The 57,671-nt window shown below is 35.6% G+C and carries 62 protein-coding genes (2 of these 62 cut by a window edge); 24 read left to right on the top strand and 38 right to left on the bottom strand.

Annotation, left to right across the window (positions count from 1 at the left end):
- The 6 genes from M902_RS07030 to M902_RS06995 all read right to left on the bottom strand — a co-directional run.
- Window positions 1-103 carry the 5' portion of an RHS repeat-associated core domain-containing protein gene (locus tag M902_RS07030; RefSeq protein WP_198011874.1) on the bottom strand. 575 nt of this gene lie to the left of the window's left edge, so 103 of the gene's 678 nt are visible here — the first part of the coding sequence; it begins with the start codon at window positions 101-103; its stop codon lies off the left edge, out of view.
- On the bottom strand, window positions 84-773 hold the full coding sequence (locus M902_RS07025) for a hypothetical protein (protein WP_040314265.1): 690 nt from the start codon (window positions 771-773) through the stop codon (window positions 84-86). The genes M902_RS07030 and M902_RS07025 overlap by 20 nt, the downstream gene beginning before the upstream one ends.
- A gap of 16 nt (window positions 774-789) precedes the next feature.
- Window positions 790-1,302 (bottom strand): RHS repeat domain-containing protein, encoded by a 513-nt coding sequence (locus M902_RS07020; RefSeq protein WP_021266638.1) that lies wholly within the window; start codon window positions 1,300-1,302, stop codon window positions 790-792.
- A 176-nt stretch (window positions 1,303-1,478) separates the two neighbouring features.
- A complete protein-coding gene (locus M902_RS07015) occupies window positions 1,479-1,997 on the bottom strand; it encodes an RHS repeat-associated core domain-containing protein (RefSeq protein ID WP_084710477.1) in 519 nt (172 codons plus the stop codon).
- A gap of 233 nt (window positions 1,998-2,230) precedes the next feature.
- Entirely contained in the window at window positions 2,231-2,788 is a 558-nt protein-coding gene (locus M902_RS07005; RefSeq protein WP_255345295.1) for an RHS repeat-associated core domain-containing protein, read from the bottom strand.
- Between the two features lie 351 nt (window positions 2,789-3,139).
- A complete protein-coding gene (locus tag M902_RS06995) occupies window positions 3,140-3,670 on the bottom strand; it encodes an RHS repeat domain-containing protein (RefSeq protein WP_084710475.1) in 531 nt (176 codons plus the stop codon).
- Between the two features lie 112 nt (window positions 3,671-3,782).
- Between M902_RS06995 and M902_RS06990 the strand changes: the two genes are divergently transcribed.
- Both M902_RS06990 and M902_RS06985 read left to right on the top strand, forming a co-directional pair.
- Window positions 3,783-4,070 carry a type II toxin-antitoxin system Phd/YefM family antitoxin gene (locus M902_RS06990; RefSeq protein ID WP_021266570.1) on the top strand — a complete coding sequence of 96 codons (288 nt, stop codon included), beginning with the start codon at window positions 3,783-3,785 and terminating at the stop codon, window positions 4,068-4,070.
- Window positions 4,054-4,359: a type II toxin-antitoxin system RelE/ParE family toxin gene (locus M902_RS06985; RefSeq protein WP_021266643.1), complete on the top strand. Its 306-nt coding sequence runs from the start codon at window positions 4,054-4,056 to the stop codon at window positions 4,357-4,359. The genes M902_RS06990 and M902_RS06985 overlap by 17 nt, the downstream gene beginning before the upstream one ends.
- 269 nt (window positions 4,360-4,628) lie before the next feature.
- Here the strand turns inward: M902_RS06985 and M902_RS06975 are convergent, their stop codons facing one another.
- From M902_RS06975 to M902_RS06895, 14 genes are all read right to left on the bottom strand, one after another.
- On the bottom strand, window positions 4,629-5,168 hold the full coding sequence (locus M902_RS06975; protein ID WP_021267050.1) for an RHS repeat domain-containing protein: 540 nt from the start codon (window positions 5,166-5,168) through the stop codon (window positions 4,629-4,631).
- A 448-nt stretch (window positions 5,169-5,616) separates the two neighbouring features.
- A complete protein-coding gene (locus tag M902_RS06965) occupies window positions 5,617-6,054 on the bottom strand; it encodes an RHS repeat-associated core domain-containing protein (protein ID WP_021267114.1) in 438 nt (145 codons plus the stop codon).
- Between the two features lie 347 nt (window positions 6,055-6,401).
- On the bottom strand, window positions 6,402-6,968 hold the full coding sequence (locus M902_RS06955) for an RHS repeat-associated core domain-containing protein (protein ID WP_255345297.1): 567 nt from the start codon (window positions 6,966-6,968) through the stop codon (window positions 6,402-6,404).
- A 411-nt stretch (window positions 6,969-7,379) separates the two neighbouring features.
- Window positions 7,380-7,892, bottom strand: coding sequence for an RHS repeat domain-containing protein (locus M902_RS06945; protein WP_255345296.1), 513 nt, complete (start codon window positions 7,890-7,892; stop codon window positions 7,380-7,382).
- A complete protein-coding gene (locus tag M902_RS16490) occupies window positions 7,892-8,248 on the bottom strand; it encodes a hypothetical protein (protein ID WP_156979742.1) in 357 nt (118 codons plus the stop codon). Before M902_RS16490 ends, M902_RS06945 begins: the two co-directional genes overlap by 1 nt.
- A gap of 43 nt (window positions 8,249-8,291) precedes the next feature.
- Window positions 8,292-9,209 carry a hypothetical protein gene (locus tag M902_RS06935; protein WP_021266995.1) on the bottom strand — a complete coding sequence of 306 codons (918 nt, stop codon included), beginning with the start codon at window positions 9,207-9,209 and terminating at the stop codon, window positions 8,292-8,294.
- Between the two features lie 70 nt (window positions 9,210-9,279).
- Window positions 9,280-9,855, bottom strand: a complete 576-nt coding sequence (locus M902_RS06930) for a hypothetical protein (protein ID WP_156979741.1) — start codon at window positions 9,853-9,855, stop codon at window positions 9,280-9,282.
- Window positions 9,856-10,011: 156 nt separating this feature from the next.
- A complete protein-coding gene (locus M902_RS06925) occupies window positions 10,012-11,592 on the bottom strand; it encodes a VCBS repeat-containing protein (protein WP_021266588.1) in 1,581 nt (526 codons plus the stop codon).
- A 25-nt stretch (window positions 11,593-11,617) separates the two neighbouring features.
- Window positions 11,618-12,958 carry a cytochrome P450 gene (locus tag M902_RS06920; protein WP_021266792.1) on the bottom strand — a complete coding sequence of 447 codons (1,341 nt, stop codon included), beginning with the start codon at window positions 12,956-12,958 and terminating at the stop codon, window positions 11,618-11,620.
- Between the two features lie 11 nt (window positions 12,959-12,969).
- On the bottom strand, window positions 12,970-13,902 hold the full coding sequence (locus M902_RS06915) for a hypothetical protein (protein WP_021266749.1): 933 nt from the start codon (window positions 13,900-13,902) through the stop codon (window positions 12,970-12,972).
- A 131-nt stretch (window positions 13,903-14,033) separates the two neighbouring features.
- The gene (locus M902_RS06910) at window positions 14,034-14,636 is read right to left on the bottom strand and encodes a hypothetical protein (protein WP_040314236.1); all 603 of its coding nucleotides are present in this window, start codon (window positions 14,634-14,636) and stop codon (window positions 14,034-14,036) included.
- A gap of 41 nt (window positions 14,637-14,677) precedes the next feature.
- Complete coding sequence (locus M902_RS06905; protein ID WP_021267088.1) at window positions 14,678-15,661, bottom strand: PHB depolymerase family esterase; 984 nt, start codon at window positions 15,659-15,661, stop codon at window positions 14,678-14,680.
- A 118-nt stretch (window positions 15,662-15,779) separates the two neighbouring features.
- Window positions 15,780-16,226 (bottom strand): hypothetical protein, encoded by a 447-nt coding sequence (locus M902_RS06900; RefSeq protein WP_021266778.1) that lies wholly within the window; start codon window positions 16,224-16,226, stop codon window positions 15,780-15,782.
- A 169-nt stretch (window positions 16,227-16,395) separates the two neighbouring features.
- Window positions 16,396-17,751: a hypothetical protein gene (locus M902_RS06895; protein WP_021266709.1), complete on the bottom strand. Its 1,356-nt coding sequence runs from the start codon at window positions 17,749-17,751 to the stop codon at window positions 16,396-16,398.
- A 95-nt stretch (window positions 17,752-17,846) separates the two neighbouring features.
- Here M902_RS06895 and M902_RS06890 point away from each other — a divergent pair, with 95 nt between their 5' ends.
- On the top strand, window positions 17,847-18,320 hold the full coding sequence (locus tag M902_RS06890; RefSeq protein WP_156979740.1) for a hypothetical protein: 474 nt from the start codon (window positions 17,847-17,849) through the stop codon (window positions 18,318-18,320).
- A complete protein-coding gene (locus M902_RS06885; RefSeq protein WP_021266602.1) occupies window positions 18,320-20,620 on the top strand; it encodes a hypothetical protein in 2,301 nt (766 codons plus the stop codon). The genes M902_RS06890 and M902_RS06885 overlap by 1 nt, the downstream gene beginning before the upstream one ends.
- On the opposite strand, the gene M902_RS06880 is transcribed toward M902_RS06885, so the two are convergent.
- Window positions 20,613-22,283 (bottom strand): S8 family serine peptidase, encoded by a 1,671-nt coding sequence (locus tag M902_RS06880; RefSeq protein WP_021266994.1) that lies wholly within the window; start codon window positions 22,281-22,283, stop codon window positions 20,613-20,615. The two genes, M902_RS06885 and M902_RS06880, sit on opposite strands and share 8 nt — an antisense overlap.
- Before the next feature lie 177 nt (window positions 22,284-22,460).
- Between M902_RS06880 and M902_RS06875 the strand changes: the two genes are divergently transcribed.
- Window positions 22,461-22,763: a metal-sensitive transcriptional regulator gene (locus M902_RS06875; RefSeq protein WP_021267066.1), complete on the top strand. Its 303-nt coding sequence runs from the start codon at window positions 22,461-22,463 to the stop codon at window positions 22,761-22,763.
- Here M902_RS06875 and M902_RS06870 read toward each other — a convergent pair.
- Window positions 22,760-23,035, bottom strand: a complete 276-nt coding sequence (locus tag M902_RS06870; protein ID WP_021266576.1) for an acylphosphatase — start codon at window positions 23,033-23,035, stop codon at window positions 22,760-22,762. The two genes, M902_RS06875 and M902_RS06870, sit on opposite strands and share 4 nt — an antisense overlap.
- A gap of 70 nt (window positions 23,036-23,105) precedes the next feature.
- On the opposite strand from M902_RS06870, the gene M902_RS15840 reads away from it, so the two are divergent.
- Window positions 23,106-23,849: an SOS response-associated peptidase family protein gene (locus M902_RS15840; protein WP_021266711.1), complete on the top strand. Its 744-nt coding sequence runs from the start codon at window positions 23,106-23,108 to the stop codon at window positions 23,847-23,849.
- On the opposite strand, the gene M902_RS06860 is transcribed toward M902_RS15840, so the two are convergent.
- Complete coding sequence (locus tag M902_RS06860; protein WP_021266985.1) at window positions 23,846-24,322, bottom strand: GreA/GreB family elongation factor; 477 nt, start codon at window positions 24,320-24,322, stop codon at window positions 23,846-23,848. The two genes, M902_RS15840 and M902_RS06860, sit on opposite strands and share 4 nt — an antisense overlap.
- A 92-nt stretch (window positions 24,323-24,414) precedes the next feature.
- Between M902_RS06860 and M902_RS06855 the strand changes: the two genes are divergently transcribed.
- The 3 genes from M902_RS06855 to M902_RS06845 all read left to right on the top strand — a co-directional run bounded on the left by M902_RS06855 (window position 24,415) and on the right by M902_RS06845 (window position 26,486).
- Window positions 24,415-25,239 carry a hypothetical protein gene (locus M902_RS06855; RefSeq protein ID WP_156979739.1) on the top strand — a complete coding sequence of 275 codons (825 nt, stop codon included), beginning with the start codon at window positions 24,415-24,417 and terminating at the stop codon, window positions 25,237-25,239.
- Window positions 25,240-25,315: 76 nt separating this feature from the next.
- The gene (locus M902_RS06850) at window positions 25,316-25,948 is read left to right on the top strand and encodes a hemolysin III family protein (RefSeq protein ID WP_021267128.1); all 633 of its coding nucleotides are present in this window, start codon (window positions 25,316-25,318) and stop codon (window positions 25,946-25,948) included.
- Between the two features lie 103 nt (window positions 25,949-26,051).
- Window positions 26,052-26,486, top strand: coding sequence for a DNA starvation/stationary phase protection protein (locus M902_RS06845; protein WP_021266915.1), 435 nt, complete (start codon window positions 26,052-26,054; stop codon window positions 26,484-26,486).
- A gap of 7 nt (window positions 26,487-26,493) precedes the next feature.
- Here M902_RS06845 and M902_RS06840 read toward each other — a convergent pair whose 3' ends face one another.
- On the bottom strand, window positions 26,494-27,099 hold the full coding sequence (locus M902_RS06840; protein ID WP_021267023.1) for a tRNA-uridine aminocarboxypropyltransferase: 606 nt from the start codon (window positions 27,097-27,099) through the stop codon (window positions 26,494-26,496).
- Window positions 27,100-27,159: 60 nt separating this feature from the next.
- Between M902_RS06840 and M902_RS06835 the strand changes: the two genes are divergently transcribed.
- Window positions 27,160-28,920, top strand: a complete 1,761-nt coding sequence (locus M902_RS06835) for an acyl-CoA dehydrogenase family protein (RefSeq protein WP_021266910.1) — start codon at window positions 27,160-27,162, stop codon at window positions 28,918-28,920.
- Window positions 28,921-28,945: 25 nt separating this feature from the next.
- Here M902_RS06835 and M902_RS06830 read toward each other — a convergent pair whose 3' ends face one another.
- Complete coding sequence (locus M902_RS06830) at window positions 28,946-29,659, bottom strand: hypothetical protein (protein ID WP_021266803.1); 714 nt, start codon at window positions 29,657-29,659, stop codon at window positions 28,946-28,948.
- 77 nt (window positions 29,660-29,736) lie between these two features.
- Here M902_RS06830 and M902_RS06825 point away from each other — a divergent pair, with 77 nt between their 5' ends.
- The gene (locus M902_RS06825; protein ID WP_021266623.1) at window positions 29,737-30,489 is read left to right on the top strand and encodes a tRNA (5-methylaminomethyl-2-thiouridine)(34)-methyltransferase MnmD; all 753 of its coding nucleotides are present in this window, start codon (window positions 29,737-29,739) and stop codon (window positions 30,487-30,489) included.
- The gene (locus tag M902_RS06820; protein WP_021266635.1) at window positions 30,479-31,423 is read left to right on the top strand and encodes a nitronate monooxygenase family protein; all 945 of its coding nucleotides are present in this window, start codon (window positions 30,479-30,481) and stop codon (window positions 31,421-31,423) included. Before M902_RS06825 ends, M902_RS06820 begins: the two co-directional genes overlap by 11 nt.
- Window position 31,424: 1 nt before the next feature.
- Here the strand turns inward: M902_RS06820 and M902_RS06815 are convergent, their stop codons facing one another.
- Both M902_RS06815 and M902_RS06810 read right to left on the bottom strand, forming a co-directional pair.
- Window positions 31,425-32,195, bottom strand: a complete 771-nt coding sequence (locus tag M902_RS06815) for a hypothetical protein (protein WP_021266980.1) — start codon at window positions 32,193-32,195, stop codon at window positions 31,425-31,427.
- Between the two features lie 9 nt (window positions 32,196-32,204).
- Window positions 32,205-34,322: a hypothetical protein gene (locus M902_RS06810; RefSeq protein WP_021267042.1), complete on the bottom strand. Its 2,118-nt coding sequence runs from the start codon at window positions 34,320-34,322 to the stop codon at window positions 32,205-32,207.
- A gap of 350 nt (window positions 34,323-34,672) precedes the next feature.
- Here M902_RS06810 and M902_RS15835 point away from each other — a divergent pair, with 350 nt between their 5' ends.
- The gene (locus M902_RS15835; RefSeq protein WP_021266865.1) at window positions 34,673-35,236 is read left to right on the top strand and encodes an HNH endonuclease; all 564 of its coding nucleotides are present in this window, start codon (window positions 34,673-34,675) and stop codon (window positions 35,234-35,236) included.
- 36 nt (window positions 35,237-35,272) lie between these two features.
- Here M902_RS15835 and M902_RS06800 read toward each other — a convergent pair whose 3' ends face one another.
- The 5 genes from M902_RS06800 to M902_RS06780 all read right to left on the bottom strand — a co-directional run bounded on the left by M902_RS06800 (window position 35,273) and on the right by M902_RS06780 (window position 40,559).
- Window positions 35,273-35,749, bottom strand: coding sequence for a hypothetical protein (locus M902_RS06800; RefSeq protein WP_021266920.1), 477 nt, complete (start codon window positions 35,747-35,749; stop codon window positions 35,273-35,275).
- A 136-nt stretch (window positions 35,750-35,885) separates the two neighbouring features.
- On the bottom strand, window positions 35,886-36,866 hold the full coding sequence (locus tag M902_RS06795; RefSeq protein ID WP_021266713.1) for a DUF4423 domain-containing protein: 981 nt from the start codon (window positions 36,864-36,866) through the stop codon (window positions 35,886-35,888).
- 86 nt (window positions 36,867-36,952) lie between these two features.
- Entirely contained in the window at window positions 36,953-37,471 is a 519-nt protein-coding gene (locus M902_RS06790; RefSeq protein WP_021267063.1) for a hypothetical protein, read from the bottom strand.
- Between the two features lie 228 nt (window positions 37,472-37,699).
- Window positions 37,700-38,938 (bottom strand): PepSY domain-containing protein, encoded by a 1,239-nt coding sequence (locus M902_RS06785; RefSeq protein WP_021267096.1) that lies wholly within the window; start codon window positions 38,936-38,938, stop codon window positions 37,700-37,702.
- Between the two features lie 79 nt (window positions 38,939-39,017).
- On the bottom strand, window positions 39,018-40,559 hold the full coding sequence (locus tag M902_RS06780; protein ID WP_021267108.1) for an FMN-binding glutamate synthase family protein: 1,542 nt from the start codon (window positions 40,557-40,559) through the stop codon (window positions 39,018-39,020).
- A 150-nt stretch (window positions 40,560-40,709) separates the two neighbouring features.
- Here M902_RS06780 and M902_RS06775 point away from each other — a divergent pair, with 150 nt between their 5' ends.
- The 5 genes from M902_RS06775 to M902_RS06755 all read left to right on the top strand — a co-directional run bounded on the left by M902_RS06775 (window position 40,710) and on the right by M902_RS06755 (window position 47,157).
- Window positions 40,710-41,573, top strand: coding sequence for a fatty acid desaturase (locus M902_RS06775; RefSeq protein ID WP_021267022.1), 864 nt, complete (start codon window positions 40,710-40,712; stop codon window positions 41,571-41,573).
- Window positions 41,574-41,664: 91 nt separating this feature from the next.
- Window positions 41,665-42,621, top strand: coding sequence for a tyrosine-type recombinase/integrase (locus tag M902_RS06770; RefSeq protein ID WP_021266730.1), 957 nt, complete (start codon window positions 41,665-41,667; stop codon window positions 42,619-42,621).
- 440 nt (window positions 42,622-43,061) lie between these two features.
- Window positions 43,062-44,033, top strand: a complete 972-nt coding sequence (locus M902_RS06765) for a ribonucleotide-diphosphate reductase subunit beta (protein WP_021266816.1) — start codon at window positions 43,062-43,064, stop codon at window positions 44,031-44,033.
- Between the two features lie 3 nt (window positions 44,034-44,036).
- Window positions 44,037-46,406, top strand: a complete 2,370-nt coding sequence (locus M902_RS06760; RefSeq protein ID WP_021266822.1) for a ribonucleoside-diphosphate reductase subunit alpha — start codon at window positions 44,037-44,039, stop codon at window positions 46,404-46,406.
- A 100-nt stretch (window positions 46,407-46,506) separates the two neighbouring features.
- Window positions 46,507-47,157: a hypothetical protein gene (locus M902_RS06755; protein ID WP_021266559.1), complete on the top strand. Its 651-nt coding sequence runs from the start codon at window positions 46,507-46,509 to the stop codon at window positions 47,155-47,157.
- Between the two features lie 101 nt (window positions 47,158-47,258).
- Here the strand turns inward: M902_RS06755 and M902_RS06750 are convergent, their stop codons facing one another.
- Window positions 47,259-48,113, bottom strand: coding sequence for a class I SAM-dependent methyltransferase (locus M902_RS06750; RefSeq protein WP_021266683.1), 855 nt, complete (start codon window positions 48,111-48,113; stop codon window positions 47,259-47,261).
- A 93-nt stretch (window positions 48,114-48,206) separates the two neighbouring features.
- Between M902_RS06750 and M902_RS06745 the strand changes: the two genes are divergently transcribed.
- A complete protein-coding gene (locus M902_RS06745; RefSeq protein ID WP_021267040.1) occupies window positions 48,207-48,782 on the top strand; it encodes a nucleoside triphosphate pyrophosphatase in 576 nt (191 codons plus the stop codon).
- 95 nt (window positions 48,783-48,877) lie between these two features.
- The gene (locus M902_RS06740) at window positions 48,878-50,497 is read left to right on the top strand and encodes a YiiX/YebB-like N1pC/P60 family cysteine hydrolase (RefSeq protein ID WP_021266715.1); all 1,620 of its coding nucleotides are present in this window, start codon (window positions 48,878-48,880) and stop codon (window positions 50,495-50,497) included.
- A gap of 1 nt (window position 50,498) precedes the next feature.
- Here the strand turns inward: M902_RS06740 and M902_RS06735 are convergent, their stop codons facing one another.
- Both M902_RS06735 and M902_RS06730 read right to left on the bottom strand, forming a co-directional pair.
- The gene (locus M902_RS06735; protein WP_198011873.1) at window positions 50,499-50,975 is read right to left on the bottom strand and encodes a dihydrofolate reductase; all 477 of its coding nucleotides are present in this window, start codon (window positions 50,973-50,975) and stop codon (window positions 50,499-50,501) included.
- 8 nt (window positions 50,976-50,983) lie between these two features.
- Window positions 50,984-51,781, bottom strand: a complete 798-nt coding sequence (locus tag M902_RS06730; RefSeq protein WP_021266712.1) for a thymidylate synthase — start codon at window positions 51,779-51,781, stop codon at window positions 50,984-50,986.
- Window positions 51,782-51,915: 134 nt separating this feature from the next.
- Here M902_RS06730 and M902_RS06725 point away from each other — a divergent pair, with 134 nt between their 5' ends.
- On the top strand, window positions 51,916-53,100 hold the full coding sequence (locus M902_RS06725; protein WP_021266653.1) for an exo-beta-N-acetylmuramidase NamZ domain-containing protein: 1,185 nt from the start codon (window positions 51,916-51,918) through the stop codon (window positions 53,098-53,100).
- A gap of 43 nt (window positions 53,101-53,143) precedes the next feature.
- Here M902_RS06725 and M902_RS06720 read toward each other — a convergent pair whose 3' ends face one another.
- Window positions 53,144-54,667 carry a sodium:alanine symporter family protein gene (locus tag M902_RS06720; protein ID WP_021266586.1) on the bottom strand — a complete coding sequence of 508 codons (1,524 nt, stop codon included), beginning with the start codon at window positions 54,665-54,667 and terminating at the stop codon, window positions 53,144-53,146.
- A 166-nt stretch (window positions 54,668-54,833) separates the two neighbouring features.
- On the opposite strand from M902_RS06720, the gene M902_RS06715 reads away from it, so the two are divergent.
- Together M902_RS06715 and M902_RS06710 are read left to right on the top strand one after the other, a co-directional pair.
- A complete protein-coding gene (locus tag M902_RS06715; RefSeq protein ID WP_021267132.1) occupies window positions 54,834-55,043 on the top strand; it encodes a hypothetical protein in 210 nt (69 codons plus the stop codon).
- 147 nt (window positions 55,044-55,190) lie between these two features.
- Window positions 55,191-55,523, top strand: coding sequence for a hypothetical protein (locus M902_RS06710; RefSeq protein ID WP_021267118.1), 333 nt, complete (start codon window positions 55,191-55,193; stop codon window positions 55,521-55,523).
- A 57-nt stretch (window positions 55,524-55,580) separates the two neighbouring features.
- Here the strand turns inward: M902_RS06710 and M902_RS06705 are convergent, their stop codons facing one another.
- Both M902_RS06705 and M902_RS06700 read right to left on the bottom strand, forming a co-directional pair.
- Window positions 55,581-56,291 (bottom strand): hypothetical protein, encoded by a 711-nt coding sequence (locus M902_RS06705; RefSeq protein WP_021266924.1) that lies wholly within the window; start codon window positions 56,289-56,291, stop codon window positions 55,581-55,583.
- An 80-nt stretch (window positions 56,292-56,371) separates the two neighbouring features.
- On the bottom strand, window positions 56,372-56,587 hold the full coding sequence (locus M902_RS06700; RefSeq protein ID WP_021266863.1) for a hypothetical protein: 216 nt from the start codon (window positions 56,585-56,587) through the stop codon (window positions 56,372-56,374).
- Window positions 56,588-56,702: 115 nt separating this feature from the next.
- Between M902_RS06700 and lysS the strand changes: the two genes are divergently transcribed.
- Window positions 56,703-57,671 carry the 5' portion of a lysine--tRNA ligase gene (gene lysS, locus M902_RS06695; RefSeq protein WP_021266918.1) on the top strand. 609 nt of this gene lie beyond the right edge of the window, so the window shows 969 of its 1,578 coding nt (coding positions 1-969); the start codon lies at window positions 56,703-56,705; its stop codon lies beyond the right edge, outside the window.

Below are 57,671 nucleotides of genomic sequence, written 5' to 3'. Positions count from 1 at the left end.
AATTCCTGTTGTGAAAGCTTAAATATCTGTTTAATAATTCATAAATGATCTCTCTGATATAGGGGTTATTAGCCCCGTTACTCTTACGCTCTATCTTTATCAAATAATTTTTCAAATAGATAAAAACTAAAAAACGTCATACAAAATGTAAAAATATGTCCTAATACACTAGTTGTACCATCTGTTATATTAGCTATATTAATGTCAAAATAATCAACCAACGCACCTACAGGATATAAAACAGCAAAATATAATAATACATATAAAACTTTACTATAATATAATTGTAATCTCGATTCATTATTAATTGATCTCAAATGATTTGCAAGTAAGTACCTATAAACAAGAGTTGCCACAGCTAAAAGAACTGAAAGAAATGCAAAGAGCACTTCGGATCGACTTAAGACAAAGTTTTCATTAAACACTAACTCAAATAAAATATTTCCCTTGCGATTAAAGCTATCCTGCCCAAAGAGTGCCAAGGCTAAAAAAACATATGAGACATTCACAAAAAGATATACAAAAGAGAGTTTAATATATGCAATAACTGTTTTGGTTTTTCGAATACTATCAAAATAATCTTTATGACCTATCAACTTTTTAAAGAACAAATATATGACAATATCTTCAAATACATATACTAAGGGAGTTACTAAGAATGTAATTAGCACTCCCCATCCTTCTCCGTAATGACTATTCATAACAAAATCAATAAAGGTGTTTAAAAAACCAAAAATCATAAATAAACAGAACAAAATTAAATAACTAATCATACGCAAAACTAACCTCCTAAGCCAAAGGAGGTCTCCCCCTGTCCTTCTGAGGACATTTATTAACAGGATTAGCTGGAGGCGGAAGAAGAATATCCTTCAACAAGTCTTGCTCATCGTCTGATCTGACTGGTTGGTCTTCATCCTCTTTTCTCTTTCTAATTATGTAGTCAGTAGTCTCATCAACATCATACAAGTATTCTGGATAATATCTTCTGACTTGAGCCGAAGACATTATAACATTTCCTTCTTCATCCTTCATAGGAGGTTTATCTTTGAAAAATTCAAGGCCCAGCTTTTTAACAAGTGTGTTAACAGCTTTGGCAATAGATTTCTGAAAACCGCTCTGTCTTTGTACAGTTTGATTTAATCCTAACGGATCAATATAGAATTGCGGATTATTCCCTGCGTATAAATATACATTGTATCCACCAAAAACACCTATCAGATCTTCACTCATAAACCGGCCTGCGCTAGGATTGTAATTCCTGTTGCGAAAACTCAATTGTAGTTGGTCATCTCTATCTAACATACTAATACCTATGTCTACTTAACTCTTCTTAATCTTGTTGGTGATAAAGCATAGTAATCCACCAAAAGCACTAGACAAAAAAACCTGTATTATATAAACCGGAAAATCAACCCTTGCTCTCTTTGCAAACAATACACCTGAAGCGATTGCGAATAACGGAACAATGACAGAGTACCTCACTTCGAACCTCTTGGTGTAGTGTAAATTTCATTATTCCATGGATCATAAATGATATCGGGATCTTTAGGGTTACTTGACCTTGCCCTACCGTATTGATGTACAGTAGGAAATGTTTTATTTTCGTTTAAAAACACCCATAAGTCTTCATACTCCTGAGATTGTAAATCATTTGAAACATAGCTCTCCTGGCCGCCACACGCTAAGTAATTATCTCCATAATTATTTCCTGAATAATCATACAAGAACTTCATTATGTTATTATAATAAGGGTTTTCGTGCCTTAAGCCTTCCTTATTCATCTTATCTACGAGCTCTTTAAATCTTTTAAAGATCTTCTTTACATCGTTATCACTCAAACCATAGGTATCTACAAAGTTTAATGGATTATTTCCAGTGTATCTATAGAATGAAGTGTCTCCACTGCTGAACCCAATCGGATCTTCACTCATAAACCGACCGATACTAGGATTGTAATTCTTGTTGCAACTATTTAAATGTAATTGATCGTGATACATTCTCACCTAATTAACACCCTTACTTCTGTATGATTTAAACAAGATAACAACTCCAGTAATTATTAAAATAACAGGTCCCCAGAACATAAGATATATCCATCCCATTTTCATACATACATCATCAAAGCATCTAGAAAATCCTAAACGATAAATTTTATATGAACCTACAAAACTTAAGTAAACTCCGATAATAAAAGTTATTATACCTAAAGACAACTTCATATACACATCCACTATCTTCTTCTAGGGCATTGTTTTGGTTTTCTATCATATAAAAAGTCATTTATAGCATCAGCCGTATCTAAGATAGCTTGATCATAAATTTGCCTATGAAAAAAATCATCTTTGCCATCGCCAGGAGTAAAATAGTCACCTATAATCTTCCAAGTATTTTGAGAATGTAAGACTTCATGGAATGCAGTATCAAGTAAGTCCACGGCTTCTTTTGAATTAAGAGTTCTTAAGTAATCACGGCTTAGTATTACTTCATTATTATCAATATCAAAATACCCCGCTGTATTGCTGTCAATCTCACCAATATTTGCAACTCTGTATTTAACATTTTTTGCATTAGGGTACTTCTTAAATACATGTTTAAATGCAAGATCAATATCTCTTTGAGTTAGGCCATATGGATCAACAAATCCAAAGACGTTATTTCGCACATATCTATAAAGGTTAGAATCACCGCTTACAATCCCAACCGGATCCTCACTCACAAACCTTCCCGCACCAGGATTGTAATTCCTGTTGCGAATACTTGAATATATTTGTTCAATCAAGTAGATCACCTTTATATTTGCCCATGATAAAGTCTTATAAAAACAAAAGCCAATGATATCAAGACTGATGGAATTATCTCAAAAATTATTGATATTTTTGTATATGCAATATACACGTACAAAAGAACCATCAAGGCCATACAGATTAATAAATAATATATTTCAGACAAGTTATTTAAGTCTGGTGAATTTATATTTGTAACAAACATAAACAACTGAACGATAAAAGGAATCATCAAAAAAGTAACTCCCGAAGTACGCCACTTTACTTTAAAAATTTTCGATAATCCAACATAGCTACCAGCATAAAACAAGAAGTATAATATGATCAATGTGAATGCCTTAAAGACACCGTTCATATTAGTAACCACAAGATGCTCCAGGATTACTCATTAACTTTTCATACTCCTTTCGTAACGCATCAGCAAAATCCTGACAGTTATTAGAGAAAGCACCATAATTCTCTTTAATAAATTCACCTGTCATCTTCACATTTTTAACAGCTCTTCTCATCATATTGTCATAATAAAACTTACTATTCATTTTATATTGACTACGATCTTCGTCTCCTTCATGTATACCAGTATTATAGTATCCAACACTGCCACCTTTAGAGTCGTCAAAAAATAATTCTTCATGTGCTATTTCAAGATTTAAATAATCCTGAACAGGTCCAGTCATCATATCATCTCTATTAGATAATTTGCATTTTCCAAACCTTGCAAAACCTAAAGGATCTTTAAACACCAAAGGGTTGTTTGAAACATATCGGTATAAATTAATATCCTTGCCAGAAAAACCGATCGGATCCTCACTCATAAACCGTCCTCCGCCAGGGTTGTAATTCCTTGTACGAGTGCATAGATATATTGACTTGTTCTCTATTGACATAAATAAATTATACACTAAAACCTTGTTTTACAATATTGTAAATTCAATAAATTACACACCGAACTCGACAAAGCGTACGGTATATGGTACGATCCCTAAAAGGAGCTTTACCATGGCAATTCCAAAAATAAAATCAGCATCAGAATTAAGGAATGATTTGTACAACTCTCTTAAAGAAGCGAGTGATGGTGATATGCAAGTCGTAACTCATAAACAAGGTGAACCAGTTGTTCTTATTTCGCAAAGTGAATTAAATAGAGTAATCGAAGAAAATGAAACTTTAAAAAAACTTAGCATTGGATTATCTGACGTTAGAAATAATAGATCTTACAGCACGGATCAAGTTAGAGAAACCTTAGCGAATAGAAGAAAAGAGAGAGATAATGATAGTATGGTCTGACAGGGCCCTCGCCGACTTAATCAACCTTTCAGAGTCTATTGAAAATAATTTCACTAATGAGCTTGCTGATAAAATCACTGACGAGTTGATTTCATATATAGAGAGCCAGTTAAAAATAAGCAAAGAGATTGGTCGTCCTTACGAGCCTAATCCCTATTTTAGATATTTAGTCTTCAAGGGTAATAAAGTGTTCTACACACCATATGAAGACAATAAAAACATCTACGTTATTCACATAAATATCAGAGGATCAAAGCCTCAAACTTTTCCAGATAAAAACGAAGAGTAGATTTGTAATTCCTCGTGCATATTCCTGAATGTAACTGTGTACTTAGATTTATCAAGCTTAACTCACTAACTATTTCTTCAACTTGAAGTATCTATATATTATTCTAGCTAAATCAAACAAACATAATAACATTAAAAACCGTCCACCAAACAATATGATTTGATTCAACTCATATTGTTCTTTTGGACCAAGTAGATTTGGTAGAATAGTTGCTATAAATAAAAGTAAAAAAATATCTATAAATACATCAATAAGAAGTTTAGTGCGACTCATCTTTTTTTCCTGTTAGGGTCGCAAGTCTTAGGTTTATACCTCTCATCAAATTCATTTTTCCATGGGTCAGCAATTATTTCTGGATCATCAGGATTAGAAGACTTTATTTCAAGTCTCTGATGAAATGGTGTCACATTTACAACCTCAAATGTCCAGTTGTCATCAAATGCATTCTCTAGAGCATCAGTAACCATTATGTCTGCGACATATTCTGCCTGTGCTCCACATCCTATATAACCACATTGTAAAGTAGAACCAATATTATTTAAAATACCATTTAAATAACCAGTACCTTTTCTTCTTAAACCCTTGTTATCCAATTCTTTAACTGCTTTTTTAAAAAGTTTAGCCATACGTTTTACATCATTTGCACTTAGGCCAAAGCTATCAATAAACAAAAGAGGTCTGTTATAAGTATATCTGTATAAATTTGAATCCCCACCCCAAAAATGGATCGGATCTTCACTCATAAACCTACCTGCGCCAGGATTGTAATTCCTGTTGTGAAACTTATTTAATAAGCCAATTGAAATCATTCATTTTTCCTTTGGATAGATTTACTAAACAAGTACACTGTAAAAGTAGCGATTAGAAATTCAGTCAAAACTGGAGTTATAAAATCGATATTAAAAGACAATATATAGAACTCTTTAAAAAACCAACCTATACCGTAAATTATAATTAAAACCGGTAGCAGTGTAATATACGAACACATTGACAATAAAACGTAAGAATTCAGAAACCCATCTTGATATCTTCTCTTATATATAAAGAAGCACAATAGTAATTTAAAAAAAGTAATACAGAATGAAATATAGGTCTGAATCACTGAAACAGAGTCACGACCTATTACTTCGTCATAAAATCCTGGTAGATAAGACAAAACAGACAGAAGCATATATGAAAAGAAAACAATAAAGACTTGTTTCTCATTAATCCTATTTTCTTTAACATCATCCAAACATTGTTTTGGTAATACTGAGATCATTTTCTAACCTCACATTTTCGGATTTCATCTTCGGTATCTGTTCTTTTTGGTTCACATGACCTAATAACACCACATCCTTTTCGTGCTTCACGCTCCTTTCTTTTTGCATCCTCTAACTTTTTCTTAAGTTGTTCTAATTCTTGTTCATGTGTTACAACCTCACCTTCGTTGAAAATTAAGTCCTTTGCTTCATCAAGAGGCTTTTTAACTATTTTTTTCTTTAAGGAGTCTAGAAGTTTTTCCAGAAGATATTTAGCTGCCTTTCCTAGAAATTCACCGTCAGGGTCATTAAAGTCAATAGGACGGTTTTTAGTATAACGATATAGATTTGTGTCGAGACTACTTAACCCGATCGGATCTTCACTCATGAACCGGCCAAGGCCAGGATTGTAATTCCTCGTGCGAGAACTTGAATAATTTAGATTATTGATCAAATTATTTCCTATGTTTACAGTATTGATCTAAAAAATATTTTACACATTACGTAAGTAAAAGTACATCAAGCTAACACTTGTCAAAACTAGAAATGGTATTGCAACCCATAAAACAGTGTACAGACGTATACTAATGCGCAACTCTTCGGCCTCTTTACGAGCATAGCTTCCTTTATTTATTATAGCGTCTATTGCACTAACAAGCTGAGGAGAGCCATACCCTCTAGGGATCCTTCTATTTGATTTCTTTAACTTAATCCCTAACCCAAAAACAGTGAACAAAAAAACAAATGCTATGTATACAAACACAAATATTATAAACCAGATTTCATATCTCATAAATCAACCTAGTCTAAAATAATACTTGTACAAGCAGAAGCGAACATATCAACAGGAGATATTCCAACGGTTGCTCCTTCGAACGAAAAGCCTGTTGTTGTTTGTCTGCCACATTTATCCTTGCCAAAACTAACACCGCCCCCCACTTCAGGGCTCACGGGGAGACCAGGAACACTCGCTCCAACTCCAAACGCACCTGATGTGCCTTCTAAGTCATACACAGTATCAGCATCACCAGAAGATTGAATTGCACCAGCAAAAACACCAAGAGCTTCTGTTACTCCTCCAGCACACAGAGTTAATACAGTTTTAGTATTTCCTTCATCATCATGTATTTTTTGTATATCGAGTGATCCTCCAAGGCCAAACAGGCCAGCAGACATCATAAATCCAACTCCTGTAGTATCTAAACCTAAAGGGTCAATGTATTGTAAAGAATTATTGAACACATATCTATATAAGTTACTATCTCTACTATTGAGACCAATCGGATCCTCACTCATAAACCGGCCTGCGCCAGGGTTGTAATTCCTCGTGCGATTGCTTGAATGTGTCAGTATATTAAGTACGTTCATTTTTTTTATTGAAACCAATAGTGATATTTTCAAGATACTTAAAAAAATCCTGATCCTTTGAATATAGCCATATAGGAAAGTGTATCACACTTCCATCACCTAGCTTTATGACTAAAACTCTTAAAAACAATATCTTAATGATATTTACATTTGTTATAAAAGATATATCTATTCGCTTTGCTTTGTTTAGATATAAATTATTATCATCAGCAATTAAAACATAAAACCATTTAAAATATACACAAATGAGTATGTTCACAATTACTAAAGATCCAAACTCAAGAAAACTAACCCCATTGAAATAATGAGTACAAGAATTCTCCCAGCAACCTCCAAGTACAAACACAAAAATAAGGAATAAGAAAATAAGAACTAATTGAAGCCTTAATAAACTAACATTAGTTTTCATATCTATAACAGTCCTGATAATGTACAGATTCCAAGAAAGTGACTTGAGCTTTTAAAATGCTTATCCTCAATTTGTTGTAGTTTTTTATTCGAATCTATTTTCATTTTTTTTAAACGCTTTATCACCAACTCTAACTTTTCAATCTTCTCTTTACGATCCTCTGGTGGACACTGATATTTTTCAGATTGTGTAGCATTATATCTATATTTCTCAATCTCTTTAGTATAAGCATGGATAGTTTTATCTATCCTATTGTTTATTGTCTCTCTAGCCTTCTCAATATCTCTAGTAACAGTAAAAGTAGATGCAACACTAGCAGCCGAACAGACAAGAGCTGACAGTGGTCCTTCTCCACTAGGGTCACTGTAGACGACTGGATTGTTATACGTGTATCGATAAGTGTTATACTCAGCCTTGTTGAACAAGATCGGATCTTCACTCATAAACCGGCCTGCGCCAGGGTTGTAATTCCTCGTGCGATTGCTAGAATGTATTTGTTCATTTTTTAAAGTCATCATTTTTTATTATAAATTACATATATTTTATTTGCAAAGATTAAAATCATTTCAATAACATGCACACGCTGTTCGCTATTTGCAAACAGCAAACAGCGTGGAGCAATACTAATTATGAGCAATCTAAAGCCACAAGATGTTGTAATAGCAATTAAAATCAAGTTAAACGAGGCTAGAAACTTCAGCATGAGAGATTTAGCAAGTGACAAAAAAAGAATAAACAACTCCGCCTTATATGAACTCCTTGTCCATGGAATTAAATATGTTTTTCCGACTACTCTTGGACCTATCAAAAGATGGATCCCTACATCATTCTCAGAAAGCTCACTAAGAGGATTTATTTCAACTAATGTCACAATAGTTATAGAATGAATCTATGAGTAGATTATCAAGATAAGACTAACGACAGTCGCTATATAGAAGATATTTTGAAAGACGTGAGTACTTGACTCCAAGGGCCTCGCACTGGCCTACGACAACAGGACACGACATAGGAATCTTATCCATTGCCTTCTGGATATTTTTTCGCATGAAATCTGATGTGTAGCTATTACAATTTATGCCTTCATCCATTCCATCATCAATAAATTCGGCCATGTCAATTTCACCGACAACTTGAAACTTGCCATCAATACACTTGATAACACCATCATCATCTAAATCTTCATTTGTTAACGGATCGATTCCTTTACCAAAAAGATGCTGATAAAAACGCAAACCTTGAAAATTGGCAATTAGGTCACCATTTGAAACAATGCCATTAAAGAAACCTCCCCACATGACCCTTTCAGAATTCTTTCCATAACGAAGGATCTCTTTTGTACTAAGTCCATGTTCCATTTTTCGAAAGTATAGATAACCTAAGTTAAACATGTGGCTAAACTTATCGCTCCCAATAAGGACGTCGTTTACCTTAAATAATGGAGAGTAAGGCGTTAGGTTTAGAATGGGTTTATAGATAAGTGGAATATAGCGATATATTGACTCTTTCTTTTTAGTTTTCACTAAATATTCGTTGCCTAATTTTCCTTTATCGATATAGCGCTGAATTGGAGCAGTTACAAAGATCCCCTTTAAACTAGCAACAAACTTCTTTTTAACCTTTCGACGAATGGTATAGTAACTACACCTCTGGCCAAATATCTTATCGGCATGATTAGCTTCAGCTACCGCAGAGCTTATCTTATTATTTACGTACTTGTTAACTTGCGCCAAAGCATCTTCTTTTTGTATGGCCTCATCACGATACGTGAAACTATCGACCTCGAGTGCGAAAGAATTAAAACTAATAAGAAATATTAAGAGTTGAGATTTCATTCAAAGAGGCTAGCCCATCTCAGTCAAACTCTATATTAAAGAATTCTTAATTTAATAACTACGTATATTATCAAATATCCTTTCCATCACTCTTTATTGACAGTACTCCTGATTCAAAAGGGTCGTTTATATTAATAAAATAGTAACACTTAGAGTTATCGATCATAAATCCATTAGGAGTATTTGATGACATCTGCATTCTCCACCCTCTAGCAAGGATAGGCACATCAACTTTTATTAAAGAACCTTTTGTATCATAGTAAAAATTTACCATCGTCATTTTTAAAAAAGTTGGATCATCTCTAAGTTCACTCCCATGTAAAATATTAAATGTGTAGACCATACCAGTGGCCTGCTTTGCCTTTAACACATATGCATGTTCCGGAATGGTAAAGTAGTAGAATGCCCTTTCAAAGTCCTTGATACACATATCTTGTTGCTCAAATCGATTCTCAATCATCCCAAGGTTATCTCGGGCCTCAATTCCCCTATCAAGCCAATTTTGATCTAGTCTTTCAAAGTCAGTGAGTTCTTTGGAACTGGGCATTCTTTGTGTTTCTGTGACTTTCTCTTTGCTAGAGCATGAGAAGGCCGATGCCAAGATAAAGGAAATCATAAATATAAGGAGAGAGAGATACTTAATCATAAGAAGCTTATCGGGCATGAAAGAATATAGACAACTGTTAAAGAATTCTTTTAAGAATATTTAACCCATAAGGTTGTCTGTATTTAATTTAAATGGCCACAGAAACAATAATAATGAATAAAGCAGAGAAGGAAATTAATATTTTATTATATGACATTAATAATAATCGTCATCACTATTTAGAGAATCACGTATTTCTTGAAGCTCTATAGTATGTTTAGTCCCAAGGCCTAAGTGATCATTTAAGTATAAATCATCAATAATAATACTTAAGGAATCTTTTACACCCGAAGCGTAATAGTCATTGTACGTATCAGTATCAATCATTCTTTTATTAAGATTTATTTTAATTGATTCAATATTGTCCTTTAAAAGTTTTAGCGTTTGTTGAGAATCTTGTTTGATATACGCTTCATGAAATATCGATGCAACAACACGGCCTGAAGGGTAGGCCACGTAATCAGCAGAACTATCTGCTTCAATTTTATCTATTAGATCCTTTGCCATTTCATTATCATACGTACTTTTACCCCAATCAGAAATGATAAGAGTCGATAAGTGTAGACCGATTGGATTAAAATACTCACCTTGCGAACTTGCTAATAAAGCTTGGGCCTCTAAGCTCCCAGGGTTTTCTTTAATATAATTGATTGTTGCTCTTATTCCATTTCTTGTTAAATAGGCCTGTTTTGAATAATCTAAAAAGTCCCTTACATAGCGAATATCGTTTTCATTAATATAATTTCCCTGACAAACACGGCAAGCGGAATCCACTCTTGCATTCTCCTCATCTCCCTTATATGACAAGCAACAGTCTTCACAAGCATACGAAAACTCGAATCCTTGGCCATGGGAATAGCCAAGATTGTGGAGCTGTTCATGAAAGAGTGTTTTTCTAAGCTCTTTTCTTTCTGCATCCCCTTCTGGAGTAAACTCTAAGGAAGATGGCTGATTTGGATTAATCGCCATATAAGGATGTTTTACTTTGCCACCGAAAGTCGCTTGCGTTTCTTCTGAGACCGAAGCATAGGCTAGAGTGCCCTGCCAATAAACAGGGTCATCGGATTTGTCGGTGCACATAATAGTGACTTCATTATTCTTTAGTAGTTCTTCAAGTTCATAAGCTATACGAGTTGAACCGACAGGGTTCTTTAGGTCCTTACCTAATTTCTTTAAGCAAGCAATGCCATCATCAATTGAGCTTTTTAAGAAGCTTGGAAAGTCCTGTCCCCATTTTGAAAGACAAGCATTTTCAATTCGATAACCAAAGTCAGTAGGGAGGAAACCGTCATCAAAACTTGCGCTCACTTTATTAACAAGAGAAGACAGTTCTCCTATAACAGACTTTGCTTGAGGTAAGTGACATTCTTGTTTTTGAATTAAGCTTTGTGTATCTTTATATTTGATTTCAAAAATTCCATCAAAGTCCTTATCAACTTCGATTGTTGCTTGAAATTGTGTTTCATTTAGCTTTCGATAGCTAACCTTACGATCGATTTTTCCATCACCGTTGATATCTTGAAGAGTTTGCTTGAAGATACCTTTTAATTTGAACTTCGTGATAAATTCAAATTTACCATCACCATTTCGGTCTTCTTGGACTTCAACAACTTCCTTATTACGACGAATTTCAATTCGATCAACTTTGCCATCATTATTGATATCAATTTCTTTTCGACTCAGACTTTGGGCCGCAAATAAATTGATAAATAGTAAGGTAATTAAGAAGTATTTCACTTCTTAATCTTAACATAAAATAAATTTAACGACGGATAAATTCTAAAGAAATTTCGCGGTCACTACTAAAGACAAACTTCTGTTTTGGTTTCACTTTACTTAAGTCACAGGCCGCCTTTATGTGATAACTTCTTAAAATATGTGCTAGTATGAGCTTTACCTCGATGCTGGCCATCTCACGTCCGAGACAAGTGCGAGTTCCTGTCGAATACGGTATGTAAGCTTTCCTTTGTTCATTAGATAAACTATTAAATCTCTGTGGATTAAATTTGTTGTGATCGTCTCCCCAAACCTGTTGGTTATTAAGAATTTTTCCAAGAAGAGAAAAAACAACGGTTCCTTTCTTTACTTTGAAACTTATATCACCATCTGATAACTCTTTATCTTCTGCGGCTTCTCTAAATAAAATAGGGAAGGCCGGCCTTAGACGTAAAGTTTCTGCAACATAATTTTCTAGTAGCTGGTTCTTTATTATAGAATTAGAATTCGTAAGATCTAATAAACTTAATTCTTTATATAATTCATTTTGAAGTTCTTCATTTTGAGCAAGAAAATACAGCGCCCACGTAAGAGAAACAGCTGTTGATTCAAATGATGCTCCAACCAGTCCATAAATTTGTCCAATAATTGCTTCAGTATCTAGGCCTTGATTCTTTAAGTGAGTAATGAGGGTATAGCTAGTTGTCCCTCTTTCAACTTTTTGACGAACAAATTGCTTACCTTCTTTGATAAATTTAGAAAATCGAAGATTACTCAATGTAGGAAGGTACTTCCACATTGGACCATAATTCATACGTTTAGTAAGTTCGGCAATTAAAAATTTTTGAAAGTAATAAAAACTGTCACAGTCAGCTTTAGAGTTAGTGACTTCTTCCTTTTGAATCTTAAAATCGTGTTCGATAAAGAATTCACTTGTAATTGCTAATGCGATTTTTCCCATAAGAACTTCGACATTATCAACAAGAGAATTTTCACCAAATAGAGGAAGATCTTTTTCAAGCCTACGATTTGTAATTGAATAGAGGTTCTCAAGTACTTTGGGCGTGAAAAAGTGGACTAACTCCCCTCTTAAGTCTTGCCATTGTTTACCGTCAGCATCAAGTATTGAGGCCCTGCCTTTATTAATATGTTTTATCTCGTTAAGTGTGCTTCCTTTTAAGAATGTATTTCTTTTCTTAACAATTACATCTTTATAGAGGTCATAATTTCCAATAACCACAATATCTTTGTTAAAAATTTTAAAACGATATGAATCACCAAGTTCATTACTTTTTTCATTAAGTTGTTTAAAAAGACAATCTTTGAAGTTTAACTCTCCAATACTGCCGATAATTGGTAATGTTTTTAAGCTTGGTATCGTGCTCATATAACCTTCTTCTAAAGACCTAAAATATCGCCAAGACGATCTAAAATTCCACGGGCCGTATCACTTACAGGTTTTTTAAGTCCATATTCAACAGTTCGTGGAGAAATCACGAAACCAAATACTTCATACTCTCTAGCATCTAATTCAATAGGTTCATCCTGAATACATGCTTTTTCTAGATCATCTAATTTAATAGTTCCGGTTTTCAAATAGTTCTCAACACAATTTTTTTCTTCTTTTGTGTTAATTGCTGCCGTCAAGAGGACTGTCGACAAATTTGGAGCAGGGTACTTCATATCAAGTTCACCTTTACCAACATAATTTCGTAGAACAGATAAACCAATTTGAGACTCTTTATCAGAATTTGAAACATAGGCGGAGCAAGCTGCGATACTTGCAACTTTGAAGGAAGAGTAGCTTGTAGCATATGTCATACAAGTAAATTGAATTTCAGTTGTAATCTTATTACAGTATTCAACAACTTTATCATCGATATTATATTCTTCCTTAAGGTAATCTACACATGCCTGTGATGGTGCAATTAGATCGGCTTTAACTTTTTGAATGATGATTTCCTTCTTATTCAATCCGATACATTCAACATCAGCATCCACTGAGCAATAGGCCATATCACCTGCGATATAACAGTCAGTATTGCTGAAATCGATCCTCTCATTATTTTCACAAATTCTCTTGATACTATATGTAGCGTTGGCCTTGGCCTTCTTTGTTGCTGAAAATTTTGCCTTCGTCTCAGCAAAGAGTTTTCCTTCAACTTTAGACTCACCCTGTGCACGTAGACTTAAGTCTGCGCGTTCACCATATTCATGTATACGAATCTCCTGATACTCAACACTATCCATGGCCTGGTCTGCGATAGAGATCGCTGCCGTACTTGTCCAGTGGAGCATAAGAAGTGCGATAATAGAAATAGTCTTTTTCATAGTATTACCCTTTCAGAATCGTATACTTAAAGGCCAGCTGTTCAAAAAATGAACGCTCCTTTACCTATAAAGTGCTAAATTCTTTAACAAATTATTTATTCAGGGTAATAAACAGCAAGGTATGGGCCAAGTTAGAAATTTGTTTCGTAGCCGCTTTCTTTGAATTCAAGTTCACGCCAAACACTATCCCAATCGCCTTTGAGTAGGCTCGTAGGTGTTAGCCTTGATTCGTTTGGTGAAGTATCACTAAGTTCGTATTTTTCAATACCAGAAATAAGAGTAAGCTCATTTTTGCCAAATTCAATATAGAACTCTGATTTAAATGAGTGCCCTTTTTTCGTCTTACCTTTAACAAGAACTAGAAGATAATCACTAGTCTTACACTCCTTAGCAAGTCTATGTAATAGTTCCTTCTTAGCGTCTTTATACGTCTTTCTAAGATCACCAAGACTGATTCTCTTTCTTCCAATTATTGGAAAGACAATATTTTCCTTTAAAAGGTATGAAACAGTTGTTGGTTTGTCAGGGTAGTTAGAATAATATTCTTTGAAACATTTTTTATTAAAGAAGCTTCCTCTTGTAGTTGCTGCTAACTGTCCCCTTACTTCAGAGATATGATCAACAATATGATCATTTGAATAAGTCGAATATTCAAAGAAATCAATGACTACTTCAACTGAAAATACAGAGGAGCAGTATATGAGAATAAATATTAGCTTGGTATAAGTCTTCACAATATTCTTTGTTTACCATGAAATTCTCGTATTTCAATGAACTACTTAGATTTTTGTAAAATATCTAAGACCATGGCCTTAATTATTCGCATTTGCTGGCCATCCTTAAGATGATAATTCGCACCAGAATGTCCCCACCAATCCCAACAACCATGTGGATTACGTCCAGGAATCATAGATTTTTTTGCTTGTGGAAACAGAACAACAAGGTCAAGTTTATCAGCAGCTTCTTTAATTCCTGTATCATCCATATAGCCCATATCAATATGATCAATTGTTTGTTTACATCCGTGAAAAGCAATATGAAGCTCACACCTTCTACTTCCTTTACAACGTGAAGGAATATATAAGTAGGCCTTATCTTGTAGCAGCGGAGAGAACACGCCAACATCAAATGCTGAATAGTAATTTGTTTGATCAATTTCTTCAGTTTTCCCCTTTAAAGTAAATCGTCTTTGTTTCTTATCAGGGTAAAGCGTCGTTAAAGAAATAAGAGCACCATTATAATTGCAATTTCCAATATAAGGCACTTTTGAAACTTCGCATTCTATCCCCTTATTTTCAGTAGGAAATGTATGTCCAGCCGCTAATGTTCCTTCGTATGCGAGTTTTTTGACACCAAAGAAGGCATATAGGTCTCTAAGTTCTTCACTAACACTTGAAACAACTGTTTCATCGTTTTGCCCTGAAAAGATAAACACTCTATCTTCTTTGAGATTAGAAATCGGATCAATAAGTCCCATCATTGCTAGTCCACTAGCAAATAGATAAGACTGATAACCACTTCCCCAAATCCCATTTCCCTTCATACAAGTATTAGTGGCCAAGGCCACTGTACCCTTTGCGCAATAATAAGGTCCTGCAGCGAAGATAGCCGCACCTTCTACAAGACTACTATTTGCGATATGAAATTGATGGGCAAAGAAGCCCCCCGAAGAGATACCAGAGACCGTTACCTTATCACTTAAATTTAGTGCGAAAGTATTTGAAATTAGGATAAAAAAGATGATCGTTAATATTTTCATTTTAGTCTTATAGAACAAATTCTATCGAATTTAAATCGGTTTGAAATATTTAAAGGGGGCCTCCTCACAAAGCCCCCAATATAGCTGGAACAATCAGCAAACCCCTAAGAATCCTTGATTATTCAACAACAATAAAATTGAATTCACAAACGTATTTTCCACCGCCGAACATACCTTTTTTGTAGAAATCAACATCACCGAATACATAACCTATCGTCGTGTTGATAATTCTGTTTCTCATTTTCATACATTCTGTGTATGACTTGTCGTAGTTGTTCGTGATCTTTTGCTTGATTTTCTTCTTAGAAAGTACTTGCTCGTAACTATCTAGAGTAGTTCTGATTTCACATAAGTAACCGCTTCCTTTCTTTCTTGTTACGAATTCAAAGTCAATTCCATCAACTTTGACATCCTTGATTTCATCATACTCGACCTCAGCATCAAGACATGCCTTCTTAGCTTGTTCCTCTGTGTCAAAACGATCGATTTCGACACTAGCTGTTTGAAGCTTTGCAAAAGATGATAGTGAAAATACTGCACATAAAATAAGAACTAAATGTTTCATAGGTTTCCCCTCTGTTTTCAATTGTTAAAAAATAATGTTTTTTTCTTGATGAAACTTATAGCTAATATGGACAATCAGGTCAGTTTAAGAAAGGTAAAGATAAAAGCGATGTTATATAAAAACTCTTAACTTTACATTATCTAGAGGATTTCATTGGGGGGAAACTATTTTATCGAGACTTACGAAATAAAAGGCCAAGGCCAAAAAGCATAATGCCAAAACAAAAAATAGAAAATCCAACAATCTTCATAAAACGCCAAGGCTCATAATTAAGAGCTAAACTAATTGAGCTTCGGTTGTTTAAATCTACAATTGAATCGAATTTAATCAACCATGAATCACGATAAAGTGTATCATTTAACTTTATTAGTTCTTTTTTACCGTTAATAAGAATAGTTGCGACACGAGTATCATCAATATCTTCTAGCTGTATATCAAATGGGAGCCGTAATGGCTTCTTCTGAAATTTTAGATCGTAGAAGCGGCCATCATAATCAATAATCTCCCTCTTTTCACCAAGCTTCATTTGATAAATCTTTTGGGTATTTCCTTTCTCATAATACTTTAAGATATCAGAGTTATTATCTTGATAGTTACTACTATAGCGATATTCTAGCTTAAGTGCAGTATCCCTTTTAAATTCCAATAATCGATACTTGTAAGTTTCTCCGACTAGCTCAAGCTTGACTCTATCTAATCGACAGTTGTTACCAAGAGAATAAAAACCATCTTCCTTAACTAAGTGCTTGTTGCTAACACATAATTCGGACTTAAGATCTGTGATTGATTTTCGACGAAGAAAAACAGAGCAATCAGGATTAACTGTCGATAAATTATCAAGACACTTCAACATCAATTGATTAAAGAGTAGAATTTCCAAATTTCCATCAACTATCGTACTTCTATAATCTTCCTGATTTGTCGTAAGATAGAGTGTTTGTGATTTAGTGTTAGAAAGATATCGCGATTGGCCCAAAATACTAACGCTATTTTCACCACGACTTTCATATTTTGCATGATGCTTTCGACTAAACGGTAAGTATGAAATCAGATAAACTGGTCCAAAATCCAAATTTAAACCCTGAGGCCTTATAGAAAAATCTAAATCAACATATAAGGTCTCACCAGTTTGTCGATTTCTAATGAGGGCCTGATTCTTATACATTTCGATAGTATCTGTTTCAACACCACTTATTAAATTAAGACGGCCTTTCTTATTGGTAAAAGAAGAGATAGTCGTAACGACTAATAAAATAATTAAACCGAGATAAAAAAAATAGACCCCCAAAAATCTCCTGCGAAAAGGGCGTTTTTTTAAAAGACCAAGAATTAATGAAAGAGAAATTACTGAAAGAAGAAAAGCAAAGAATGGCCCATTAAAAACAAGTGTGTACGCGATTTTTGGCCCATAGAAATAATTAACAATTGCACCTATGACTAAATAAATGACAAAAATAAGAAGCAGTGAGACTGTTCCATAAACACTACTAAGAGAATGATCAATTTTTGATATTACTTTTCTCATGCCAATAGGATAACTCGGGCCAAAATCTCTGTCTACGGATGAAAAAGTAGCTAAAATTAGTAAAGCACTTTATTAACCAACCGATAATATATAGTATGAGAAGAACGATTTTAATGACATTAGTTTTACTTTTTGGACATCTTACTTTCGCTAGTAATAATCAGAATTTAACATGGGACCTCGATATTAGTTTTGACAATATTCAGGTTTGGAAAAAATCACATAAGAGACTTACTGTAGAAGATAAAAACTCCAATAACAAAATCGAAAATTACACTAAAGAAAAAATAAGAAAATACTTAGATCAAAGAAATAAAATACTCAAGTATAGTGACTTCTCTGATTTTAAAACTGACTCCTTAAAGTTCACAAAAAAGAAAGATTATATCCATCTCTATAAGCTAGGGAGCTATCAAAATTCTAGAGCAAAAAAAATCTATCTTGCAGAAATCCATCGTCTCTACAAAGATCGCACTATCATCACGATGCTAAGCTCAGAAAAAAAACTTACTAAAGAAGACATTAAAGATTTAAAATTAAAATTTCAATTTGTAACGGAGCAAAGATAATGAGAAGACTTTCTACAGTTCTTGTCGTTGTACTAAGCATGTCGGCCCATGCATTTGTTCCAATGAGCAACTATGAACTCGACTTAAGTGTTGCTCACTCACAGTGTATTGAAATTGGAAGTCTAGATATATTAGATAAAACGAACTCACAAAAACTTTGTGAAGTTGTTGTCAACTCATCTATTTGCGATGATGTCGAGGCAGTGGATAAAAGAAGATGTGACCCAAAGCTAATTGTTGAAAGCAATATTGCTGTTGATTTTATTTCATGTCTAAAAGGGCTCTGGGGCTCGGCCGTTGAATTCATGAAATTCATTGGTTCTGTCGTTGATTATATTATTGATGACGAATACCGTGGGGAAAAGAACGAAGAACTTCTAAACACACTTCAAAGTGCGAAGCATATGCTTGCAATGGAATGGTCACGTTCACTTAGTGAAACAGAAGGTCTAGGTCCTATGCACTATATAAATGCTGCAAAACACTTTTCAAGTACGATGGGGACAATCATATTTAACATGCTTCAAGATGCATACTACTCTACCCAGGCCAACTATGCATGCCTCTCACCTGCCGCTAGAACAAAAGCAATCTGTCAATTTGCAGGCTCTTATGTGATTCCTCCAACTATCGTTATAGCGAAGGTTGCAAAATTTCTTTTGAAATCAGGTAAGGGTGTTAAGCGCTATACTAATGAAGACTTCGCTAAAAATGAGCTAGAAACGAATATACATGAGAATAAGGACATTGACGAAGATATTGTTGCAACGAAGGGTCCTTACTCTGCGGAGTCGAGTTTTCTAGCAAGACTTGATCTTTCTTTAGCAAAGAGGGCCTTTGAAAGCCCTGAGCAAGTTACAGAAATTGCGAATGCTCAAATCGATGCATTACTACAAGTCGTCAATAAAGTTGACCTTCCACATAGTGTCCACATGATCGATATAGATGGAAAGAAGTCAAAAAGAATACTTCTAACTGAAAGCGACTTAGCTTCTTCAAGTTCTTTAGCTGCCAAAGAGCTACTTTCCTATATGAAACTAAGTGGAAGAAGCCAAATCGTTATCTCTCCTCAAGAAATGTATCAAAGAAATAAAACTCTAATTGCATCAGATAATGCCACTTTTGTGTCAAGTACTGGTTTTGCAAACTTACTTCGTATTGATGAGAAAAATAAGCTTTCTCAAAATAGAGCATCAGCAGCAATTGAGGCGACTATGATAAATTCTTCTGATGAAAATGTCATTAAACTTGCAAAGGAGTTGAACAATCAAGGATTCTCTGTTCGTGTTATCGAAAGTCAGGCAATAAAAAAAGGAACAAATGAAGTTATAAAGAAAAAGGCACTACAATTTAATCGATTTGCAGCTGATCAAAATAATCCTGCAGTCCTTAGACTAAATCGTTTTAGAAATGACGACTTTAGACAAAAGATTATCTTCTACCCGGATGACTTAAAGCCTGCACAGGGATCTTCAAATCGTGCAACAAGGACCGTTTCATTTAATTTCTCTAACTTAAGAGAACTCGTAGATGGAGGATATGCCAACACTGTTCCACACGAGTTTAGACATGCGAAATTCGAGTATAATCGCTCAAAAGGTAAAGAGTCTCCATACGATCTACGCGTCCAACACATTAAACCAGATGGAAAACTTCACGATGGGAGAACCTATACAAATTATTTTTCAATGGAAGAAGTATATAATCATGCTCAGGACATTCACAGTGTTACACGTAAAATACAAAAAGATCCTCAAATTGGTCTTACCCTTGCGAAAGTTTCTGCAAAGGCCGACACGATTATTAATATTTCAAGAGGCTTTAAAGTCCAAAATGACTCTTTAAATCTAAACTTAATGTCGAGAATTCTCCCCTCTCAAATAAGTAAACCAATTATTGAACAAGGAACATATCGAATAAGTATTGGAAACGATAGCTTTGTTAGAATTATCAGAGATAACAACAATTACTATTCTATCATACTAAGAGATGGTGACATCGAGTACTCAGTGCCAATGGCCTCAGAACGATCAAAAAACGTGCTAAGTAACTTTATCGCAAATGCAGATCGAGCAGCGCAAACTAATGACATGAATTCAATTGCAAGTGAGTTGAAAATTGTTATGAGAGAGGTTATGGCAAAGAATAATGAGAGAAGAAGCCTTATAAAGTCTATCGAGCCAAAGGCCAAGGCCATAAAAGAAGCAATTAAGAATACTGATTATTCAAATCAAAGCTTAGAAGAAATTAGAGAGCTGTCGCGCCAGCTCTCACAAGCTTCAAAGGGCCGTTCTAATTAGATTTAGTTTTAAGTACGGCCTTGTAAAAGGCATCAGGATCTACAATCCCACCACTCTCACATGGGAGTCTTCCACTTCTTGGGATATATGCCGTGGCCAGTAGAAGATCCTTTAATTCTAAAGGAGATAGTTCTGGGTTAAGATTGTGACCCTTAAGTAATACATTTGTTACAAATGGAGCGGCCATCGAAGTTCCGTTTAAAGCAATTGTACCACCACCTGATTGTGCTGATACAACACCTTGCCCTGGAGCGAAGATTTGAACTTTTTTATTTCCAAATTTTGAAAAACTAGCTGGCCTATAAGTATCCATCTTATCTTTTTTAAGAGACGCTGTATTTAAGGCCCCAACCTTGATCATATTGGCATAATCATAACTTGCCGGATAATTATCATTTCCTTTTAAATCGAGGTCTAGATTACCTCGAGCATTTCCCGCGGCCACTACAAAGACCGTTTCAGGGTTATCAATAAAAGTATTTTCAAGATAATAAAAAGACTCACGAGGTGCAGACATTGGTGCCCCAGGAAAGCCAATAGCAAAACTCATATTAACAAATTTCACTTTCTTTTCTTTAATATATTCAGCGGCTTTTTCAAGATGATCTGTAATTGCGACGTCTCCTGCAAAGCCTACTAGTCCATATTTATCCAAATCCTTAAGAGCAAGTGCAGCTACGTGAGTACCGTGAGAAACAGGGTATGGAGTATGAACAAGAGAATGAGTTTCACGAATATTATTATCATCTCTTAAAAGACTTAAACCAGCGTCATCTTGTCTTTGCCAGCCCCAAGAGTCATCGACTCTCCCATTGTTATCATTGTCAATACCATCACCTGCAATATCAAATGGCGAGTTATATAATTTATGAGTTAACGAAGGGTGCATAATATCAAAACCAGTATCAATAATAACGACAGGTTCACGAGACTTGTCCTCAAAAATACTAAGTCTTCGTTGGTATTCTTTATCTGTAAGATTAAAATTTTTAAGTTGCTCACTAACACTGAATGTATCTGATTCATTGTAATGGCCAATTAGATTACCATCAGCTGTGTATGCCTTAAATTCAGACACAAGGTTTGCCATGGGTGCTTGCATATTATAAACGACCTCATAAAATTTTGAGACTTCACCGTTAGGAGTAAGAACGTCAATTCGATATGGTTTTGGCGCAGAGAAATCGAAGTCATCCTCATTTGTGTCATTATAACGATAGTGTTTAATACCAATTTGCTTATATGAACTTTGCGAGATAACCCATTCTTTTATAATTGTGGGGTCATCAAGATCACCTTTTACAACTGTTTTCTCCTTTACTTTATCTGTGACAACGCCATTTTCATCAATGAAGAAAACACTTTTTTGTCGTTGACCATTCTCAAAATACTCTACCTCTGCATGGTACGTATAAATACCGTCAGTACTCCAAGAGTCATTTGTAAGGACTCTGCCTTGCTCGTCATATGTACTTGCTCCTGTCTTTGCACCTGTTTTCAAATAAGTCTCAATAGAAGCTGATAGCTTATTGTCTTTACACTGATAAGTCGTTTGCCAATTCCCATCGATTACGATTTTATTTGCAGGGCATGGAGCGGCCATAGTGGCCATAAATGTGAGTTGAGATAAAATAAGAATTCTTGCTGTTGCGATATATTTCATATCAAGCGTTTTATCATGTAAGGTTTAGCGTAAAGCTAAATAATGAATAGATTACATGCGTAGACATATTTTAGACAGTGTAAATTCAAGTGCTTAGTGTTTTTTTATATACCCTGCAGGCTATTTTTATCACTTGTTTATATAGACGAATTCTGGCCTCTTCGCTAATATGGCCCCATGAAAGAAATCGATCTTGAGAAATTTATCAATACCCCTGGTGCAGATCACCGCTCACACCTTAACCGTCTAAAACGAATTCAAGGACAACTTGAGTCCCTTATTAACTTAGTTGAAGATGGTAAGTATTGTATCAATATCGTTCACCGATCAAAAACAATTCGTGGCGCCCTTCGTGGATTTGAAAGCTCAGTAATGGAAAATCACTTAAGAGGTTGTGTTGCCAAAGCAATTCAATCGCAGGACACTAAATTAATTGATGAAAAAATAGATCAACTTTGTACAATTATCAGAAAGGACTAGCCAATTTGAAATTCTGTAAAATTTGAGACAGGTAGCTCTTCAATAATTGTCACATTCGTGACCTTGGCCGTCTCTGGGCCGACCTTTAAAAATTCTTCTAAATTAGTAATATCATCGAGTTCACCGCTGGCCAACACTTCAACACTGCCATCTTTTAGATTTTTAACGTAACCAGTGATTGTTGGTGTATGCTTAAGAACAAACTCATAAGTACTTTTACGAAACCAAACACCTTGAACAACGCCCTCGACGCGGTACCTTCTATTAATCATAAAACTATCCTAACATGCTCATACTAAGTGAAGATGCAATTTTTATTAAATTATATGTTAAGATATTATTATGTGTTTTTCGATACAAGCGCAAACAGATTTAAAAGAGCTTTCACAAAAGCTTAATACTCCTTTAAACACAAAGGCTTACGAATCTTTTCGCATATTACAAGAATTCGAGGCATCAATCGATCCTCTAGTTCTAAAAAAGATCCTTGGTTTAAAGAGAAAGCCTAGTAGCGATGTCTTTAAAACAGCAGATAAAGATGGCCGTATCTTTCCAAATTACTTCACCAATGTTGTTACCCAAGATGCCAATGAAAGAACGATCTCACCAATGCGCTACCGTATTCGGCCACAAGGCTCTCAAGAAGAAGTCCCAACGAAGTTCAATGTCTTCAACGCCAGACTTGATTCACTTGAGAAACGACAAACGTGGAGACCTCTCTTTATGAAAAATCATGGAATAATTGCATTTGATGCTTTCTATGAGTGGGTTGAAAGAGATGGCAAGAAGGCACTAATTAAATTTCATCCGGAAGACGGCAAGCTAATCCTTGCACCTTGCCTATGGGATGAATGGACGTCAAAGGATAAGCAAATAAGCTTTAAATCATTTGCTATTATAACAACTGATCCACCTAAAGAAATAGAAGCTATGGGCCATGATCGTTGCCCTATCTTTTTAAAAGAAGAATATTTAGATGATTGGCTAAATCCAAAAAAACTCAAGACACAGGATGTGTATGAAATTCTCTCCCATCCGTACCAAGAACACTATGATTACGAATGGGCCAATTTTGTAAGAGATTAAGAAATTGAGACGACTTCGTACTCACGAGTAATATCACCAGTCTCTACATCAAAGATATCGCCGACTTCCATACCTAAGGCCTCATTACCAATTGGAGAAAAGACAGAAATAACAAGAAGTGGAGTGCCATCAAGATTTAGCATTGTCCCACCGGCAGTTGGAGTAATGAAGTAGTGTCTAGTTTGCTCATTGAATTTAAGCTCAACCAGTGATCCAAGTGCAATTTTATCACCATTTGGAAGCTCCTCAGAGAGCTCTTTAATCATATTGATATCGATCTCTAATTCATCTACACGTTTTTTTTGTGCTCCAGCAAGGTAGCCCGCTTCAATTGCGCGAGTGTCATACTTACCTTCTTGGGCCATATCAGGCTCTTGGGACATGGTACGAGTTGTCTCAAAAGCGGCCTTTGCCTTCGTAAGCTCAGTTTCTAAGTTTTCGATTAATGTACTAATTATAGTTTCTTTATTCATAGTAAATAATTTCGGTAAATTACCTTTAAAAATGATTGTATTATTTTCAACAATATACCGCAAAATCCCCTTTTGTACTATAAATTGGCCATATGAAAATCTTGCTCACCTTGCTATTAACCTTAACGACTTCTTTTGCTAATAAGCGCAATCCTCATGAATATCAGATTTTAGCACATGAAGATCTAGGCTCAGAGGTTAAGGAGCAAGACTTTTACTTTGTTGTGGTGGAAGCACTTAGACTCTATCAAAACGAAGCAGTAAAGCAAAAGCGTGGGATTTCAGTTAAAACACTGGATTGGCAAACACCTTACTTTAGTGCTTGGGCACTGTATGATGAAGATACAGATCACTACAATATCAATTTCTGGGGTGGTTTTGCCCGTATGCCAAATATGACAAAAAGGGCCTATGCATTTACCGCCTGCCATGAAATCGGTCACATTCTTGGAAAATCACCAAGAATGAAAAATAAGCACTTTTCTCAAATGAGTACAGAAGGTCAATCAGACTTCTTTGCAGCAGCAAGTTGTTATAAGAAATTTGTTATCAATAACCCAAACTACTTTGACTCTCCTATTGAATTAGATCCATTTGTGGCCTCACTATGCCTTGATAAATTTTCCAATGATAACTTTAACCAAGAACTTTGTTTCGAAACAATGCAAGTTGCCCAAGACTTTCCAAAGGCAATTGCACATATGAGTTCAGATACAAGTAAACAAACAGAAATCACAAACTCTGACCCTACTATTGTTGATAAAACTTTAGATAGTTACCCTACGCTACAATGTCGTATGGATATCATCAAAAATGGGGCACTCTTAGAATATAATGGTGACGATATCTCAATAAAGAACCTTGAGAAGCGTTTGCCATGCTGGTTTGCAAATTCGACAATTTCACATTCACATTGACATCTAAGGCCTAAAACCAGTTAAGAGAAACTTTGCCGTATCTACATAATTTCTTAACATCTGATATAATTTCAGCATGCATGAACGTAATGGCGAACTCTATTCTAAATTTGAAGAAATCATCAACTCAACAACCCACTCTCTTGGAATTATCCTAGGAGTTGTTGGAACAATTATGATGATCTTAAAGGCCAAAACTGGATTACATACATTCGCCTACACCGTATTTGGACTATCCATTACATTTCTTTATACAATGTCCACTCTCTATCATGGAACGGCCCATAAAAAACTAAAAAGTATCTTTCGAAAAATGGATCATATTGGAATTTACCTTTTAATTGCTGGCTCATATACTCCATTTCTCATGCTTGCCATTAAGGGTGAAACTGGAATGTGGATGATGATCAATATTTGGGCCTTGGCCTTTTTGGGAATCTTGATCAAAGTCTTTGCCTTTAATCGCTCAGAAGTCCTAACAGTTATCCTGTGTCTCATTATGGGTTGGATGGTAATTGCCATTAGAACGGAGATGATTGCAAGTCTTAGTTTTGACTGTCTTAAGTGGATTGTTATCGGAGGAGCATGCTACATGAGTGGAGTTCTATTCTACTTACGCGAAAGCCTCTACCTAGGCCATGCAATCTGGCACATTTGTGTTCTTTTAGGGACAACTTCTCACTTTTATGCAGTGTATGCATATGTCTAATTTGACTTAATATTCAATAGATTTTTACTATGAGCTGACATAGATTCTTTATTGGATTCATATAATTATTATTGTTATACTTAAAAAAAATAAAGGAGAACGTATGAACACAATTAATCAATTAAAACTAATTCAAGCAGATGCTCAAGTTTACTTTATGAAACTTCACAATATTCACTGGAATGTAACAGGGATGATGTTTCAACCAATTCATGCACTAACAGAAACTTTATATAATGAGTTTGCCATCGTTTTTGATGATTTAGCAGAAAGACAATTACAATTAGGACAAAAACCGGTTTTAACTATGTCTAATGCGCTTGAAATTAGCCGTATTAAAGAAACTAACGAGTCCTCTTTTACAAGCACTCAGGCACTAGAGCTAATCTTAAAAGATAACCAGTATTTCCTTGAGGCCTTTAGAGAATTATCGTCAACAGCAGGTGATGAAAATGATGCAACAACAGTAGCTTATGCAGATGAAAAGGTTGCTTGGCTAGAGAAAGAGAATTGGCAATTAAGAGCAATGCTAGAATAAAGAAATATTAAAGCCGAAAGTCACCCTTTCGGCTTTTTTTTATGCGCTCAACAATAACCTTGAAGATATCAATCATATGATGTTTCACAGCTACTCCATCAAGTACCGCCAATGCGTGGGCTATGGCCTCATAAGTACAAAGAAAGTTTTCCCCTGGAGATTTTCTTAATTCATAAATACTATGGCCTACATCGATCAAATGATACTTTGGCATTTTCGCTAGAACATCTTCACGCTTGTGAAATTTCTTTGCCTTCGACCACGAACCATCAGGAACAACGAGACAAGGCGTTTTATCTGTCTGCTTATATTCATTTAAAGGGAGTGAATCATCTGTCGGAAAAAGGTAGATATAGTCAAATTTTTCAAAATTAAAGCTATTAACCTCAAAAGGTGCTTCCAGATTACCTCGCTCCATAATTTCACAATTCTTAAGTACTTTTGTTGCGAAATAGGCCGTATTACTCGTTAGCCAACGCTCTGTAAAATGCATCGGTATAATCACTTTAGTTTGGTTAGCAAACGGTTTTAAAACGTCACAAAAGCACCAATGAGTATTGATGCGACAATTTGGACAACGGGAATCTCTTGTATCTCGACGTGACTTTGACATAGGTTTGATTTATCATAATTAGTGCATTTATTCGATTTTAAAATAAAGGAAAGGTAAAAAATGAATTATTTTAGTGATGAAAGTGAATGGAAGTGGATGCTTAGAAACGCGATTGATTGGAAAACAATCATTCCAATGTACTATCCAAACTTCCCTACTGAAGATGGCTTTAATAATGAAGAAGAAATCCTAGGCTTTATGGAAGAGCTTCTAACTCAAACAGGGAGTTGGGCGGCCGACGCTGTTTACAACAGAGCAGAGGCCATTGATCAAAATGGCGCAGGTGAAGTAAAGGACGGACGAACGATCCCAGGGCCAGAACTAAGTACTTTTTACCAAGAAGCAACAGAGCTAGGAGCATTTGGCGTGAGTCTTCCTACAGACTTTGGCGGAATGGGTCTACCAGCAGTAGCACTTATGGTTTTACTAGAGCAGCTATCTCGCGCCTGTAACTCACAGTGTACACAACTGGCGTTCTTTAGTTCGATTGCAGATATGGTTCATCGTTTTTGTGATCATGAAACAGCACAAAGAATTGTTCCAAAAATCATCGCTGGAGAGCTTTCAGGTTCAATGAATTTAACAGAGCCGGGGTGTGGTTCAGACCTTGGAATGATAAAAACTTCAGCAACTCCTGTTGGAGATGGAACATACAAGCTTAATGGATCAAAAATCTTCATCACAAATGGTGGTGGCGGAGTGGGATTTGTTCTAGCACGTATAAAAGGAGCGCCAGAGGGCCTTCCAGGTCTATCACTATTCCTTTGTGAGCAAGATGAAAAAGGCATTGAAGGGCCAAACTTTATCGTTGCAAAGAACGAGCATAAAATGGGAATGCACGGCTCTTTTACTTGTGAAGTAGTCTATGAAAATTCGATTGCTCGTCTAATTGGAGAAGAAGGTCAAGGCTTTAAGTATATGCTTCACCTAATGAATGAGGCGCGTATTGCTGTTGGTATGCAGGCCTTAGGTGGAATCGAAGGTTGTATTGGTTATGCAAGAAAATATGCCGATGAACGTATGCAATTTGATAAACCTATTTCAGAGCTTCCACTAATGAAGAGAAATCTGGAAGATTTTGAAACAGAAAGAGATGCCCTAAGAGCACTTCTTGTTGATACAATTTCTTCGTATGATATTTTTCAAAAGTTAGACTTGAAAAAGAAAATGACTGGTGAACTTTCTAGCGAAGAGGAAGCACAGTTTAAAAATGCTTCAATCTGGACAAGAAAGCGTACTCCACTTGTGAAATACTATTCATGTGAAGCTTATACTTACTTATCAACTAAGGCCATTCAAGTACTTGGAGGTTATGGTTTCATGGAAGAGTATCCAATGAGTCGCTATCACCGTGATTCATTTGGGCCACTACTATATGAAGGAACAAGTCAGATTCAGGCCCTTATGGCACTTAAGGATATGATTAAGTATATTGCTAAAAATCCTGACAAATACTTTAAGAACCTTTTTATCAAGCACCCTGCTTTTTCTTGGGTAAGTGCAGACAGTAAAGAGCAAAAGGAATTAACTTCAACTCAATACACTTTCAAAAAGAGCCTTGTTAAGTTAATCATCAAGTGTCTTAAGCCAGATAGTCTCTCCGATCTTGCTAATCCAAAGGCATGGATGAACGAGGAGAATGTCGATAAGCTAATGGTTCACGCAGAAACAATCTGCCAAGGCCTTTCTTACCTTGAAACATTAAGAGTACTTGCTAACCATGCCTCTATTGATAAAACACGATATGATTTATTTTCACGTTATATGAGACTTGTTACACCAAGACTTACTGCAATTTATAATGACTGGGACATTAGATAATTTTAAAGCCTCGAAAGAGGCTTTTTTATTTTAGAGAATATTCTTCAATATTTTGGTAATCGTACTTCACATTTCCATTGGAGCATTGTGTTTCATATTCGATCTTTTCAATCATAGCATTTCTAGTAGCAACTGAGTTTGCTTCAATTATATAAGTTTTCTTTTGTGATAATATTGTTTCATTTGCTGTATTCTTAGTCACAACACTTCTCATTATAGTATTTGAATTAGGAAAAGAATATACAACTCCTAGAGCTAAGAAGTTTGAGTAAACTTGATTAGGATCAGCGTTATTAAAGAATGCATGACAAAATTGTTGCATAATTCCATCTTCATCCGTATTAACAGTTTCCTCTAGTAACTTGCCAGGAATATCATATTGAGACAGAGTCGTTACTGATAATGTAATTTTATTATTAAAAACAGCATCTACTGTAGCTCTGGTTGTCGCAACATCAGGGTTTCCATTACAAGAGCCACTACGTACTTCAAATTTAATCGTGTCGATATCGTCAGTACTTGCTAGATTCATTCTCATTGCTCTTAAACGAGAACAGGCAGAACGGGCATTAGAGAGAGAGAGCTCATCTAACGAAGGTTGAACTTCAACAATACTTCCGATTTGAGCACTCGAAAGAGGTGCAGGACCACCACCGTATTCACCACATGAAGACATCACAAGGGAAGCGGTAATGGCCATTAAAATATGAAAGAATTTTGATTTTAAAACCTTATTCATCAATAATCTTGTCGGATACACTTAAGTAAACTTAAATTTCCATGGCCGTGAAATAGCTCAAATGTTAAATTTTACCTATGAAATTCAAAACAAAATTAGGTGAATACCAAGCGGTAGAAACCGCTGATGGCCATCTCACACTTCACAGTGGCCTCTTTAATGAGAATTGTCATTCTATTGCTGGAGCATATGAAGAAACCCTTCATAACTATGTTTATGGATGTGACGTTCTTGCCCGAGCAAACAACTCTCCTATAATTATTTTAGAGATTGGACTTGGAGTAGGCCTAGGAATTACGGCAACCTTTAATGAAACAAAAAACTGTCAAAATAAGATCAAGTTTATTTCTACAGAAATTGATCCTGAACTTGCTCAATGGGTTTGTCATCAGAATAACTTTTCAAAAGGAGAAATTTCTGATGATAAAATTAAATTTGCCATCAGTGATAATTTTGAAGTTGAAATTCTTATTGGTGACGCCAGAGAAACTATAAAGAAACTTATCCTAGAAGATATTAAGGTGGACTGTATTTATCAAGATGCTTTTTCACCTACTAAAAATCCTTCATTATGGACTAAAGAATGGTTCAGGAATCTGCGTAGCTTGTGTAGTAATAATTCAGTAATGACAACATATAGTGCATCGGTCAAAATAAGAAAGGCCATGTTAGAAGCAGACTTTCACGTTACCAATATGAAAGGTTTTGGCAATAAACGAACCGCCACTCGGGCTTTCACTGACGGCCAATACAAAGACGAAAAATTAGAGGTAGAGCTCAGTCGATCAAAGACTCCCCCTCTTTCAGACAAGGATTTAAATGAAATTTAATATATTCGATTTAAAAGATAATGTAATTTGTAAGCTCTTTAATATTAAGTACCCTATCATTCAAGGTGGTATGGTTTGGGTCTCAGGCTCAAAATTAGCTGCCGCAGTAAGTAATGCTGGAGGCCTAGGTCTTATTGGTGCCGGTTCAATGAAGCCGGATCTTTTAAGGCAACATTTAAGAAAAGCTAAATCACTTTTAGATGAAGGTAAGCATATAGGAGTTAACGTTCCTCTTCTGTATCGTCTTGCAGAAGAACAAATCCAAACCTGCCTAGATGAAGGAATTAAAATCTTCTTTACTTCAGCAGGCTCACCTAAGAAATATACAAAGTTTTTAAAAGACCAAGGATGCACAGTTGTTCATGTAACCTCAAGCCCTGCTCTTGCCAAGAAGTGTGAAGATGCTGGTGTAGACGCCATTGTTGCCGAAGGTTTTGAGGCCGGAGGTCACAATGGAAGAGATGAAATCACAACAATGTGTCTTATCCCACAAGTTTGCGATACAGTTAAAATCCCAGTCATTGCAGCAGGTGGAATCTTTGATGAACGTACAATTGCCGCAGGCCTATGCCTTGGAGCAAGCGGTCTCCAACTTGGAACACGCTTTCTTATGACCAAAGAAAGTAGCGCCCACCAGAATTATAAAGAGATGATCTTAAAAGCAGGGCCTGGAGACACTCGCCTTCAAATGAAACCATATGTACCAGTGAGACTTTTAAAAAATAAATTTGCCATGGAGTCACTTAAACTCGAACTCGAATGTGCACCAGTTGAAAAGCTAGTTGAGCACCTAGGAAAAGGACGCGCCAAGCTTGGTATGCTTGATGGTGATATAGAGGAAGGTGAATTGGAGGTGGGCCAGGCATCGGGTGCCATTCGTGATCTGCCAAGTGTTAGTGAAGTGATGAAGAGTCTTACCACAGTTTTCAGATAAGCTACCAACCTCTCATATCACTAAATTGTCCTTCTTTGTAGCGTGCATCGAGCTCTCTATAAAAGACTTTGATGCTTTCCAACTCATGAGCAGATATTCTCATATCGATCAACTCCGAGTATGAGTATAATGAAATACGCTTGGCCTGAGTAATGTCATTATTGAAGTGCTTTCGATAAAGCTTGAACTGAATTGGAAACAAATCAATATTTTGAAAGTAAGAGCAACGCTCATAAAAGGAAATAAAATCATAAGTGCTATAATCCTTCTGTGGGTATATATCATCATACTTAATAACTATATTTCTATAGTAACCTCTTCTTTTTTCTGTATTAAAATAAAGATAAAACATTTTTTTTCTGAAGTCGTAATCATCAAAATCAATATGATCACCAATACAAAAATCAAGATTTCTATAAATTTCAATTTCTCTCTTGAGCTGCGATACAAAATATTTTTCAACATAAAAAATACGCTCATAATATTGTAAATAAGTGATCATAAGATCTTTTTGAACTTTATTATTCTTTATATTTTTCATAGAAAAACTATAAACATCATCTCTTATACCATCTAAGTTCATATCAACACCAGAAAGAGAGTCTGTCTTATCTGCATTTAGAAGAGTGAAAAGATCCGGCGTACGTCTTAACTCAGAGATTAAGGCGTACGCACCTAGTCCACCGGTGATAGGATTAAACAGGAACAAGCAGAAGCCAGCAAACAATATTGCAGAAAGATAGAGTATGATTTTGTAGATATTTTTTTTCATTAAAAAACCTTAGTGTAACATAACATTGTCGTGACCTCGTTTATTTGAAATAAAAACAACGGTACTAAAGAAACTAGAAAATTTTGCTTTTTCATTAGTTAACCTAAGAATGTAATCATTAATCCCATCATTATTAATATCACCATAACTAATAATACTAACACGGTGATCACACCTGAGATGCCTACGATCGAGGCCCAAAGAATGACAATTTATTGTAACAACATTAAACAACTCATTATCTATTTTAGTTGTAAGTACTCCTTTCCCCTCACCAAAATCTTTAAAACCAATATAATATTTGCCTTTTTCATATATTGGAACAGAGCTCCCTTTCTTAGGTTGAACATCATTTTCACTCTCAAAGAAACTCATTTTCGAAATTCTTTCAATATGATTTAAATCAGATGGCCTATAATAATAAGTACATATTTCAGCAGAAAGGTGATTCACTAAAGATTTGTAATAAACTTTTCCATTTTTGCTCTCTTTATCCATCACTAAAGTTGCATCATACACATCAAGAGGTCTTAGACGATCATCCATACAGATCAAACTAAATGAACTTTCAGAATCCTTTTGAACATTATTTAAGATGTATTCATATCTTTGAGCACGAGATGAAACAATGTCTAATGCTTCAACATTATAAGATAATTTTAATTTATTATTAATTTTGATCTTCTTTTTATTCTTTGAGATAAACTCAATCGTTTCACGAAAATGATTCCCTCTAATATCCTTATATTTTGCTACGACTTCATGAACTTTAGACAAGTAGCTAAGCTCTACTTCATTATACTCAAATACCTTTTTAAAATTTTTACGATATTCATTTTCGAGCTCATCTAACTCATTCTTTATTAATATTGTCAGAGAGTAATACCTTGGATCATTTACGATACGCCGGCTTACTTTGATAAGACTCTTAATAAGAGGACGAATTTCCTCCTTAGAAACTTCTCTTGGATTAATTGATTTTGAATAAGTAAAACCATCAAGCAGTTTGAAAAATGCGTAATACAAACGATTCTTCCACGCATAGTCTACAATATTAGTCCCATCACTAAAAAAATAATTATTTTTAATCATTAAATTTTCATAATTTTTAATATTTTCATTCTTTAAAATATCTTTATAGAAACTATCCCTAGTTTCTCTATCGACACTTTTAAGATAAGACGATAATTCGAAAACATATTCCTCCAGATAGCTTTGACTTGATTCTCGTAGTAAGAATGACAGTGGTGAAATTAAAGTGTTCTTTTTTAAGACAAACGTTTCAGATAGAGAATACCCATGATCATATAAGAACTTTAATCGCTTCTTGCTTAGTGATACTTTGAACTTATAACTATTCGTCATTACTTTCATAACTCTATTTGCAGGTAGGCCAACCTTAATCAACTTTTGTACTTTTTCAAACACAAATTGATCATCCAATAACTTACTCTCAATACTTCCATAGTTTTGATTACTCTTCTTATGAGAAGCAAAATCTTCAAGTTTCACTAAAAAACGCTCTAAAGCATCTTCACTGTATTGGTAATTCTCTATGATTGAAAAGAAGTAATCATCATACAAACTTGCTTCAAGAAGTATATCCTCACCTATTGATTTAAGAATCTCTACCTCTTCAGATAATAAAAATGAAAAGCGAAGTGCAACATATTTTAAATAATCGGATTCATAATGATCAATGAGCTCTATCAATGCACGAGTATTTCTCATTTTTACTGCATAGAGAACATAGGCGAAAGCTGATAACTCATGATCAATATTATAAACAGCACTTGTGCTTATAGAGTTCTTTTCTGTCGTAATATCAAAATAGGTTGATTTATATCTACGCTGTAATATGTCTTTACTAATACGGCTCTTTCCAGAGCTTTTCTTAACTTCTAATAATTTCCTTAAATCGAGAATATTATCTTTGGCCCGACCATTCTGTATAAGCTTTAACACTTGTTTGTCTTTACATACTAAGAACTGATCTGACTTCATTCCATAAAATACGCGACATTGATAGACGTCAGCACTTACTTTTATTGGCAATATAAACAAAGTCCCAAGTATTAATTTACAAAATAGGATACTAGCAATTTCTAGTGTCTTTTTACGCTTCATTACATTCCATCCATATAAAATTAGATATCTCCCCAATCGGAAAGATGAACTTTTTTCTACAATAAAAAACACTTAGCTAGGCTAACACAAATTAATTAGACTACTTGTAACTTAAAACATTATTTATAATATAGATTTGAATCTTTTGTGGCGCCGCTCTGATCCTGAGCAAATCAGACAGTTACTTTGTGTCACCTGTTCATTCTTATTTTTAGATAATAACCATCTAATATTGTTATGTTTTTTGGCACGCCCTTTGCTTTTATATAGCCAAGGAGGTGAAGAAGTCCTTAAACAAGGCACACACAACACACGCACATTACACAGACATTTTGACGGAGGAAAACGCAATGAATGCAATCGCGATGAATGGATTATCGTTTGGTTTCTATCGTGAATTGGCCATGACACTAGTATGGTATATTGGCTCACTCTCGTTGATGTTATCGCTATTTGTTTTTGTTATCAGACCAAAATTTGGTCTAGCGCAGGCCGAGCAAGCAGAATTTAGAACGCAGATGGAGATTGCCAAATTTATTCACACAAGAAAATCTCAAGTGGCATTTGGGAATGAGAAAAATTGGAAGTACTTACGCAAGCAAGTCTTTCGTATCCAAGGCACGAAGTGTCTTAAGTGTGGAATCGAGCACGACAATATGCATATTGATCATATTAAACCTAAATCGATTCACCCACACTTAGAGTTTATGATCGACAACCTTCAGGTTCTATGTCCAACTTGTAATCGTGAGAAGTCGAATAAAGAAGAAAACGACTATCGCAAAGGACACCATTTAATGGCATTAGTAAATACTATTAAAGAGAATAAGTTATTAAGAGAAAGGTATACTTATGATTTTGATAAACTAACGAACCTTACTAAAGAAAAAATGCAATTTGAATTAGCAGCATAATCAAATGAAAGAAGGGAGCCTCAGCTCCCTTTTTAATTATAGGTATTCAATCTTTGTTACAGAGAATAGAAGAACATCACTATTTGTTTCGACAATTGTGTCATTTGAAACAACTTCAGGCCCATCATTACGATAGACAACTTCAAGAGTTCCCGCATTTTCAATTTCGTAGTCAAGGCCGAGATTTAAAAATAATTGAGCGGCAATACCTTTTGAGCTATCTAGAAAATAATGAGTGAAAGCACTAGATTTTGTATAATCATAGCCCAGGCCATTTGAAACATTCTTCATTAAGATTTTTTTATCATTAGCAATACAGTTAAAAACATTAATACCATTTCGCCATTCAAGAACTTGCGTTACTTCACATTCGGCCGTGATAACAACTTCGTTTGTCATAACATTAGTCATTTCAATTTCTAATCCAAATCTCGCTGTCGAGTTCGCATAGGTACTTAAGCTCATTCCCATAAAAACGAATGATAAAAGTAGAGTAAGAATTATTTTTTTCATGATACCTCCCTAATATTTCTTTAGGGATAAGGTATAGAGATTAAAATGATAAGGATATATTCACAGCAACAAAATATTAAAAAACTCTCCCCGATTTTGAACAATAAGTAACAAATATCGACACAAGACAATATTTCTATTCATTTATATCGTCATCACCAGGGTTGAATAGATTGAAATTTAGAATCAAAGTCACAACATCTTTATTCTTTTCTTTATCCTCTGTCACAATTTTTTTAAAATCTTCAAAGAACCTCAAGTAAAGCGCAATGATCTCTTGTCTGGCACTTTGACTCGTATTAAAGACCATTGAACCATAGGCATCAAGACCTGACTTATTCTCAAGATTAGAAATTGCTTTATTTAACCAAAAGCGACGCACATCACTCATCTGCTTAGCACTTCCTCGATCACTTAACTTAATTGATCCGGCCTGGTAAATCCCTTCAGCTTTCTCAATGAGATTATTCTTCTCACAAATTTCAATGATCTCATTTACTTCCTTTATACTAAGGCCCGTGGCCTTAGCGATAAACGAATCTTGATGAAAGCTTAGCTTTTTATAGCCTGGTAGATCCAAAGAAACTAACACATGGCCAATATTTGGATTTTCAAAATAGTGCTTAGTGATCGCAAGACGCATTTGATTATAGTGATCTAAGGCAGCAATTGAACGATTTGATGAAAGCTCAAAAACAAGTGCCATGGACTCCATTTCATCGAGCCCAAAAATAATTTGTAAAAAGTCGTTTAAACACAGACCAGTTTCGCCACTTTTTAAACGCCTTAATTTAGAAGTCGAGATATTACAAGAATTGGATATATCACTTAGGGACTTATTACTAAAGATATACTCGAGTAGCTTATCTGTTTTTATTGCCTCATCATTAAAGCGCAAATAAGACATTAGAATGGCCTCGATATCGATATTAAAGATTGCACAAAACAATAGAAAGTCTTCCCATGAAGCCTTAGTATGCCCTTTTTCCCAACGGTGGACAATATTAGAACTTGCACCAATCTTCTGATTCACCCATTCTTGACTCTTATCCCCTCTGATTGCACGAATAAGTTGTTGAGAAAGTAAATCATAATCAAGTTTTTTACTTAAAGACATAATGTTATTATCGACAAAATAAATGAAGAACTTAAATAGAGAGCATCCAAGGAAAAAATCCAAAGATACTCTCTAAAAAAAGGAAGTTATAGCTTCTTAAGATTTACACAACGAATGTGATTCTTACGATGCCACTTAAGAATATGAAAACTTGCACTAGCAAGAGTTTTAGAATGTGCATTAAAACTAAGAATATAATCATATTGAGTAGAGCGTAGCTTGTGCATACCTACAAATACTTGATTGTAAAGAAGAGTCGTATCCTCACTATAAATATCAGCACCATCTGTTGTTCCATCAATATTTACTGCACATGTCTTTAATTGTGGATATTCACGACGGTGATAATTTGTAATACGTGAGCTCGCTTTAATGTAATCCTTAAGGACATCTTTCCTATTTGATAAAAAACGCCAAGTTATATCAAAGCAATGCTTACCTTTTTCATTGCCTTCAATCGAATCAATTTGTACATAACAGGCCTCACCCGTTTGATGACCATTATTTGTTTCTTGTCCAAGATACAAATCACCTTGTTGAATTTTTATCGTTTGAGCAAATGACGACGAAAGAAATAGCAAAGCAGTAATGATTTTAAAGTTCATTTTAATGTCTCCTCTTATTAAAAATTATTCAAAGAAGACAATATATTTTCTCTTAAATATAAGTAAACAAAAGAAAATACCCACCTAGCTATAAATATAGTTGGGGGGGTATTTGTTTTTTATGTTTAATTGATTGTTAAAGAAAAAAATTGAAAATACTTACGCAAGAAACTCTTTCGTATCCATGCTTATGTCATAGGCTAAACTTATAAGAGATTCTTATCAATACTACTGGTCAACTGTTATAAATTTAACCTTAAGATAATCAAGTATCCCCATTATGATAAAGAATGGCATAAACCAAGGTAGCCACCAACTTATAAAAATAATGGCCAATGAAATTATAACTTTTTCGCCATAATTATAATTAAGAAATAAAAGGCCCAGATGAATTCTAAGTTTTTTATACCTAGAGAAACTTAATTGATAACCAGAGATGATTAAATAGATTAGCGCAATTATGACCATAATAAGAAATAGTTGGTTTGGAAGGCCAAATAAAGTCCCCATATGTAAATCAATTCCCCAACGTGTTAACTTAGATACAAAATTGAAATCTTTAAAAAATGCATGATCAACTAAATCAAGGCCAACTGGATGAATTGTTACGCTATCAACATTTGTCGGAAATGCTCTCTCGATCTCTCTGACAAACCAAGCAGAGTTTGAAGAGGGTTTTACGATTTCAATTTTCTTAGAATCGAGGCCGTATTCATAAGCTTTATCTGCGACTTCTTCAAATACAAGACCTAATGGTTTATTCAATCTATAATCTTTATTAATTTTACGACTAGGCGTAGGTGTTTTCCAGTTCATTGCTGACCTAAGCTTTGAAATTTCTCCACCAGCACCTTTAGACCAAGTAAGACCAGTGATAGATAGGAAAACAAGAAAGAAAGATACTGCTATACCAATATAAACGTGGGCCTTTAACCTACCCTTATATTTCCTCTTCTTTCTTTGAAATAGAAAAATCGCAAGTCCACCTAGAGCTGCAATCCAAAGCCAGCTTGCCGCAACTTCGCTATACCAACGGCCGTATTCGTTTAAAAGTAGATCGCGGTGTAAAAAATCAGTAAACGTCTTTAACGGAAGAGAACCACTTGTACCATATGTTCCCATGGCCCCGGTATTTTCTAATGTTACGGGATTGATAAAAATAGTGTGCATAACATATTGTCGATACATGCCACTGGACTCAAATAAAACTCGTGTTGTTTCAAACTGTGATGGTGCGGGACGTACGGACTTAAGTTTGAAGCTATCTTGAGAAATATCCTGCGCACTTTTTATCTGTTCAGACAAAGGGCGATGCGGCCGTGTATTTTCATGAAAAAGAATATCTTTATAAATAATAGGCTCTGCAATTGAAGCTAGAAGATAGAATAGGCCACTTAATGCTGCAATTACAAAAAATGGGGCCACAAAAAGCCCAACTAAGCGATGAAGATGGATTAAGAATTTCATAAACGAATCTTAAGTCTAGTTAAAATACGTGTAAATAAGGAAATACCCCTGGACCTATAAAATATCCAGGGAAAACAAATTAGATTCCTTTATACGAAGGATAAATATCTTCATACGAATGAACGCCGTGATTACTATCACGCTTAAAAATATCTTTACGCTTTAGATCCTTTATATTTTCATAGCCCGCAGCTGCAACAATTTCACGCACGGCCTCAACTGTTGCGTGATGAAAATTTGCTACCCGCTTCCCCTTCTGATCAACATTAAGCCCTTTAACTAGATCAGGGTTTTGAGTCGTGATGCCAACTGGGCACTTATTAGAGTTACATGTGAGGGCCTGGATACAACCGATTGCAAGCATCATAGAACGTGCTCCATAACAAGCGTCGGCGCCTAAAGCAACGACCTTTACAATATCAAATGCAGTAAAAAGCTTTCCAGCAGCAATAACTTTAATTTCATCTTTTAGTCCATATTCTTCTAAAATATTAACGACTGTTGTTAGACCTTCAATTAGTGGTGTTCCTATTGAGTCTGAGAATTCCAATGGAGCGGCACCGGTACCACCTTCGGCACCATCGACCGCTATATAGTCCGGGTAATTATCAAGATCTTTAAAAGTCTCAACCATTTCAATAAATTCATCTTTTCGCCCAAAGCATAATTTTATCCCCACAGGCTTGCCTCCACTTAACTCTCTTAAGCGCTGAATAAAGGCAACCATTTCTGTTGTATCTCGAAACTCCTTGTGAGATGGTGGTGAATCGACTTCAATTCCTTTTTTCACACCACGAATTCGTGCAATTTCAGCGGTATTCTTTCTTGCAGGAAGTATTCCACCATGTCCAGGTTTTGCACCTTGTGATAATTTTAGCTCAATCATTTTTACTTGCTCAAGAGTGGCCTTCTCTTTAAAGCTCTTATCGCAAAAACGCCCCTCTCGAGTACGAGCTCCAAAATAACCTGTTCCAATCTGCCAAATGAGATCACCACCACCTTTAACATGATAATCACTAATTCCACCTTCCCCAGTGTTATGAGCGAAGTTATTTAACTTTGCACCTAAGTTTAATGCTTCAACAGCACGGGAACTTAGAGCACCAAAACTCATTGCAGAAATATTGAAAATTGAAAGATTATATTTTTTATCACAGTGTTTACTTCCAACTAATACCCTTAGATCTTTTTGCACTTCATGAAATTCTTTTGGATACATTGAATGATTAATCCACTCATAACCAGTTTGATAAACATCCTTTTGTGTTCCAAAAGGTTTTGTACTTAGAGCTAGTTTTGCTCTTTGATAAATAACATTACGAGTTGTACGAGGGATTGGTGTTCCATCTTCATCAGATTCGATGAAGTATTGATAGATCTTAGGACGCAAGTCTTCCATCACATAACGAAAGCGTCCAACAACAGGATAATTGCTTTTTAACGTGTGCTCACTTTGCATAAGATCGTAAAAACCTAATAAATAAATCGGCCCAAGTACAAGGTATTGGTAGTAGAAGAATTCATTAAAGAAAATACCAGCAAAAATTGTTGCAGCATTTGAAATAAAGAAAAACCACCAAAATAACTTACGTGGACTTACCCCGCGACCGATATAGGCCATATTCACCTCATTCGTAATAAACAAATTAAATTTCAATTTGTCAGTTTTATAACTATTATGACTTACTTATCGTCAAGATTTACATTTGTTTTACAATGAAATTGCTCGTGAATTGTTAAGATTAGTTAAACACAAACACGAGAGACACCTATGTGCACAAAGACTTATTCATTAAAAAACTTAAATAAAACAAACACCCTCTTTCTGTTGATCACACCACTGATTGCTATTGCAGGTACAATTGCATGGCTTAAACTTGATGGTTTTGATTGGAGAATCTTAGCATTATCTTTAATTTTCTACATCGCAACAGGACTCGGAATTACGGCCGGATACCACCGTTTATTTGCGCATCGATCGTATCAAGCTAGCTGGCCGGTAAGACTTTTTCTTCTTATTTTTGGTGCTGCTGCTGTACAAAACTCAGCACTTAAGTGGTGTAATGACCACAGAGTTCACCACGGCAAGGTCGATACTGATCTAGACCCTTACAATATTAATGAAGGCTTCTTCTATGCTCACATGGGATGGATCCTCCTACTTGAAGATCAAGATGAGTATAAATATTCTAAAGATCTATTAAAAGACCCAATGGTAATGTTCCAACATAAATTCTATCTTGGTTTTGTTGCTCTATTTAGCTTTGCACTACCTGCACTAATTGGTTACCTATGGGCAGGCTCTTGGCTAGGAGGCTTATTTGTTGCAGGTGTAGCAAGGATCGTTTTTGTTCACCACTGTACATTCTTTATCAATTCACTATGCCATGTTGTTGGAACACGTCCTTATGACAAAGGACAAACGGCTAGAGATAGCTGGGTAATGGCCTTATTTACATATGGTGAGGGATACCACAACTTTCACCATACATTTCAAACAGACTATCGAAATGGCATCAAGTGGTACCACTTTGATCCGACAAAATGGTTAATTCGTTCATTAAACTTCGTAGGCTTAACGTGGAATCTCAAGAGGACACGACCTGAGTTAATTCAGGCCAGAATTCAGGCCTAAACGAAGCTTATATACCTGTTAAAGGCACATTAACATGTGCCTTTTTTTTCCCCTAACTTACCCCAGATAAAAACCTTGTTAAAATTGTTCTATGTTCGATTTAAAGCAAGAAGATGTTGGTCACAATTTTATTCTCGATGAGGAGTTTTTTGAAAACTTCACTTCGTCTCATACAAGAAAATCCTATCTAAATGATATTAATCAATTTCTGTCTTGGATCAGTGACTATTATAAACTAACAACTTTCGATTCAATTGAACGCATTCATGTCATTAAATATAGAAATTACCTCTCTGAGTTTGGTGGCCACAATCAAAACCCTTCAACTCCAAAAACAATCAATCGTAAACTTGCAAGCCTAAGTGCATTCTTTAAATATCTAGTTGAAAAGAACCTCTTAAAGGCGAACCCTGTTGCAAGTGTAAGAAGGCCACGAAGTGAAGTTAAATCCCCTACAAATGCATTAAATAAACAACAAGTCTTAGAACTTTTTTACCACATGGGGCAGAATCAAAAGAGTAAACACCTTCACCTTGCCCTCTTTACAACGTTTTTTACAACAGGGCTTAGAAAGAGTGAAATCTTAAATTTACGATTTAAAGACTATCAGGAGCAAGGTAATAATAAGATCCTTCAATACCGTGCCAAAGGTGGCAAGCTAGGAAAGAAAGTCTTAAACCCTATCGCTATTAAAGCTCTCGATGAATATATTGAATGGATGAATGAAAATAAAAGAGAGACTGGAGATAATGATTGGCTCTTTCAACCAACAAGAAACCCAAGTGATCCTACAAATTTAAATAAACCACTAAATCCAAGAACAATAAACGAATTGCTAGACAAATACGCTCACAAAGCTGGTATTGGTTTCAAAATTACACCTCACTCAGCGAGGGCGACATTTATAGGCGAGCTGCTAGAAATTGGTGTTGATATCTATACAATAGCCATCGAAGTAGGCCACGCTTCAGTAAAAACTACAGGTGAGTATGATAAAAGAAGAAATAAAATTAAAGAGTCTCCTACACTAAAATTAAATTGGGAATAGTCTAGGATATAAACAACGCATCTCATCGTTCGTATATTTTATCAAGATATAGTAGTGTCAAAAAAATTACGGCCACAACATATGGTATAAGCACATCGCATCATACTCTTCTCTTAACACTAAAAATTAGATGACAGAATTTTTAAGACTGTATTTTTTTTCTTAAAATAATTCTTGAAAAAGTGCCTAAACCCCTTGTTTAATGGGTCTAGAAAGACACATCAGGCTGATCAAGTATAAAAATTAGCGGCCCTTCAAAAAAAAGAAAAATCTATGGAGACTTGTGTATTGAAATAAAAAGTTACGAGTCATACACTGAATAAGAACAACACGACACAATCTTATTAAAAAACATTTAAGAGATTTAATATTTTTTTAACTGATTTTAAGTTGCATGTATTTAGCACACACACGCTATTGCAAAAGTTAAGGAGGAACTTGTGACTTCACCAATTCTAGCACAAAATGACGATAGATTCGTCCTTTTCCCAATCGAGTATAATTCAATTTGGGAAATGTACAAAAGACACATGGCAGTTTTCTGGACTGCTGAAGAAATCGACTTGGCCCAAGATATTACAGACTGGGAAAAGTTAAATGACAATGAGAGACACTTCATTACTCACGTTCTTGCATTTTTTGCTGCAAGTGATGGGATTGTTAATGAAAACCTAGCAGTACGTTTTTACAATGACGTGCAAAACCCAGAAGCTAGATGTTTCTACGGATTCCAAATTGCTATGGAAAATATCCACTCAGAAACTTACTCTCTATTAATTGATACATATGTAAAAGACGCTAAAGAAAAAGATCGTCTTTTCCACGCAGTAGATCACTTTGAACCAGTTAAAAAGAAAGCTGACTGGGCAATGAAGTGGCTATACTCAAAAAATACTTTTGCTGAAAGACTTGTTGCCTTTGCTGCCATCGAAGGAATCTTCTTCTCTGGTTCATTTTGTGCAATTTTCTGGCTTAAGAAAAGAGGCCTAATGCCAGGTCTATGTACTTCGAACGAATTCATTTCTCGCGACGAAGGTCTACACTGTGAATTTGCAGTACTTCTACATTCACTTCTTGATAAAGAAGAACAATGTAGCAAGGAGATGATTAAAGAGATCCTTACTGAAGCAGTTGAAATTGAAAAAGAATTCATCACTGATGCAATTCCTGTTTCTTTAATTGGTATGAACGCTGATCTTATGAAGCAATACATTGAATTTGTTGCTGACTTTTGGATGCAACAATTTGGTCTTGAAGCTCACTACGGTTCAGTGAACCCATTTGATTGGATGGAGCTAATTTCTCTAGAAGGTAAAACAAATTTCTTCGAGAAGAGAGTTTCTGAATACCAAAGACCAGGTATCCTTTCTGAGAAGTCAGAAAATACATTCACATTAGACGCGGAGTTTTAAGAAATGTACGTACAGACAAGAAGTGGCGAGAGAGAGCCAATTAAATTTGATAAAATTACAGATAGAATCAACACACTTGCCTTTGGACTAGAAGGTAATGTTGATCCAACACTTATCACACAAAAAGTAATTGAGGGAATCTACGACGGTATTACAACTACGGAACTAGATGGACTTGCTGCTGAAACAGCTGCATATCTTGCAACAAAGCACCCTGACTACAATGTTCTTGCAGGTCGTATTGCAGTTTCAAATCTTCACAAAGAAACAAAAGGCTGTTTCTCAGAGAACGTTAAGGAAATGTATAACTACGTTAACGTGGCAACTGGAGAACATGCTCCTCTTGTTTCAAAAGAACTATATGAAACAGTAGTGGCCAACGCTGAATTACTAGATAAAACAATTGTTGATAAGCGTGACTTCAACTACGACTATTTTGGATTTAAAACTCTAGAAAAGTCTTACCTTCTTAGAATGGAAGGAAAAATTGTTGAAAGACCAGGACAGATGCTATTAAGAGTTTCAGTTGGTATGCATATGAATGATATGGAAGCAGCAATTGAAACTTACAATCTAATGAGTCAGAAGTATTTCACTCACGCTACTCCTACTCTATTTAACTCTGGAACAAATAAGCCACAAATGTCTTCTTGTTTCCTACTTACAATGAAAGATGATTCAATTGATGGGATCTACGATACGCTTAAGCAAACTGCTCTAATTTCTCAGTCAGCTGGTGGTATTGGACTATCAATTCACAATATCCGTGCAAAAGGTTCTTTCATCAAAGGAACAAATGGTACATCAAACGGTATCGTTCCAATGCTTAAAGTTTTCAATGATACAGCTCGCTACGTTGATCAAGGTGGTGGAAAGCGTAAGGGTTCATTCGCAGTATATCTTGAGCCATGGCATGCAGATATCTTCGAATTCTTAGAAATGAAGAAGAATACTGGTAAGGATGAGCAAAGAGCTCGTGACCTTTTCTACGCTCTTTGGACACCTGATTTATTCATGAAGCGTGTTGAGGAAGATGGACAGTGGTCTCTATTTTGCCCACACGAGTGTCCAGGCCTAGCTGATTGTTATGGTGCAGAATTTGAAGCTCTTTACACTCGCTATGAAGCAGAAGGAAAAGCGAAGAAGACAATCCGTGCCCAAGACCTATGGTTTGCAGTACTTGAATCACAAACAGAAACTGGTTCTCCGTACATGCTTTACAAAGATGCAGCTAACGAAAAATCAAATCAAAAGAATCTAGGTACAATCAAGTCTTCAAACCTTTGTACAGAAATTCTTGAGTACACTGCACCTGATGAAGTTGCTGTTTGTAACCTTGCTTCAGTTGCTCTTAACAAATTTGTTAAGACAGACAAAGAAGGTAATGTAACATACGACCATAAGCACTTATATGAAGTTGTTTATCGTATGACTAAGAACCTTAACAGAGTTATTGATGTAAACTACTACCCTGTTATTGAAGCGAAGAACTCTAATATGAGACACCGTCCAATTGGCCTAGGTGTACAAGGTCTTCAAGATACTTTCTTCATGATGAGACTACCATTTGAGTCAGAAGAGGCACTTAAGCTTAATAACGATATCTTTGAAACAATCTACTTTGCAGCTGTTACAGCTTCAAAAGATACTGCAAAGGTTGACGGTCCTTACTCAACTTACGAAGGCTCTCCAATGTCACAAGGACAATTCCAGTTTGACATGTGGGGACACTCAGCTCACTCAGGACGTTGGGACTGGGATGCGCTAAAAGCAGAGGTAGCAAAACATGGTGTAAGAAACTCACTACTAGTTGCTCCAATGCCAACAGCATCAACTTCTCAAATTCTAGGAAATAATGAGTGTTTTGAGCCAATCACTTCAAATATCTACGTTAGACGTGTTCTTTCTGGTGAATTTGCAGTCGTTAACAAGTTCTTAGTACGTGACCTAATTGATCGTGGACTATGGGATGATACTTTAAGAAATGAAATCATCGCTAATAATGGTTCAATTCAATCAATTGAAAGAATCCCGGAAGACTTAAAAGCTCTATACAAAACAGTTTGGGAAGTTAAGCAGAAAGCAGTTATTGATATGTCTGCTGGACGTGGGCCTTATATTGACCAAGGTCAGTCACTTAATATCCACCTAGAAAACCCTAACTTCGGGAAACTTTCTTCAATGCACTTCTATGCATGGAAGAAAGGACTTAAGACTGGTATGTACTACCTACGTTCACGTGCTGCAGTTAACGCTGTTCAGTTCACAGTAAAGAACGAAGGTAAGAAGACTCCAGAACAACTTGAGCAAGAAGCGGCAGCAATGATTTGTTCTATCGACAACCCAGAAGATTGCCAAATGTGTGGAAGCTAGAAGTTACAATAAAATTAAATTTGATCCAACTCCGGTTGAATCGAAGTGCTAGAAAGAGGGGCCAAGGGATTTGGCCCCTCACTACATTTAGAGCATCACTATGAAAATTGAAACAAATCAAAAACAAGATAACGCCAAGTTTTGGCAAGAAGGTTGGGACAAAGGTTTCACAGGATTCCATCAAAGTGAATATAACCAGGCCATGATTGACTACTTTAAAGATCTCGATCTTAACGGTAAAATCGCTCTAATTCCCCTATGTGGAAAGTCCCTTGATATGCTCTATCTTGCAAATAAGGGCGCAAAAGTTATTGGCGTTGAAGTTGTAAAAGAGCCTGTAGAACAGTTTTTTAAAGAAAATGAAATTGAATTTGATTTAGTTGATAGTGTCTATACTTCAAAAGATGGCCAGATCGAAATTCATAATAAAGACTTTTTTAAGATTAAAGACTTAGGAAGAATTGACTATCTCTATGACCGTGCTTCAAATGTCGCCCTTCCAAAGTGTATGAGAGAGCAAAAGTACTACCCTACAATAAAGAGATTAATCCAAGAAGAAACAAAGACTCTACTAATAACAATGGACCATGATGGTTCACGTGACTTTGGCCCACCTTATGCGATTCATAAGAAAGAAACAAAAGATCACGGCCCGTCACTTAAACTGATTAATGAATCTAGTTCTAAAGCAATGCAGAGATTCCAAGAAGAAGGGATTAGGAAAATTAAACGCTTTATTTGGGCCAACTAGCAAGAAGCTTCAAATGCTCAGATTTTACTCCCTCTAAGTCCAAGCATTCTTTAATTGTAGAGATGGCCGTCTACAGAATAGACGGGCCATAAAATAATGAATTAGTTGGCGTTAGCGCTGGCCTGAACAAAACTATAGTAGAAAACAGCGTTTGGATCATTTGATACTTTCTTAAGCTCAACTCTCATTTCATCAACAGTCTCTTGATCCACTCGGCCTTCTTTTACAAGCTGAGGAGCTGCAGAAAGAAGAAGCTCACACCAGTAATCGATAAATTCTTTTCTCTTATCAGGACGTCGGTTATCAAGGTGCCATGTTTTAGACTCCACCTTAATATTTCTAAAACCTTGTTGCATTAGCAGGTTTCCAAGTTTAGCTCCAATAAATGGATCTCCACCCATATCATATTGGTAATCATTAAAGGCCTGCCAGTATTTCCAAGTATTAGGTGAATATGGATCTAGTAAGAAACTAGAGTTCATAACTTCCGTAATATAAATGCGACCCCCTGGCCTTAGTACTCGCCTTGCTTCAGAAAGAACTTTTGCAGGCTCAGGAACATGCTCTAAAATCCAACACAAAAATGCGCCATCAAATTTTCTCGAATCAAAAGTTAAGTTTGTTGCATCCATTTGGTGAAGCTCAAAACGATCTTTAAATGCACCATTTAGGGTATTCCCAAGAAATTCTTGCGCTGAAGCCAATTGATGCTCGCTTCTATCAACACAAGTAATATGCATATCAGGAAACCTTCTAAGAAGAATTTCAGTTTGAGCACCAACACCACTACCAATCTCTATCAATTCTTTTATTCTTGAAAGATTCACATCCTTATATACAGTTTGTTCTGCAAAACGGGCCTGGGCACGTAGACGATCTTGTTCGGCCTTATCAAAGCCATGAAGATATGGAAATTCACTAGGTTTAATCTTATTTTTTTCATTATTATCAGACATACAATACCTCAATAAAGTTTGAGTAATTATAACATGAATGGCCCAAGCGTGATAGATTTGCTAAGTTAGATAAAATCGTTATTGGAGTAAAAAATGCAATTAATCTTAGGAAGTTCATCACAATTTCGCCAGGCACAACTAAAACAATTGGGCCTAGAGTTTACAAGTATTTCTCCTAATATTGATGAAGAGGCCATAAAAACTCAAGGCCTTACTCCATTTGAGGTCTCACGAGAACTCTCGCTGCAAAAGGCGCAAGAGGTTCTTAAAACAAATCAAGATGCAATTATTATTGGTGGTGACCAAGTGCTAAACTTTAATGGAGAAATCTTTAACAAGCCAGAAACACCTCAGAATGCATTTAATCACCTCAAACGCCTTCAAGGTCAAACTCACGAGTTAATTACAAGTATTGCTGTTATCACAAGAGATAAACAAGTTATCGAAACCGTTGTTTCAAAAATGACAATGAAGCGTCTTACTGATGATCAAATCAAGCGCTATATTGATATAGATGAGCCTTTATGGAGCTGTGGTGCTTATAAATTAGAGACACTAGGTATCGCTCTTTTTGACACTATTGAGTGCCCGGATCACTCATCGATTATAGGCCTACCACTAATCTCTCTTTCAAAAATCTTAGAAGGATTTGGTAAAAAAATTCTATAAACTACCGAAATAACGGAGTTCTAAAATAACTGACTAAATTTCTCTCCTCTATAAGCCGATAAATATTTAATATCTAAGAGTACGAGGGAGTTATTGTGATAAGAAAAAGCGCCATTGTTGCTATTATGGCAACAAGTATCTTTGTTACAAGCTGTAGTAAAGACTATGCAAATATCAATAATAGAAAGATCTCCTCTGTTAGCCTCTATGGACCGGAAATTGAAACCTACTATGATCATGAAGAGCTAGAGAATTATCAAAATAGAATTGAAGAAATTCTTGTGTGGAGACACAAGGCCATCGATTTCATCATCGATATTCAAGAACAAAAAGTTCTTAGAAGTAATCAGATCACAACAATGCATGAAGAAGGAACTGAGACCTATAAGCGTTTTAGAGACTCCGTATGGCCAAAAATTGAAGAAGTAAAATGGGTTGTCGACAAGTATAATGAAATTTACATTGTTAAGGATCGTCCTTCAGAAGTTTTAAACAAGAAGAAAAAAGTAAGAAGAAGTCACGCCCAAAAAAGAAGTGCTAACGAAAACTTTCGTTGGCAAAAGTATAAAGAAATTACGATTAATCCTACCGATGAACTTGGTAAAGCATTAATCTATGATATGAAAATGGCCATCGCCACATCTCTTGTAATGTACGATAACTACATGATTGTTCTATCTCAAATTCAAGAAATGAAAAAAATTCGACACCTTATCAACTACGATAATGCAGAATTAAAAAACCAACTCGCAAAAATTACATTTAGTTACAATAAATACGATAATTATAATCGTATTGAACGAGGCCTAGAGATCTATCAGAAGCTACTAAAATTTGACTATGATAATAAAGTTGTACCAGATAGAGCAAACTACTACCTTGATTCACTTATTCAATCATCGCAGAGTTTTGAAAAGGTGAATAAAGAATTTAAAAAGGGCATACTTGGTCGAAAGCTTTCAATGATCTGGCGCTATATTGGAGACTATTTCAAAGAAGGTAAGAATAATGCTACCCACATTGTCTCTAAAGGTTTTGGAAATACTGCCGGACTTGTTCAAACAAGACGTGGAAAACTTTATGATCCAACACCCGAAAGAATTCAGGAGCTTGAATCACAACTTGAACCTCTTGATGTCTTACTAGAAAAGACTCCATTTAGGCTTACTGATAAATTTATACCTGGCCACTGGGGGCACGTTGCTATTTGGACGGGAAATAAGTCGCAGCTACAAGAGCTAGGAATCTGGGATCACCCTGAAGTAGTGCCATTCCATGATGAGATTGAAAATAAAGGAAAGAGAATTATTGAGGCCCTAAGGCCTGGCGTTCAATACAACACCCTACATCACTTTATGGATATTGATGATCTTGCAGCAGTTCGCTACCAGAAAGAGCTTACTCGCGAACAAAAACAAGACTATCTGATAAATGCCTTTAAGCAAGTAGGTAAAGTATATGACTTTAACTTCGATGTTGAAACAGATGAAAGAATCGTTTGCTCGGAGCTTGCCTACGTAACATTTGATGATATGGAGTGGCCTGTTGCTAAAGCGGCCGGTCGCTATACTATTTCACCTGACAATGTTGGTGAAAAAGTAGGAGATGAGAAATCGTTTACGACTATTCTTCTTATTCACGACGGAAAAGAAGTAGCAAAGAATCTCAATGAAAACTTTGCTCAACTTATGAAAGATAGCACTTTAATTAAGTAGATTATAATCGATTTAAGACAGAGAATTTCCAAGCTGGGGAATTCTCTGTTTCTTCAAAGTACGCCTCATCACTCACACTAAATTCACTTCGATCAAATTTAGGAAAGAACACATCGGCATCACCTTCAAACTCGACTTCAGTTAAGTAGATGCGATCAACTTTTGGAAGATAGTATTCATAGATAAACGATCCACCAATAACAACGGCCTCTTCAACCCCGGCCTGTTTAAGTTCATTTAAAACAGCATCGGGATCAGTAAAGACTTCACAACCTTCAATATTAAGTGAAGGGTCGCGGGAAATGATGATATTTCGTCTCTTTGGCAGAGGCCTGCCGATTGAATCAAAAGTCTTTCGCCCCATGATAATCGGCTTGCCACTAGTTATTTTTTTGAAATTTTTAAGATCCTCGCTAATATGCCAAAGCAAATCGTTGCCCTTACCTATTTCGCGATTTTTCCCTATTCCAACGATCAAAGAGAGAATCAAACTGATACCTCACCTTTAATATGTGGATGGGCCTCATAATTCTCTAAAGTGAAGTCTTCATATTTAAAATCAAATATCGACTTAACGTCAGGATTGATCTTCATTGTAGGAAGTGCATGTGGTTCACGAGTCAGTTGAAGTTGTGCTTGTTCAATATGATTTAAATAAAGGTGAGCATCTCCCATTGTATGGACAAAATCACCTAGCTTTAAGTCACAAACTTGAGCAAGCATCATAGTCATTAGTGCGTAAGAAGCAATATTAAATGGTACACCTAAGAAGATATCTGCAGATCTTTGATAAAGCTGACAAGACAATTTCATATCAGGAGAAACATAGAATTGAATAAACGAATGACATGGTGGTAAGGCCATATTATCAACATCGGCAGGGTTCCACGCCGTTAAAATATGACGACGAGAGAAAGGGTTTTCTTTTAGGCCCTTAACTAAGTTTGCAACCTGATCGACCTCTTCACCATTTGGAGTTTTCCAGTGACGCCACTGATATCCATAGACAGGGCCAAGGTCGCCATTTTCATCCGCCCACTCATCCCAAATACGAACTTTATTTTCTTTGAGGTATGCAATATTTGTATCACCCTTTAGAAACCAAAGGAGTTCATGAATAATTGAACGAAGGTGACACTTCTTAGTTGTCACTAATGGAAAACCTTCTTCTAAGTTATAGCGAGCTTGGTAACCAAAAACTGAAATAGTCCCTGTACCAGTACGGTCTTCTTTTTTCTGACCATTTTCTAGCACGTGTTTCATTAGATCTAAGTATTGTCTCATCCGTGTGTCTCCCTAGGTTTGTGCGAAATTTTGTGTGTTTTGTCTAAAGTTAATTATACAGAATGAAGTACAATTTTAATAGCTTGCAACTCGTCAAAAAGGCCCATAAAATATGACAAATAAGGAAATATATTATGATAAAAATTGGACTAGAGCGTCTTAGAGATGACGCAACTTTACAAAATAAAATAACAGGAAATATCGCACTACTATGTCACAGTGCGAGTATTGATTCGAAATTCAAAGTTGCCCCCATTATATTCAAGGAAATTTTTGGAGATCGATTCAAGAAATTATTTGGGCCACAACATGGCTTTGTAAGTGATGTGCAAGACAATATGGTAGAGACACAACACTACACTCACCCATTCTTTAAAGTTCCTGTTTACTCACTATATAGTGAAACAAGAAAGCCTACTAAAGAAATGCTTGCGGGTATCGATACTTTTGTTGTTGATCTTCAAGATGTTGGAACTCGTGTCTATACATACATCACAACGGTTACTTATCTTTTAGAAGAGTGTGCAAAAGAAGGTATAAAAGTTGTTATACTCGATCGACCAAATCCAGTAGGCTTAGATAAGATTGAAGGAAATATTCTAGAGACTGAATTTAAGTCATTTGTTGGTGCACTTGAAATTCCTCAGCGCCACGGTCTTTCTATGGGAGAATACGCAAAATTTGCAAAGAAGCAGTTAGGAATAGATGTTGAACTTGAAGTAATTGAAGTTCAAGGCCTAAGTAGATCAATGCAATGGAAAGATACTCAGCTTTCTTGGGTTAATCCATCACCAAATCTTCCTACACCTGAGGGGTCTCTAACATTTTGTGGAACTGTTCTTTATGAAGGAACTAATTTAAGTGAGGGCCGAGGAACAACTCGCTCTCTTGAAGTTGTAGGACATCCATCAATTGAAGCCTACTCATTTGTTGATTCTTTAAAAGAAACGCTTAATGAGATTGATAATGGAAGCTTCATTTTACGTCCAGTTAACTTCATGCCAACCTTCAATAAGCATGCAGGAAGTGCTTGCGGAGGTGTTCATATTCACGTCACAAATGAGAAAGAGTTTAATTCCTGGCAAGTCTCTCAATACCTTTGTCGAGAATTTAAACGTGCCTTAGGTGGTAAGTTCGAATGGGACGCAAAGGACTATGAGTACGCATTCGGCAAACTTGCAATTGATCTTATTAATGGAAGTGAATTTGTAAGAGACTGGGTCGAGCGTCTAGGAAGTATGAATGAACTACGAGAATTTGAGATAAAAGGCCATGCTCAATACCTTAAAGAAATCGAATCAATTAAAATATACAAGTAAAACAAAGGCCCGACACAAATATAATAGTCGGGCCTTTTTATTTCTAGTTATAAGTTTTCATTTGTCCTGAATTAAAACGTGCTAAATAGTCATTCACTTTTGCTTTAAGTAGATTAGAAAAACAAATCATCCCAATAATATTAGGGAAAGCAATTGAAAGTAGCATTAAGTCTGCAAAGTCTAGAACATGACCAATCTTAAGAACTGGCCCTATAATAATAATGAAGACATAACAAAGACGGTACATCTTTACACTTTTAAATCCAATTGATTTTTCAAATAGAAATAAAGTTGCTCTTTCGCCATAATAAGACCAAGAAATAACAGTTGAGTACGCAAAGACACAAATTGCCATCAGTAGACAATACGGGGCCCAATCCCCCAGTGTTGAAAAAGCATAAGCTGTCATCTCAACACCCTTGCCAGCAACATCAGGGTTTTCATAAGCACCAGTTATAAGAAGAGTAAGAGCAGTAATCGTACAAACAATATGTGTATCAATAACTGGACCTATCATTGCAACAACACCTTCTCTAACAGGCTCACTTGTTTTAGCGGCCGAGTGAGCAATGGCCGCAGAGCCTAGCCCGGCTTCATTTGAGAATGATGCTCTTTGAATACCAACGAGCATTACTGCAAAGGCACCACCAAAGGCCGCATCAGGTGTCATGGCCTCTCTAAAAATTAATGAAAACATCTGTGGAATATTTTGATAATTAGAAAAAATAATTGCAAGACATGTAAATACATAGAAAGCACACATTATCGGTACTAATTTTGAAGTCACATTACCAATTTTCTTAATACCACCTACTAAAACAATCCCGGCCAAAAACGCAAGAACAATCCCAACAACCCAAGGGGATGAGTCAGGATGTTGATCGGCGATAATCTTAAAGGTTTGATTTGCTTGGAAAAGATTCCCTCCACCAAATGAGGCACCAATAGTCATAATTGCATAAAAGATTCCAAGATACTTTCCAATCCAAGCAACTTTTGTCATTTTAAACATCTGAGTGAGATAAACCATTGGTCCCCCCAGCATGTCACCATTAGAAGTTTTCTGCTTAAACATTTGACCAAATGTTGATGATGCAAATTTCATCGACATTCCAAAGAATGCGATAATCCATAGCCAAAGAACAACCCCTGGTCCACCCTTACCAATAGCTAAGGCCACACCAGCAATATTTCCAAGCCCAACGGTAGCAGAAAGTGCCGAAGTTAGTGCCTGAAAGTGACTAATATCACCCTCATCTTCCGGATTATCATATTTACCTCGAATAACATCTATAGCGTGTTTAAATAGACGAACATTAATAAAGCCCATACGAATCGTAAAAAAGAGTCCACCGAGAACCATCACAAATAATATTAGGGGCATTTTGATAAATGGAATTTCCCAGAATAAAAATGGATAGTACTTTCCGTTAATAATGCCAAAGAAATTGTTAATTCGCTCTTGTAGGTCCATTTCCGTTTGGCCATAATTCTGAGCATAAGTACTTATTCCGATAATAGAAAAAATAAATCCCATCATCGCTCGTGACATTGCGATTTTAATCATTAAACAATCCTTTGTTTTAGTTTTACTCTTTCAAAATTTCTATGTGTGTTTATTGTCTTCCAGTAAATTTTATAGAAACTTTATTGATCTTGTCACCTTTTTTTATTTTCGGGCCTATCAAAATCGTGTATTCTTATTTCTATTAAAGATTTAAAAGGAGTAAAAAGTGAGTAAATTACCAACGCTTGATGAAGCGATTGAAATCGTAAAACCACTTGTGAAGTATTCAACAATTGATAAGCAAAAACATATCGATCTTTCTGTAGCAACAGCAGATAAGAGATTTCTAAGTCAACAGGCCCTAATGGTCATTAAAAATTCAATTGAAGCTGGTCAAGCAGACGAAAAAGAAGTGAATGCTCGCCTAGGGCTATAAGCTTTAAAACTAAGCAGATTTCCTGTTAAGATGTGAAAAACACTTACAGGAATCTGCGAAACTAGAAAAACTGTCTATCACCAATACACCCTTGTAAGCCTTACATCAATTAAAGAATGTCATTATTGAAAGTGCTAAAATCAAAATATGAAAGCACTACTTCTTGCACTATTCATTTCAACTCAGGCGCTTGCAGCAATCCCATTAAGTGGAGATGATGAGAGATCAATTAATGATATCTCTCAAATGCTAAAGCAGAACCAAAGGCTAAAAGAGATGACTAAAAGGCTTAACGTGGCCATTTTGGAATATGCAAATATTAAAGATATTGCAGATCAAGAATATGCTCTAGAGTTAAATGATATGGCCAATGAGCTTACACATTTAAATGATTACGCAAATGAAATTTCACCAGACTACTTAAAAGCATTAGAAGAAGAAATTGAATATATCCATCAAGATCTAATCGAGATGAGATAACCCCCTCCCCCCAATGAATATGAAAAAAAAGACCGAGGTAAACTCGGTCTTTTTTATTTAATCAGCTCTAAGAAATTTTTGAAAGATTAATTTATAATCTTTACCGGAGTGGTCACTAATAAAGATCTCACTCTGCTCGATGGCCATGCCGTAATAGCGAGAGGCCTTATTAATATCAAAGCGATATTGGTATGATCGATATAAATAGTACTTTGAATCATTATGCTTAGTATAGATTCCAACATCGAAGCGATCATCAGAGACAACATTGTAGACATAGTAACGAGAACCAACTAATTCTTGAACCTTTGGAGCTGGCCCAACATTGTTTAATGTATAGTCACACAAAGATTCCATGTAGAGATTGTTTTCAGTAGGAATTTGAGTGATAAAATTCTTAACGACTCCTCTTGTTCCCTTAAAGACTGGGGTCGATTGATAATCGTTAGGAACTTCAATATAGACACCTATATTAGAAATATCTCTTATTGTTGGATCACCATAAACTTTTTGGCGTCGAGAAAAGATAAAATCTTCCGAGAAGCGACTTCTTAAAATATTATCATGATGCTCTTCTAGGCCTTCACACATTTTAGTTAGTCGAGTTAAGCTAACATCAGATAATAGCGTATTTTTAATCTCTAAGGCCTGGCCAGCGCGAATAATACCACGATCACTATCTTCACCTTCACCATAATCATCACAAGAAGAAAAAGTAAGAGCAATTATGATAGGCCACAGTAAACCTATTCTGATTTTTTTAAGCATGAAAAGCTCCAATAGAAATAAACATGTTACTATTCTAACGAATAAAAAGAAGTTGAGTTCTGATAATTTCTTACAACAGACTAATCAATAACCCTGTAATCTGCTTCGATTATGTCTTTATCGTTTGAATTTACTGATTGCTGTTCATCTTGTTGACTATAAGTAGAATGGACATCGTGATGCTTTCTTTGGGCCGAAGGCTTTGAACCAGAAAGCACCCCAGAATTTCGTAGAAGTTTTCTTATCTGAATAAAGATAAAATAGAAAATGGCGGCCTTAATTAATGCTGCAAACATAGTTAAAATCTAGCATAAAAGTGACCAAAATATCATTAAAAATCTTAACTACGTGAAATTATTTTGTTATAGTGAGAGCAATTTAGATTTATATAGTTAAAGAAGTAGGTATCATATGACACAAAAATTAAATCTTGTTCACTGGGCCGATATGACGGCAGATCGCATTATCCGCCAACATGGTGACAAAAACGACTACGTTGTCGCCAGCGGAATTACACCATCCGGTGTTGTTCACTTTGGAAACTTTAGAGAGGTAATAACAACAGACTTAGTAGCACGTGGACTACGTGCTCGAGGCAAGAATGTTCGCTTTATCTTTTCTTGGGATGATTACGACACGTTTAGAAAGATTCCAGCAAACCTTCCTAAACAAGAGGAATTAGCTCAGTACCTATTTCAACCAATTGTTGATACGCCAGACCCATTTGGAGAACATGATAGCTATGCTGCTCACCACGAGCACAACTTCGAAGAACAACTTAGAAAAGTTGGTGTAGACGTTGAGCCGATCTATCAGGCAAAGAAGTATCGCGCCGGTGATTACAAGGAACAGATTAAGCTTGCTCTTAATAAGAGATTTGAGATTCGTGATATCCTAAACCAATACAGAAAAGAACCATACGGTGATGACTACTATCCAGTATCTGTTTACTGCGAAAAGTATAAAACCGATAAAACGACAATTCTTTCATGGGACGGAGAAAGCAAGTTACGTTACAAGCATAATGAACATGACTATGAAGGTGAAATCGATATTAATACGACAAGTCTTGCAAAGCTTCCATGGCGTGTTGATTGGCCAATGCGATGGGCATTTGAAAAAGTTGATTTTGAACCAGGTGGAAAGGATCACTCTTCTCAAGGTGGCTCTTTTTCAACAGCAAAAGACATTGTAAAAATCTTTGATTGGGAAGCACCTATCTACCTTCAATATGATTTTGTTTCGATAAAAGGGCTTGGTGGAAAAATGAGCTCTTCGAAAGGTAATCTTGTTACAGTAAATGATATCCTTAAAATATATGAACCTGAAATGGTTCGATGGATTTTTGCCTCATATAAAACAAATGTGGACTTTGCAATT

Source organism: Bacteriovorax sp. BAL6_X (genome assembly GCF_000443995.1).
Classification (GTDB): Bacteria; Bdellovibrionota; Bacteriovoracia; order Bacteriovoracales; family Bacteriovoracaceae; genus Halobacteriovorax_A.
Note: the sequence above shows the minus strand (reverse complement) of the source record. Positions and strands in the feature narration are given on the sequence as shown.

What these genes read in the sequence shown, in the direction of transcription:
- M902_RS07025 (WP_040314265.1), bottom strand. Translation starts at nt 773, where the DNA reads ATGATTAGTTATTTAATTTTGTTCTGTTTATTTATGATTTTTGGTTTT.
- M902_RS07020 (WP_021266638.1), bottom strand. Translation starts at nt 1,302, where the DNA reads ATGTTAGATAGAGATGACCAACTACAATTGAGTTTTCGCAACAGGAAT.
- M902_RS07015 (WP_084710477.1), bottom strand. Translation starts at nt 1,997, where the DNA reads ATGTATCACGATCAATTACATTTAAATAGTTGCAACAAGAATTACAAT.
- M902_RS06995 (WP_084710475.1), bottom strand. Translation starts at nt 3,670, where the DNA reads ATGTCAATAGAGAACAAGTCAATATATCTATGCACTCGTACAAGGAAT.
- M902_RS06990 (WP_021266570.1), top strand. Translation starts at nt 3,783, where the DNA reads ATGGCAATTCCAAAAATAAAATCAGCATCAGAATTAAGGAATGATTTG.
- M902_RS06985 (WP_021266643.1), top strand. Translation starts at nt 4,054, where the DNA reads ATGATAGTATGGTCTGACAGGGCCCTCGCCGACTTAATCAACCTTTCA.
- M902_RS06975 (WP_021267050.1), bottom strand. Translation starts at nt 5,168, where the DNA reads ATGATTTCAATTGGCTTATTAAATAAGTTTCACAACAGGAATTACAAT.
- M902_RS06955 (WP_255345297.1), bottom strand. Translation starts at nt 6,968, where the DNA reads ATGAACGTACTTAATATACTGACACATTCAAGCAATCGCACGAGGAAT.
- M902_RS06945 (WP_255345296.1), bottom strand. Translation starts at nt 7,892, where the DNA reads ATGACTTTAAAAAATGAACAAATACATTCTAGCAATCGCACGAGGAAT.
- M902_RS06935 (WP_021266995.1), bottom strand. Translation starts at nt 9,209, where the DNA reads ATGAAATCTCAACTCTTAATATTTCTTATTAGTTTTAATTCTTTCGCA.
- M902_RS06930 (WP_156979741.1), bottom strand. Translation starts at nt 9,855, where the DNA reads ATGATTAAGTATCTCTCTCTCCTTATATTTATGATTTCCTTTATCTTG.
- M902_RS06920 (WP_021266792.1), bottom strand. Translation starts at nt 12,958, where the DNA reads ATGAGCACGATACCAAGCTTAAAAACATTACCAATTATCGGCAGTATT.
- M902_RS06915 (WP_021266749.1), bottom strand. Translation starts at nt 13,902, where the DNA reads ATGAAAAAGACTATTTCTATTATCGCACTTCTTATGCTCCACTGGACA.
- M902_RS06905 (WP_021267088.1), bottom strand. Translation starts at nt 15,661, where the DNA reads ATGAAAATATTAACGATCATCTTTTTTATCCTAATTTCAAATACTTTC.
- M902_RS06900 (WP_021266778.1), bottom strand. Translation starts at nt 16,226, where the DNA reads ATGAAACATTTAGTTCTTATTTTATGTGCAGTATTTTCACTATCATCT.
- M902_RS06895 (WP_021266709.1), bottom strand. Translation starts at nt 17,751, where the DNA reads ATGAGAAAAGTAATATCAAAAATTGATCATTCTCTTAGTAGTGTTTAT.
- M902_RS06890 (WP_156979740.1), top strand. Translation starts at nt 17,847, where the DNA reads ATGAGAAGAACGATTTTAATGACATTAGTTTTACTTTTTGGACATCTT.
- M902_RS06885 (WP_021266602.1), top strand. Translation starts at nt 18,320, where the DNA reads ATGAGAAGACTTTCTACAGTTCTTGTCGTTGTACTAAGCATGTCGGCC.
- M902_RS06880 (WP_021266994.1), bottom strand. Translation starts at nt 22,283, where the DNA reads ATGAAATATATCGCAACAGCAAGAATTCTTATTTTATCTCAACTCACA.
- M902_RS06875 (WP_021267066.1), top strand. Translation starts at nt 22,461, where the DNA reads ATGAAAGAAATCGATCTTGAGAAATTTATCAATACCCCTGGTGCAGAT.
- M902_RS06870 (WP_021266576.1), bottom strand. Translation starts at nt 23,035, where the DNA reads ATGATTAATAGAAGGTACCGCGTCGAGGGCGTTGTTCAAGGTGTTTGG.
- M902_RS15840 (WP_021266711.1), top strand. Translation starts at nt 23,106, where the DNA reads ATGTGTTTTTCGATACAAGCGCAAACAGATTTAAAAGAGCTTTCACAA.
- M902_RS06860 (WP_021266985.1), bottom strand. Translation starts at nt 24,322, where the DNA reads ATGAATAAAGAAACTATAATTAGTACATTAATCGAAAACTTAGAAACT.
- M902_RS06855 (WP_156979739.1), top strand. Translation starts at nt 24,415, where the DNA reads ATGAAAATCTTGCTCACCTTGCTATTAACCTTAACGACTTCTTTTGCT.
- M902_RS06850 (WP_021267128.1), top strand. Translation starts at nt 25,316, where the DNA reads ATGCATGAACGTAATGGCGAACTCTATTCTAAATTTGAAGAAATCATC.
- M902_RS06845 (WP_021266915.1), top strand. Translation starts at nt 26,052, where the DNA reads ATGAACACAATTAATCAATTAAAACTAATTCAAGCAGATGCTCAAGTT.
- M902_RS06840 (WP_021267023.1), bottom strand. Translation starts at nt 27,099, where the DNA reads ATGTCAAAGTCACGTCGAGATACAAGAGATTCCCGTTGTCCAAATTGT.
- M902_RS06835 (WP_021266910.1), top strand. Translation starts at nt 27,160, where the DNA reads ATGAATTATTTTAGTGATGAAAGTGAATGGAAGTGGATGCTTAGAAAC.
- M902_RS06830 (WP_021266803.1), bottom strand. Translation starts at nt 29,659, where the DNA reads ATGAATAAGGTTTTAAAATCAAAATTCTTTCATATTTTAATGGCCATT.
- M902_RS06825 (WP_021266623.1), top strand. Translation starts at nt 29,737, where the DNA reads ATGAAATTCAAAACAAAATTAGGTGAATACCAAGCGGTAGAAACCGCT.
- M902_RS06820 (WP_021266635.1), top strand. Translation starts at nt 30,479, where the DNA reads ATGAAATTTAATATATTCGATTTAAAAGATAATGTAATTTGTAAGCTC.
- M902_RS06815 (WP_021266980.1), bottom strand. Translation starts at nt 32,195, where the DNA reads ATGAAAAAAAATATCTACAAAATCATACTCTATCTTTCTGCAATATTG.
- M902_RS06810 (WP_021267042.1), bottom strand. Translation starts at nt 34,322, where the DNA reads ATGAAGCGTAAAAAGACACTAGAAATTGCTAGTATCCTATTTTGTAAA.
- M902_RS15835 (WP_021266865.1), top strand. Translation starts at nt 34,673, where the DNA reads ATGAATGCAATCGCGATGAATGGATTATCGTTTGGTTTCTATCGTGAA.
- M902_RS06800 (WP_021266920.1), bottom strand. Translation starts at nt 35,749, where the DNA reads ATGAAAAAAATAATTCTTACTCTACTTTTATCATTCGTTTTTATGGGA.
- M902_RS06795 (WP_021266713.1), bottom strand. Translation starts at nt 36,866, where the DNA reads ATGTCTTTAAGTAAAAAACTTGATTATGATTTACTTTCTCAACAACTT.
- M902_RS06790 (WP_021267063.1), bottom strand. Translation starts at nt 37,471, where the DNA reads ATGAACTTTAAAATCATTACTGCTTTGCTATTTCTTTCGTCGTCATTT.
- M902_RS06785 (WP_021267096.1), bottom strand. Translation starts at nt 38,938, where the DNA reads ATGAAATTCTTAATCCATCTTCATCGCTTAGTTGGGCTTTTTGTGGCC.
- M902_RS06780 (WP_021267108.1), bottom strand. Translation starts at nt 40,559, where the DNA reads ATGGCCTATATCGGTCGCGGGGTAAGTCCACGTAAGTTATTTTGGTGG.
- M902_RS06775 (WP_021267022.1), top strand. Translation starts at nt 40,710, where the DNA reads ATGTGCACAAAGACTTATTCATTAAAAAACTTAAATAAAACAAACACC.
- M902_RS06770 (WP_021266730.1), top strand. Translation starts at nt 41,665, where the DNA reads ATGTTCGATTTAAAGCAAGAAGATGTTGGTCACAATTTTATTCTCGAT.
- M902_RS06760 (WP_021266822.1), top strand. Translation starts at nt 44,037, where the DNA reads ATGTACGTACAGACAAGAAGTGGCGAGAGAGAGCCAATTAAATTTGAT.
- M902_RS06755 (WP_021266559.1), top strand. Translation starts at nt 46,507, where the DNA reads ATGAAAATTGAAACAAATCAAAAACAAGATAACGCCAAGTTTTGGCAA.
- M902_RS06750 (WP_021266683.1), bottom strand. Translation starts at nt 48,113, where the DNA reads ATGTCTGATAATAATGAAAAAAATAAGATTAAACCTAGTGAATTTCCA.
- M902_RS06745 (WP_021267040.1), top strand. Translation starts at nt 48,207, where the DNA reads ATGCAATTAATCTTAGGAAGTTCATCACAATTTCGCCAGGCACAACTA.
- M902_RS06730 (WP_021266712.1), bottom strand. Translation starts at nt 51,781, where the DNA reads ATGAGACAATACTTAGATCTAATGAAACACGTGCTAGAAAATGGTCAG.
- M902_RS06725 (WP_021266653.1), top strand. Translation starts at nt 51,916, where the DNA reads ATGATAAAAATTGGACTAGAGCGTCTTAGAGATGACGCAACTTTACAA.
- M902_RS06720 (WP_021266586.1), bottom strand. Translation starts at nt 54,667, where the DNA reads ATGATTAAAATCGCAATGTCACGAGCGATGATGGGATTTATTTTTTCT.
- M902_RS06710 (WP_021267118.1), top strand. Translation starts at nt 55,191, where the DNA reads ATGAAAGCACTACTTCTTGCACTATTCATTTCAACTCAGGCGCTTGCA.
- M902_RS06705 (WP_021266924.1), bottom strand. Translation starts at nt 56,291, where the DNA reads ATGCTTAAAAAAATCAGAATAGGTTTACTGTGGCCTATCATAATTGCT.
- M902_RS06700 (WP_021266863.1), bottom strand. Translation starts at nt 56,587, where the DNA reads ATGTTTGCAGCATTAATTAAGGCCGCCATTTTCTATTTTATCTTTATT.